Source organism: Nonomuraea sp. B19D2 (assembly GCF_040137845.1).
GTDB lineage: Bacteria > Actinomycetota > Actinomycetes > Streptosporangiales > Streptosporangiaceae > Nonomuraea.
Genome location: NZ_JBEFAK010000010.1, coordinates 1 through 55,874, shown reverse-complemented (window position 1 = coordinate 55,874; position 55,874 = coordinate 1). Strand labels below are relative to the sequence as shown.

Genomic DNA, 55,874 nt, shown 5'->3' with positions numbered 1-55,874 from the left:
GAAGTCGCACCAGTGGGGGGTACTACCTCTAACGGCCGTGACGCGGAAAAGGAGCCCACATGAAGGTGACCATCGTCGGGTGCTCGGGCAGCTTCCCCGGGCCCGACAGCCCCGCGTCCTGCTACCTCCTCGAGGCGGAGGGGTTCAGGATGTTGCTCGACTTCGGCAGCGGGTCGCTCGGTGCGCTCCAGCGCCACATCGGCCTGTACGACGTGGACGCGGTCTGCCTGTCCCATCTGCATGCCGACCACTGTCTCGACCTGTGCGGCTACCACGTGGTCCGCACGTACGGGCCCGAGGCGCCGTACCCCCTGGTGCCCGTCTACGCGCCCGCCGACGCGCCGGGCCGGCTCTCGGCCGCGTACGGGATGCCGGACGAGCCGGGCATGGAGACCGCCTTCGAGTTCGTGCCGCTGGCGCCGGGCTCCTTCGAGATCGGCCCGTTCACGCTGACCGCGGGGCTGGTCAACCACCCGGTCGAGGCGTACGGCTTCCGCGTGTCCCACGGCGGCAGGTGCGTGGCGTACTCCGGTGACACCGGCGAGTCCGGCGAGCTGGTGAAGCTGGCCGCGGGCGCCGACCTGATGCTGTGCGAGGCGTCGTTCGTCGAGGGCCCAGACCTGCCTCCCGACCTGCACCTGACCGGTCGCCAGGCCGCTGAGCACGCCGCCAAGGCCGGCGTCGGCCGGCTCGTGCTCACTCATCTCGTCCCGTGGAACGACCAGGGCACGGTGCTGGAGCAGGCGGCGGGAGGAGGCTTCACGGGCCCGATCGAGCTGGCCCGCAGCGGCGCGGTTTACGACCTGGCCTGAAGCTCGTTGAAGTCCCGCAGTCGGGGGAGCGGGGAGAACAGCAGCGGAAGGAACGCCAGCAGCCTGCCCGTCATGATCACCCACAGGGCCTCCCGCACGCCGATCTGCTGGGCGAGGAGCCCGCCGAGCAGCGCGCCCAGCGGCATGATTCCCCAGACCATGAACCGCACCGACGCGTTGACCCGGCCCAGAAGGTGCTCGGGGGTCACGGTCTGCCGGTAGGTGACCTGGCCCACGTTCGTCAGTGTCGCGCTCCAAGAGAGCGCCATCGAGGTGATCGCGAAGCACACCACTCGCCAGTCGGCCTGCGTCATGGGTAACAGGAGGCCGAAGGGCGAGGCCACGCTGACGGCCAGCCAGGTCATCCTGGCCGTGCCGTACCGCCTGGACAGCCAGCCGCCGGTTAAGCCGCCGATCAGGCCGCCGATGCCGCCGGTCATGAGCAGCACGCCGACGACGCCGGGGGGCAGCCCGACCTCGTCGGCCAGGAATAAGACCGACAGGCCGAGCACGGCGCTGACGCACAGGTTGACGGCCGCCGTGGAGGCCACGAACATGCGCATCAGCCCGTCCTGCCACACGTACGCGAGGCCTTCTCTGATGCCGCGCACCAGCGAGGTGCGCTCGGTGACCGCGGGAGGCTTGTCGGGCACCTTGATCAAGCCCAGGAAGAGCACCGAGGAGAGCGAGCCGAGCGCGGTGGCCGCCAGCGTGGACGGCGCCCCGAGCAGCTGCACCAGCACGCCCCCGATGCTCGGCCCCGCCAGGAACGCGCCCGAGCGGACGACCTCCAGCTTCGAGTTGCCGTCGCTGAGCTGCCCGGTGCCGACCAGCTCCGGCAGGTACGTCTGGTCGGCCACGTCGTTGAAGACCTGGCTCGCGCCCGCCAGCAGCGCGACCACGAACATCATGCCGATCGACAGCAGCCCCAGCTGGGCCGCCAGCGGGATGCTGCCGAGCAGCAGAAATCTGGCGAAGTCGGTGGCCATCATCACGCGGCGCTTGCGCATCCTGTCGACCCACACCCCCGCGGGCAGGCCGATCAGCAGGAACGCCGTCGTCTGCAGCGCTGAGAGCGCGCCGACCTCCGCCGGGCCGGCGTGCAGCGCGAGCACGGCCACCAGCGGGAGCGCCACTCGTGAGATATTCGCCCCGAGTTCGTCCGCTACATGCGAACTGAGGAACCGGAGGAAGTCAGGGTTTCGCAACACCCCCGTTGTCATTGCGTAAGGATCCATGTGGCGGACACATTTGGTCAAGAGTGTCGTGGCGCGGAGATAGGGTGATCTGCATGTCCAGACAGGATGGCCGCAACCCTGACCAGCTCCGCCCGATTACGGTCACCAGGCATTGGCTGGCTCATGCCGAAGGGTCGGTGCTGGTCGAATTCGGCAACACGCGGGTGTTGTGCGCGGCCTCGGTCCAGGACAGCGTGCCCCGGTGGCGCAGAGGCAGCGGCCAGGGCTGGGTTACGGCCGAATACGCCATGTTGCCCAGGGCGACCAATACTCGCAACGATCGCGAATCGGTCCGCGGCAAAATCGGTGGCAGGACTCACGAGATTTCCCGGTTGATCGGGCGTTCGCTGCGGGCCTGCGTCGATTACAAGGCGCTGGGGGAAAACTCCATCCTGCTCGACTGCGACGTGCTGCAGGCCGACGGCGGCACCAGGACCGCCGCGATCACCGGCGCCTACGTCGCGCTCGCCGACGCCGTCGCCTGGATGCGCGAGCGCCGGATGTGCCCGGGCGACCCGCTGATCGGCTCGGTCGCGGCCGTCTCCGTCGGCGTGGTCGGCTCCGTGCCGATGCTCGACCTCTGCTACACCGAAGACGTGGCCGCGGAGACCGACATGAACGTCGTGATGACCGGAGAGGGCAGCTTCGTCGAGGTGCAGGGGACCGCCGAGGGCGCCCCGTTCGACCGCTCGGCCCTCGACCAGCTCCTCGACCTGGCCGTGACCGGCTGCGAGGAGCTCACGTTGATCCAGCAGGAGGCCCTGGGCTCATGAAGATCGTGCTGGCCACCCGCAACGCGGGCAAGATCGCGGAGCTGCGCCGCATCCTGGCCGGGTTCGACATCGTGGGGCTCGACGAGTTCCCCTCGATCGGTGAGGTCGCCGAGACCGGGCTCACCTTCGAGGAGAACGCGCTGCTCAAGGCGCACGCCGTCGCCCAGGGCTCGGGGCTGCCCGCGGTCGCGGACGACTCGGGGCTCTGCGTCGACGTGCTGGCCGGCATGCCGGGCGTCTTCTCCGCCCGCTGGTCGGGGCGGCACGGCGACGACCAGGCCAACCTCGACCTGCTGCTCGCGCAGGTGTCCGACGTGCCCGCCGGCAAGCTGAGCGCCCACTTCGCCTGCGCCGCCGCGCTGGCGCTGCCGTCGGGGGAGAGCCGGGTGGTGGAGGGCACGCTGCCGGGCCACCTCGTCACCTCGCCGCGGGGGTCCAACGGGTTCGGGTATGACCCGATCTTCGTGCCCGACGGCGAGGAGCGCACGACGGCCGAGATGTCGCCGGATGAGAAGGACGCGATCAGCCACCGGGGGCGGGCCTTCCGCGCGCTGGCGCCCCTCGTGCGGGAGCTGCTCAGCTCGTAACCACCGCGTAAGAACCGCGCGGGGCCGGGCGGCGTAGCGTCGAATCGTGCAGAGTAACTCGGTGGCGCCCGCCTGGGCGCGGGCCCTGATGGGGTTGGTGGCCGGGGGCGTGGCCCTCGGCATCGCACAGCTCGCGGCCGCGTTCGTCGGGCCCGAGACGTCTCCCGCGCTGGCCGTGGGCGATGCGACGGTCGATCTCGCGCCGGCTCCGGTCAAAGAGTTCGCGATCAGGACGTTCGGCGAGAGCGACAAGACGGTCCTCATCGTGGGCGTGGTGCTGGTGGTGCTCGGCGGGGTCGCGCCCCTCATCGGGGTGCTGGCCGTGCGCAGGCTCGCCTACGGCTTCGCGGGGTTGGCCGCGTTCGGGGCGATCGGCCTGCTGGCGGTGCTGACCCGGCCGGACGCCGAGGTGCCGGACGCGCTGCCGACCATCCTCGGGACGGCGGCCGGTGCCTGGACGCTCTGGTGGCTGAGACGGCGAGTGGCGGGCGCTTCGCCCTCGTCAGCCCACGCCACCGGCGATGACCGCAGCGCGGCCGGCGCGGAGCGGCCTGCGGTGATGCTGGCCGGGGCGGACCTGCGAGGGTTCGACCGGCGCCGGTTGCTGACCGGAGCCGCCGGAGGGGCGGCGGTCGCGTTCGGGGGCGCCGTGCTCGGGCAGGTGCTCGGGGATCGGCGGGTGGTGGATGCCGCGCGGGTGAGACTGGCCGTGCCCGAGCCGGCGACTCCGGCCAAGCCCATTCCGGCCGGTGCCGACCTCCGCATCAACGGCTTGTCATCGTTCATCACGAAAAATCAGGACTTCTACAGGGTGGACACCGCGCTCATCGTCCCCCAGGTGGATCCCAACGACTGGAAGCTGCGCATCCACGGCATGGTCGACCGGCCGGTGGAGCTTACGTACGCGGACCTGCTGGGGATGCCGCTCACCGAGGCGGACGTCACGCTCACCTGCGTCTCCAACGAGGTCGGCGGCGAGTACGTCGGCAATGCCCGCTGGCTCGGCGTCCGCATGGCCGAGGTGCTGCGCAAGGCCGGGCTCCAGTCCGGCGCCGACATGCTCCTGTCCACCTCGGCCGACGGCTTCACCTGCGGCACCCCGGTCGACGTGGTCATGGACGGCCGCGAGGCGCTGTTCGCGATCGCGATGAACGGCGAGGCGCTCCCCGTGGACCACGGCTTCCCCGTGCGCCAGGTGGTGCCTGGCCTGTACGGGTACGTGTCGGCCACCAAGTGGGTCGTGGACCTCAAGGTGACCAGGTTCGACCAGGACGAGGCGTACTGGACGCCGCGCGGCTGGGCGGCCAAGGGCCCCATCAAGACCCAGTCCCGGATCGACGTGCCCAAGCCGGGCGATTCCCTGAAGGCGGGGCGCACCACGATCGCCGGGGTGGCGTGGGCCCAGCACACCGGCGTGGACGCCGTGGAGGTACGGGTCGACGGCGGACAGTGGCGGCAGGCGAGACTCGCCCAGGTGCCCGGGCCCGACACCTGGCGGCAGTGGTCGATCGACTGGGACGCCGCTCCCGGGCGGCACACGATCCAGGTGCGGGCGACCGACGCCGCCGGGCGTACCCAGACCGAGCAGGAGGCCCCGCCCGCGCCGGACGGCGCGACCGGCTGGCACACCATTACGGTGCAGGTGGCCTGACCCCACTTGTCCCTGCTTCTGCAGGTACGGCGGGTGGTTCCTGCGGAGAATCTTGCCGACTTCCCCTCCCTGTCACGGTGACGCCTCTACGATCGGTCGTCGAGCATGACAGGAGGCAGGCCGTGTTCCGCGAGCGCAAGCCGAGCGTCCGAGACGGGCACTACAACCCCCTGGTGGCGGAGGGGGTGCGGTGGCTCGACTACGAGCGCGCCGCCGAGACCGGTGCCGTCACCGCGCGGGACGGCACCTCTCCGGAGGTCCCGTCCACCTTGGAGGCCAATCCTGTGTATGACGCTCTCCTGCGTGACGGCGAGTTCCGAGCCGGCCGTCGCGACGCCGATGAGGCGGACTGGTTCGACCGGCCGCACCGGCCGCCCAGGCTCGCCGGCTCCAGGCCGTACGGGGTGCCGGGCGGGCTCGCGCAGCCCGACCCGCAGGTCGAGCGGGACCTCGCCGAGGCGCTGCGGCCAGGCGACCGCTTTCCCGACCCGCGCGGCACCTGGGTGCGGCTGGTCAACGGCGGCGGGCCGGCCGACGACCCGTTCAGGGCCTCCAACGCCGCCGACTGCGCGCTGGCCGTCCTGTCCACCTGGCACGGCGAGCCCGCGACGGCCGCCCCCAGATTTCCCGAGTACGACGGGATCGGCCGGCCCTTGCTGACCGGCGAGCAGGGCAGCCTGGCCAGGATCGAGCAGTGGGTGGGGCAGCGCTTCCAGTACGCGGGGCAGGGGCGGCACGGCTACCCGATGATCGTGCGGCGGCTGCTCGACGCGGGTCACGGGGGGAGCGCCGTCCTCGTGGTGCGCTGGCCCGGCGGCGGCTCCCACGCCTGGAACGCGGTCAACGCCGACGGCGAGGTGATCTGGATCGACGCTCAGCGGGGGCACATGTCCGTCGAGCCGCCGTACACGACGGTGACCGGGGTGTTCTGCGTGATACTCGACCGGCAGGGGCGGCCGCGATGAACCTGGACCAGGCCCGGGCGATAGCCGAGGAGTATTTCAACGGGGTGCGGGCGCACGACGAGGCGGTGCCGGTGGGGGTGTACGGGTTCCACGATGGCTATGTCGCCTGGGTGCGCGATCTCGATCTCGACGATCCGGCGACACTGCCGGAGACGATCGGGGGCGGGTGCATCGTGATCGACCGCGCCACGGGCGAGGTGGTGGCCCGGCCGCTCCTCGACCCGGAGACGATCGCCGATCTCTGGCCCGGCCGCACGCCCCGCTGACGTCCCGCGTGGAGAAGGCCGGGCGTCGCCCCCATGAGACGCCCGACCAACCGTGCTCCCTCTTTCCGCAGATTTCGGTTTTATTCGGTTGCAGGGCTATTCGTGCGGATCAGCCGGTGGCGAGGGAGCCGACGATCGAAGCACGTGCCGCGCGGCGAGCCGGAAGCGCGGCGGCCAGCACCCCGGCCACCCCCGACAGCACCACGAAGAGCCCGATCTGACCGACAGGTACGGAGAAGACGGCGCCGTCCAGCATCGCCCTGATCGCGGCCCAGCCGAAGGCGCCTCCGAGCACGACGCCCACCAGCGCCCCGATCAGCCCGAGCACCAGCGCCTCGATCGACAACATCCGCCGCAGTTGCGGCCTGGTCAGGCCCAGGGCCCGCAGCAGCGCCGACTCCCTGGTCCGCTCGTGGACCGACAGGGAGAGCGTGTTCGCGATGCCCAGCAGCGAGATCAGGATCGCCAGCCCCAGCAGCCCAGTGATGATCATGAGCAGCATGTCCAGCGTCTCGTCGAACTGGCCGCGTACCTCCGTCGAGCTCGTCACCCGCACGGCCGGATAGGCCGCGACGGCGGCGTCCACCACCTTGCGGGCCTGCTCGGGCGGCACGCCGTCGTTGATGTTGACCATGAGGTAGGAGTCGGGCAACGACCCGAAGTACGTGTCGAACGCGGTCTCCGCCACCGTGACGGGCGGCAGCGACGACTGACCCCCGTCGAGCACCGCGACCACCTTCAGCGAGACCGTCCCGGCCTTCGGCGTCTTGAGCGATATCGACTCGCCGAGCCGCATGCCGAGATTGTCGGCCACCGCCGCCTGCCCGGCCCCGAAGCCCTTCATGGAGCCGGTGGTGACGTCCGGGGTGATCGGGCCGCTGAACGTGCCGACCTCGAGCCGCCTGCCTGCGACGGTGGCCTTTGCCTGGCGGATCTGGGCCACGGCCGCCAGCTCGGGCCTGCCGCGCAACTGCGTCGCGACGGACCTGGGGACGACCGGGTCGCGGGACTGGCCGGCCACCATGTAGTCGACCGGGAACTTGTCGTCGAGCTTGGCCGTCATCGTCAGCCTGGTGGAGGCGGTGACCACGGAGATCAGCGTCATGAGCGTCACGCCGATGGTCAGCGCGATGGTGGTGGTCGCGGCCCGTCTCGGGTTGCGCCCCGAGTTGTCCACCGCCAGCCGCCCGGGCACCCCGAACAGCCTGGCCGGGATCCAGCCGATCAGCGCGCTCAGCGGTTTGACCAGCACCGGGCCCAGGATCAACACCCCCAGGAACGTCAGCGCGCCCCCGGCCATCACGACGAAGAGCGAGATCTGCTCGCCGGGCTGGAGCACGAACACGCCCACGCACGTCGTGGCCAGGCCCGCCATCAGGAAGAACGCGGCGAAGAGACCGCGCAGGAGGCCGCCACGGAACCTCTCCTCCTCGACCTGGCTGCGCAGTGCCGCGATCGGCGCGACCCTGGTGGCCGACCTGGCGGGCAGCAGGGCCGCGCACACCGTGACCACCATGCCGACGGCCAGGCCGGCCGCGATCGTGGCGGGGGTCAGCGTGACGGCCGCGTCCGTGGGCAGCGGGGCGTCGAGCGCGCCCAGGACGGCCAGCGTGAGCGAGGCCAGGCCGTACCCGATCACCAGGCCGAGCGCGGAGGCGAGCGCGCCCACCACGGCGGACTCCAGCAGGATCGAGCCGAACACCTGCCCGCGCGTGGCGCCGATGCACCGCAGCAGCGCCATCTCCCTGGTGCGCTGGGCGACGAGGATGTTGAAGGTGTTGTAGATGACCAGCGCGGCCACCATCATCGCCACGACGCCGAACATCAGCAGGCCCAGCGTGAACATGCGGGTGTCCACCCTGGCCGCCTTGGCCAGGTCGTCGGCCAGCTCGCCGCCGGTCTTGACCACGTACGCGCCGCCGATCGCCGCCGCGACGGCCTGCTTCAGCCCGGGAGCCGTGCCCGCGACGTCGATCTCGCGGTAACCCTTCGCGCCGGTCATCCGCTGCGCGGTGGCCGCGGTGAAGCCGACCGCGCCGGTGTAGGAGAGCTCCTGGTCCACGCCCGGGTCGAGCAGGCCGACGAGCTTGAACTGGTGCCGGCGCTGCTTGCCGTCGAGCACGGTGATCGTGTCGCCGAGCCGGAAACCCTGGGCCTTGGCGGTGTTCTCGTCGAGCACGGCGGCCTGGTCGTCGCTGCCCGGACCGGTGCCCGAGACGATGTCGGTGCGGTCGAGCGGGCCACGGATGATGGACAGGGCGGTGGTGGGGGCGTTCCCGGCGGTCTTGCCGTCCTTGCCGAGCACGGGCGCGGCGGCGCGGATCAGGCCCTGCGCCTCGGTCACGCCGTCCAGCGCGCGTATGCGCTCCAGGACCCGCTCGGGCAGCACGGCGTCCGGGCCCTTGGGCAGCACGGCCACGTCCACCTTGCCCGCGTCGGCCGTGACGCGCTGTGCGAACCCGGCCTGCACGGTGTCGTTCAGCACGAACGTGCCCGCGATGAACCCCACGCCGAGCGTGATCGCCAGTGCGGTGAGCAGCAGCCGGAGCTTGTGCGCGCGCAACCCGGCCAGTGCCGTCTTCAGCACCTCACGCCTCCAGCTTCACGAGGGTGTCCAGCACGGTCTGCGGCGTGGGCGCGGTGATCTCGGTGACCAGCTCGCCGTCGCGCAGGAACACCACCCGGTCGGCGTACGAGGCGGCCACCGGGTCGTGCGTGACCATGACGATGGTCTGGGCCAGCTCGCGTACGGAGGTGCGCAGGAAGGACAGGACCTCCGCGCCGCTGCGGGAGTCGAGGTTGCCCGTCGGCTCGTCGGCGAAGATCACCTGCGGCTTGCTGATCAGCGCCCTGGCCACGGCCACGCGCTGCTGCTGGCCGCCGGACAGCTCGCTCGGCTTGTGCGCGAGCCGGTCCTTCAGTCCCACGGTCTCGATGACCCGGTCGAACAGCGGCTGGTCCGCCTGGCGGGCGGCGATGTCCAGCGGCAGCCGGATGTTCTGCTCGGCGGTGAGCGTGGGCAGCAGGTTGAACGCCTGGAAGACGAAGCCGATCCGCTCGCGCCGCAGCAGTGTGAGCTGCCGGTCGCTCAGCCCGGTGAGCTCCACGTCGCCGATGTGCACGGTGCCCGAAGTGGCGATGTCCAGCCCGGCCAGGCAGTGCATCAGCGTGGACTTGCCCGAGCCCGACGGGCCCATGATGGCGGTGAACGCCCCCGTGGCGAAGGACACGTTCACGGCGCGGAGTGCGTGCACCTGGGCGTCGCCCTGGCCGTACACCTTGGTGAGATCTCTGGCCACCACCGCGGGCGGGGCTTGGGTGAGCGTCACATTCATGCGCTTCACGCTAGGAGTGGAAATTTCAGGATTTATGGGTCCTGCGGATGGACTTTGTGTAGGCCGCTGGATGACGCCGATCAGACTTTAGGCCGATGCGACGGCACGATCAGCCCGGCCTCGTACGCGTACACCACCACCTGCGCCCGGTCCCGCAGCCCCAGCTTGGCCAGCACCCGCCCCAGATGTGTCTTCACCGTCGCCTCCGCCACCTCGAGGCCGCCCGCGATCTCGGCGTTGGACAGGCCGCGGGCCACCATGAGCAGCACCTCCCGCTCGCGCGGCGTCAGGTCGGCCCCCGGCACCGGCTCGCCCGTCGGGAGCTGCGCGGCGAACCTGTCCAGCATCCGCCGCAAGGTGCTCGGCGACACCACGGCGTCGCCCGCGTGCACGACCTTGATCGCGTTGATCAGGTCGGCCGTGGGCACGTCCTTCAGCAGGAAGCCGGCCGCACCCGCCTTGACCGCCGCGAACGCGTACTCGTCGAGGTCGAACGTGGTCAGGATCAGCACCTTCGGTCCGTCGACGCGCTTGGTGGCCTCGACGCCGTCCATGTGCGGCATGCGCACGTCCATGAGCACGACGTCCACCTCGGTGGTCTTGAGCTTCTCCAGCGCCGAGAGCCCGTCTCCGGCCTCCGCCACCACCTCGATGTCCGGCTGGGCCGCGAGCACCATCCTGAACCCGGCCCGCAGCAACTCCTGGTCGTCGACGAGCATCACGCGAATCATCCCGGCCGCCTCCTCTACGCCGCGTTGACCATGGGCAGCCTGGCCAGCACCTCGAAGCCGCCGCCCTGGCGGGGACCCGCCGAGACGGCGCCGCCGTACATGCCGACCCGCTCGCGCATGCCGATCAGGCCGTGGCCGTCGGGGCTCCTGGGCGCCGCCGCGCCCCTGCCGTCGTCGGTCACGCGTACGACCAGCTCTGGGCCGTTGTAGTCGATCTCCACGACCGCCCGCACGCCGGGGCCGCCGTGTTTGAGGGCGTTCGTCAGGGCCTCCTGGACGATGCGGTAGACCGCGAGCTGCTGGCCCTCGGGCAGCTCGCGCGGGACCCCGCCGACCTCCAGCCGGGCGGGCACGGCCGAGCCGCGCACCAGCTCTTCGAGCTGGCCGAGGCCGGGCTGCGGGGTGTAGTCGATGATCGCCGCCTCGTCCTCGCGCAGGACGCCGACGAGCCTGCGCATCTCGGCCAGGGCCGCGCGGCCCGTCTTGGAGATGGCCCGGACGGCCAGGCGCGCCTGCTCGGGATCGCTGTCGAGGGCGTAGCCCGCGCCGTCGGCCTGCACCACCATCACGCTGACGTTGTGTGCCACGACGTCGTGCAACTCCCTGGCGATCCTCGCGCGCTCGGCCGCCGCCGCCATCCTCGCCTGCTGGTCGCGCTCGCGTTCGGCCCGCTCGGCGCGCTCCTCCAGCCCTTCGAGGTATCGCCTGCGCGTGTTGGCGTACAGGCCGGTCAGCCAGACCGTCACCACGAAGATCGAGCCGCTGAAGAACATACCGAACGTTGGCGTCTCCCAGTTGACCAGCGCCAGGAACACCCCCAGCTCCGCCACCAGGCACGCGGCCAGCGCCCAGCGGAACGAGCACTGGTAGGCCACCGCCCAGAGCGCGATCAGCACCGCGAGGTTGGCGGGCAGCGGAGCGACGTCCGCCAACCACTGCCCGAAGCTGACCAGCGCGACGACGGCGAACGAGGCGATCGGCCGCTCACGCCACAGCAGCGGCAGCAGCAGCGCCGCCGACAGGCCCAGGTATCCGGCCACGCCGAGGTGCGTGCTGGTCAGTGGAGGGTCGATGGTCGCGTACGGGATCGCCAGGAAGCCGCACAGCGCGGCGAGCGGCCCCGCCCGGAGGGCGGCCGCCAGCTTCTCATGGCGTCTTGACCACGCCCGTACGCTGCCGAACACACCATCACGATATGTACCTCCACGTGACCCTTGTTCCGCCTGGAGGTGGAAGTGCGCCTACGACCCAGGTCTTACATGGCACGGGGCCAGCCTGGGTCTTACGCCGGTCTTACGGGGATTTGGGCATCCTGGTTCCTGGGAGCGCCCCTCTAGCGGGCGAGTAAAGGGAGATCGTGATGGCGGATCATGATCGCGAAGCCGGGTCGCGCGGTGAAGAGGAAGCACCGCGCGACCCTGCCCCCGCGGAGGAGACCGAAGAGCTGCACCAGCCCCGTGCGGAGGGGCGGAGCAGACTGAGGTACGGCGAGCCCCCGCCGGGTCCCGGAATCCCGCCCACCATGCTCTCGGCGTCGCCCTCGCCTCCAGGGTCCTACCGTGACTTCTTCCGGCAGAAGCAGGCCCAGATCCTCGGCGCCGGCCTGATCGGCCTCGTGCTCGGCGGCCTGCTCGGCGGCGGTGCCGTGGCCGCGATCAGCAACTTCACGCACCGGGACGAGGTGCGCGGGGGCGCGTACTGGAACCCGGGCCGGATGCACCACCGTCACCTGGTGCCCGCGCCCGACCCCCTGCCGACCAGCACCGGCTAGGCCGAGCTAGCGGCGGACATGCAGGCGGACGACGGTGCCGGCGTCGTCGTTGCGGATCTCCCGGCGGATCCTGCCGACGATCTCCTGGTCCAGCTTGCTCACCACCGCCCCCACATCCGCGGCCGCCGGGCAGGTCAGGCCGATGCGCAGGCCGTCCTCGCCGACCCGTACGTGCGCCCTGCCCAGCCCCTCCACGTTCTTCAGCCCAACGAACAGCATGGCGGTGCCCGTGCCGTTCGGCACGGGGCGGCGGCCCCAGCCGAGGCTGAGCAGCAGCCAGCGGAGCGAGATCAGGGACAGCAGCACCAGGCCCAGGGCCAGCGACCACAGGGTCCAGGGCTCGTCGAGTGTCCTGCGGACCTGGGCGGGCAGGACCTTGGCGGTGGCCGGCAGGTCGAAGAAGCGGTCGTGGCCGCGGAGCCAGGCGTAGGCGCCCAGGCCGAGCAGCGTCCCGCCCACGACGGCCAGGCCTATGCGGTTGCCCGCGTACTGCCGCATCTACCGCCCCTTCCTGCGTAGCCGGACCACGACCTCGCCCGTGCCGAGCGTGCCCACGCCCGCCAGCCGGTCACCCACCGCCGTGCCGATCTGCCTGAGCATGGAGCCCGAGCTCTCCGCCTGCGTCACGATCGTCACCTCGATGGTGCGGCGGCGCAGCCGTACCTGGGCCTTGTTCACCCCCGCCACCTGCTGGGCGGCCGCGCGCAGGGTGCGACGCAGGCCCGAGCGGGTGATGCCGATGACGATCAGCGGGTCGGACGTCTCCACCGGTACCAGCCCGGAACGGCCCGGCACGATCGCCAGCAGCAGCATCAGCGTGCCCGCCCCTACCATGACCAGAGCGGCGGTGGACAGCTGCGGCCAGTTGGTCTTGCCCGCGAGGTCGACGAGCTCGTTCACGGGGACCCAGCCGAGCGGGTGGCCGATCAGCCCCGACACCACCTCGGTCGCCGCCGCCCCCAACCCGGCGGCCAGCGCGAGCGCGACGAAGGCTCCAGGGAGGGTACGCGCCGGCCTGAGCGCCATTCTCGCCCTGCGCAGCCCGGTCTGCCGCGTCGTGACGGCGGCGCCGGGCACTGTCTGCTGAAGCGTGGTCATCACAACGACAGACGTACATGGGTGCCGCGTGGCCGGAACCGCGCCCTCGCCGCCCGTTTGCCCGAACATTACGGGGACAGGCCCTAATGTGAACGGCGCTCATATTCATTTGCCGGATATGCCGTTACCCTGCTCATATGGACGATCGCCAGCGCTACGACCGTGCCACAGCGGTCCTCGAACCGCCGCTCGCGATCCTCGACCTGGCGGCCATGCGCGCCAACGCGGCGGATCTGGTACGGCGGGCGGCGGGCAAGCCGATCCGGGTGGCGAGCAAGTCGGTACGCAGCCGCCCCGTGCTCGAGCGCATCCTGGCCATGGACGGCTTCCAGGGCGTCATGGCCTTCACCCTCCCCGAGGCCCTGTGGCTGGCCTCGCACGGCTTCACCGACATCCTGGTGGCGTACCCGACGGCCGACCGGCACGCGCTCGCCGAGCTGGCCGGGAACGCCGACGCGGCCGGGCACGTCACCGTGACCATCGACTCGCTCGCCCATCTGGACTTCATCGAGGCGGCCGTGGCGGGGGTGCGCCAGCGGGCCGAGATCCGGATATGTATCGACATCGACGCGGGATATGTCGCCTTCGGCGGGAAATTTCGGGCTGGGGCTCTCCGCTCGCCCATCCGCGAGCCGGAGGAGGCCGCCGACCTGGCCGCCGCCATCGCCAAGCGCCCCGGGTTCAGGCTGGCCGGGCTGATGGCGTACGAGGCACAGATCGCCGGAGTCGGCGACGACCCGCCCGCGAACGCCGCCTACACCCGCGCCATCCGCATCATGCAGGCCCGCTCCGCCCGGGACCTCATCTTCAGGCGCGGCCGCATCGTGAACGCCGTCCGCCAGATCGCCGACCTCGAGTTCGTCAACGGCGGCGGAACCGGATCGGTCGAGCGCACCGTGCGTGAGAAGGCCATCACGGAGGTGGCGGCCGGATCGGGCTTCTTCCATCCGAGGCTGTTCGACTTCTACCGTCACTTCACCGGCCACCCGGCCGCGCTGTTCGCCCTGCCGGTGGTCCGCCGCCCGGCCCCGAACACGGTGACCGTGCTGGGCGGCGGCTACCTGGCCTCGGGCGCTCCAGGGCCGAGCCGCCTGCCCCAGCCGTACCTGCCCGCCGGGCTCCGCTACGCCCCCGACGAGGGGGCGGGCGAGGTGCAGACCCCGCTGCTCGGCCAGGCCGCCGAGGACCTGCGGATCGGGGACAGGGTGTGGTTCAGGCACGCCAAGGCGGGCGAGATGTGCGAGCGCTTCGACACGCTCCACCTCATCGACGGCGACACCCTGGTGGAGTCGGTGCCCACGTACCGGGGCGAGGGCCGGACCTTCCTCTGAACGCCCCGGCCCCCGGGCTCAGCGGCGCTTGCGGCGGCGCCAGAGCACGATGGCCGCCCCCACGACCAGCACGGCCCCGACCCCGATCAGCACCGGCGCCAGGTCGGGCCGCTCCTCCTCCCACACCTGGTCGGTGTCGTCGCCGTACACGGCCGGCCGCGACGTCACGCCCAGGGCGTCGCCCACGGACACCACGAAGTTCGTGGCCCGGCTCTTGACGTCGGACACCGTGCGCTCGGCCACCCGCTTGGGGCTCACCCGGTCGGCAATGGCGTCAACCGTCTGCGCCAACTCCGCGCGCGTCCGCGCGATCCGCCGCTCCAGCTCGTCGGGATCGGTGTCAGCCATGTCTCTCCTCTCGACCGTACGCGGGGCCGCGCCCGCTCCGCGTGCCGTGCGAGCTCCGTCCGTTCTGGTCGTGATCAGTCTGTCAGGTCGCCACGCCGTACGGCACGGTGGCCGGGCCGGTAGGTTGGCGGAAAGGAACTCAGGAGGGCACATTGACCGACACCAAGCTCGCGCCCGGCGACGCCGCGCCCGAGTTCACGCTACCCGCCGCCGACGGCACCACCGTCTCCCTTGACGCCTACCGTGGCAAGCGGGTGATCCTCTATTTCTACCCCGCCGCGATGACGCCCGGCTGCACCAAGCAGGCCTGCGACTTCCGCGACAGCCTCGACCAGCTGGCCGCCGAGGGTTTCGTCGTCCTCGGCGTGTCGAAGGACAAGCTGGCCAAGCTGGTCAAGTTCGCCGAGCGTGACGCCGTGACCTTCCCGCTGCTGTCCGACCCCGAGCTGGCCGTCCACCAGGCGTACGGGGCGTACGGCACGAAGAAGCTCTATGGCAAGGAGGTCGTGGGGGTCATCCGCTCGACGTTCGTCATCGACGCGGACGGGAAGGTGGAGCAGGCGCTCTACAACGTGAAGGCCACCGGGCATGTGGCGGCGTTGAAGAAGAAGCTCGGCCTGAGCTGACCGCCACCCGCGGGCCCTCCGCCGAGGGCCCGGGCTGCCTTCGGAGGGGCAGCTGACACACGCTCCCTCACGCCCATTCGGAGCGCTAAACTATGTGCGGCCCGCTTTGGCGGGGGCTGCGCGGGCGTGGCGAAATGGCATACGCGGCAGGTTTAGGTCCTGTTGGTGGAGACACCGTGGGGGTTCGAGTCCCCCCGCCCGCACACCACGTGCTCGCCCTGCTCCGTCCGGCAAATGTGTCGCTGTTTGCGACCGGCGGTTTCGCTCGGGATTTCGGGCGCGGCGAACGGTAAAAATAGCTGGTGTTGATGCCGAGTTCGGTTATTTCCAGCCCCAGTCCGGCCCGGCAGTTTTTTCGGGTCTCCGGCTTTCGCTGTGGACCATGTGCCAGCTATTCGTAGTGATATCGGGCCTGCAGGATGACGATCTCGTCGTTCGCGGCGAGATATACCAGGCGATGCTCGTCGGTGATGCGCCGCGACCACGCACCCGCCAGTGCGTATTTAAGCGGCTCCGGCTTGCCGATGCCCTCGTAGGGATCGCGCAGGGTGTCTTCGATAAGCCTATTGATCCGTTTGAGGATCTGCCGGTCGGCCGTCTGCCAGTGGACGTAGTCCTCCCAGCCCTGGCTGGTGAATGAGACCTTCACCCCGCAGCCTCGTCGTCCAGCAGTTCATGCCGTTCGTGACGCCCTCCGACCGCTTCCTGGTAGGACTCGATCAACCGACGTGCGTTGACGGGAGAGCGGAGAAGATAGGCCGTTTCCTGGAGCGCTTCGTATTCCTCTGCGGCCACAAGGTAGGCGTTACCGCTCTTGGACACGATTTCCACGGCGGTGCGGTCGTTGTTGACCTCTTCGATGAGAGGGAACAGTCGACGGCGGGCTTCGCTGGCAGTAATGGACACGGCCCCTCCTAGGAGTGGTACAACATTATGGTACCACTCGATGGGTTGTTCAGCACTCGATCACGTTGACGGCGAGGCCGCCGCGTGACGTCTCCTTGTACTTGTCCAGCATGTCCCGGCCCGTGTCGCGCATCGTCTTGATGGCCTTGTCCAGGGCCACGAAGTGGCGGCCGTCGCCGCGCAGCGCGATCCTGGCCGCGGTGATGGCCTTGTTGGAGGCCACCGCGTTCCGCTCGATGCATGGGATCTGGACCAGGCCGCCGATCGGGTCGCAGGTCAGGCCCAGGTTGTGCTCGATGCCGATCTCGGCCGCGTTCTCCACCTGCTCGGGCGTGCCCCCCAGGACCTCCGTGAGAGCGGCCGAGGCCATCGAGCAGGCCGAGCCGACCTCTCCCTGGCAGCCCACCTCGGCGCCCGAGATCGAGGCGTTCTCCTTGAACAGCACGCCGATCGCGCCCGCCGTCAGCAGGAAGCGCACCACGCCCTCCTCGTCGGCGTGCGGCACGAAGCGGGTGTAGTAGGTCAGGACGGCCGGGATGATGCCGGCGGCGCCGTTGGTGGGGGCGGTGACGATGCGGCCTCCGGCGGCGTTCTCCTCGTTGACCGCCAGCGCGAAGAGCGTCACCCAGTCCATGGCCTGCAGCGGGTCCTTCTCGGCCGGCTCCGACTGCAGGCGGCGGTGGAGCTGGTTGGCGCGGCGCTTGACCTTGAGGCCGCCGGGCAGGACGCCCTCCTTGGCGATGCCGCGGCGCACGCACTCCGACATGACCTGCCACAGCCGCAGCAGGCCCGAGCGGATCTCCTCCTCGGTGCGGCCGAACGCCTTCTCGTTCTCGAGCATGAGGGCCGAGATGGACAGGCCGGTGTTGGAGCAGTGCTTGAGCAGCTCCTCCCCGGTGGTGAAGGGGTAGGGCAGGACGGTGTCGTCCGGCTTGATGCGGTCGGCGCCGGTGGCCTTCTCGTCCACGACGAAGCCGCCGCCGACCGAGAAGTAGACCTTCTCCCGCAGTTGCTCGCCGTCGGCCGTGTACGCGGTGAAGCGCATGCCGTTCGGGTGCTCAGGGAGGGAGAGCTTGCGTTCGAAGATCAGGTCCTGGCCGACCACGAAGGGGATCTCGTGCGTCCCGTACAGCTGGACCGTGCCGGACTCGCGCATCCGGGCCAGCCGGGCGTCGATGGAGTCGACGTCCACCAGCTCGGGCTTCTCGCCGGAGAGGCCGAGCAGGACCGCCTTGTCGCTGCCGTGGCCCTTGCCGGTCAGGCCGAGCGAGCCGTACAGGATGGCCTCGACCCGCGCGACCTGCGAGAGCAGGCCGTCGTCGTGCAGGCCGCGGGCGAACTTGTGCGCGGCCGCCATCGGGCCTCCCGTGTGGGAGCTCGACGGGCCGATGCCGATCTTGAAGAGGTCGAAGACGCTGATCGCCATTGATGGGCGCCTCTCATGCAGGGCCGGGGCCCCAGCGAGGGGCCCCGGGAAAACGGATCAGGATTCGCCCGAGGTGAGCGCCGTGTACTCCTCGGCGGAGAGCACTTCTTCTGGCTCGCCTTCGACGCGCACCCGGAACATCCAGCCCTCGCCGTACGGGTCGCTGTTGACCAGGCTCGGGTCGTCCACGACGACCTGGTTCACCTCGACGATCTCACCGCCGACGGGGGTGTAGATCTCGTTCACCGACTTGGTGGACTCCACCTCGCCCACGGAGTCGCCCGCCTCGACGTTCGAGCCGACCTCGGGGAGCTGCACGTAGACGACGTCACCAAGGGATTCGGCGGCGAAGGCCGTGATGCCGACGGTCACAGTGATGCCGTCGTCGAGGCCCGCCACCCACTCGTGCTCCTTGGTGTAGCTCAGGTCGTCAGGGATGTTGCTCACTTGTTCCTCCTGTAGAAGGGCAGCTCTACCAGGTCCATAGGTTCTTGGCTGCCCCGGATGTCCACGGCCAGGCCTGATTCGACGCCGGTGTCCACGTAGGCCATCGCGATGGGCCTGCCCAGGGTCTGGGAGGGCGCACCGCTGGTGACCTCGCCGACGACGGCGCCGTCCCTGGTGACCGGGTAGCCGTGGCGCGGCACCCGGCGTCCCCGCGCGACCAGGCCGACGAGACGGCGTCGCGGCGTGTCGTCCTTGACCGCCTCGAGCGCCGACCTGCCGACGAAGTCGCCCGGCTTGTCGAATTTCACCACTCTGCCCAGCCCCGCGTCGAACGGGGTCAGTTCGGCGCTGAGTTCGTTGCCGTACAACGGCATGCCGGCCTCGAGCCGGAGCGTGTCGCGGCTGGACAGGCCGGCGGGCTTGAGCCCGTACGGCTCGCCCGCCGCCATGAGCGCGTGCCAGAGCGGCACCGCGTCCTGGTTGGCGACGAACAGCTCGAACCCGTCCTCGCCGGTGTAGCCGGTGCGGGCGATGAGCGCCTGCCGCCCGTCCACCAGCCCGGGCAGGCCCGCGTAGTACTTGAGCCCGTCGAGGTCGGCGTCGGTGAGCGTGGCGAGGATCTCCTGGGACCGAGGCCCCTGTACGGCGATCAGCGCGTACTGGTCCGAGCGATCCTCGACCACCACGTCGTACGCCTTCGTACGCTCTATCAGCTCATTACCGACTTTTTCGTAGTTCGAGGCGTTTGCTACGACCATGAACTCTCCGTCCCCCAGCCGGTAGACGATGAGGTCGTCGAGCACTCCGCCGCGCTCGTTGACGATCATGGTGTACCTGGCCCGCCCGGGCGTCAGTGCCGACAGGTGGCCGACCAGCGCGTAGTCGAGGGCCTCGCCCGCCTGCGGCCCGGTCAGGAAGATCTCGCCCATGTGCGAGAGGTCGAACAGCCCGGCCGCCTGCCGAACGGCGTTGTGCTCCGCGGACTCGCTCCCGTACCGGAGCGGCATGAGCCACCCCGCGAAGTCGGTGAGCGTGGCGCCGAGGCTCTGGTGAACGTCTCGTAGCGGTGTTGGTCGGGACATTTGTCGCACCTCTGGACAGGATTGGATGCCAGCATCCTCCCCCTCTGTCATCGATGCCTGAGAGCTTCGCCCGAGTTTTGCCGGACTTTCACCTTCGGCGAGGCCCCCAAAGGCCTGCTTTCCAGAGGTCACCTCAGCCGCGCGGTCCTTTGCCTTGAGAGGTTTGCGGGGAGGGCTTGCTCCTTCAGGGACCCTGACCGGCTGTCAGGGTGCTCTCCCGCGCGGTTTTGCCGGTGATGTCCGTCAGCCTAGTGCTGTGATGGGGGTGTTGTCGCGTTCAGGCCGCTGATGGACTCCTCAAGTGAATGGCGGCTTTCCGCCCGGTCGCCATGGGTCCTGCGGTCAGCAGGCGGCGATGAGGGCCTCGAAGAGCGCGCAGTCCTCGGCGGCCTCCGGGTGCCACTGCACGGCCACGGCGAAGGGCGCCGAGTCCAGCTCGACCGCCTCGATCGTGCCGTCGCCGGCGGTGGCGCCGACCGTGAGCCCGGGCGCGAGGCGGTCGATGGCCTGGTGGTGGTAGTGGGGGACCGTCACGGGGTCGGCGCCCAGCGCCTTGGCCACGCGGGTGCCGGGCATGGCGGTGACGGGCATGGGACCGAAGCGGCCGGGGGCGGGGGAGTGGCCCGCGTGCCCGACCACGTCGGGGAGGTGCTGGTGGAGGCTGCCCCCGAGGGCGACGTTGAGCACCTGGAGCCCGCGGCAGATGCCCAGGTACGGCAGGCCCGCGTCGAGGGCCGCACTGATCACGGCAAACTCCGACTCATCACGAAATTTCCGGATATAGCCGGTGTGCTCCCCGGGCGACTCACCGTACCTCGCCGGGTCGATGTCCCCGCCACCGGCCAGGATGAGTCCGTCCAGGCGCTCCAGGACCCGCGCGGGCTCGCCGGCGGGCGGCAGCACGACCGGCTGCCCGCCGGCGCGTACGACCTGCTCCACGTACATGTACGGCAGGAGCGCCACGGTCATGTCCGCCCAGACCGTGAAGTTCGCCGGCTCGACGTACGACGTGATGCCGATGACGGGACGCTGCACGATGATCCCCCAGAGCTAGAGCGGCGTGACGTAGGCGCCGGAGATGCCGCCGTCCACCAGGAACTCACTACCCGTGATGAACGACGCGTCGTCACTGGCCAGGAACGCCACCGCCGCCGCGATCTCCGACGCCTCGGCGAAGCGCCCCAGGGGAACGTGCACCAGCCGCCGCTGTGCCCGCTCCGGGTCCTTGGCGAACAGCTCCTGCAGCAGCGGCGTGTTCACCGGTCCTGGGCACAGCGCGTTCACCCTGATGCCCTCCCTGGCGAACTGCACGCCCAGCTCGCGCGTCATCGCGAGCACCCCGCCCTTGGACGCCGTGTACGAGATCTGCGAGGTCGCCGAGCCCATGACGGCCACGAAGGACGCGGTGTTGATGATCGAACCCTTGCCCTGGCGCCGCATGTACGGGATGACGTGCTTGCAGCAGAGGTAGACGCTGGTCAGGTTGACCTCCTGGACCCGGCGCCAGGCGTCGATGCCGGTCTCCAGGATGGAGTCGTCATCGGGGGGCGAGATGCCCGCGTTGTTGAAGGCGATGTCCACGCTGCCGTAGGTGTCGTGGGCCGTACTGAACATCCGGACGACGTCGTCCTCGCTGGTCACGTCGGCCTTGACGAAGAGGCCGCCGACCTCGTTCGCCGCCTTGACGCCCGCCTCCTCGTCGACGTCCACGCAGACGACCCTGGCGCCCTCCGCGGCGAACCTGCGCGCGGTGGCCAGCCCGATGCCGCTGCCCGCGCCCGTGATGACGGCGACCCGATCCTGCAAACGCTGCACTTGATTCACTCCCAGGAAATGAAGACGTTCTTGGTCTCGGTGAACGCCGCCAGGGCGTCGGGGCCGAGTTCCCTGCCGAGTCCGGACTGCTTGAAGCCGCCGAACGGGGTCCAGTAGCGGACCGACGAATGCGAGTTGACCGACAGGTTGCCCGCCTCCACCGCCCGGGCCACGCGCAGCGCCCGCCCGACGTCGCGGGTCCAGATGGAGCCGCTCAGGCCGTAGGGGGTGTCGTTCGCGATCCGTACGGCCTCGGCCTCGTCCTGGAAGCGCACCACGGACACGACCGGCCCGAAGATCTCCTCGGTGAACGCCCGGTCCGTCACGTCGGGCGTCAGCACGGTCGGCGGGAACCAGTAGCCCTTGCCGTCGGGGCAGGATCCCTGCAGGTAGGGGGTGCCCTGGACGAAGCCGCGCACGCGGTCGAGGTGCTCGGCGCTGATCAGCGGGCCCATCTCGGTGCTCTCGTCGAGCGGGTCGCCGACCTTGACGCCCTGTACGGCCGTCGCGAGGCGCTCCATGAACTCGTCGTACACCTCGGCCTGGACGAGCAGCCGGGACCGGGCACAGCAGTCCTGGCCGGAGTTGTCGAAAACGGCATAGGGCGCGGTTTTCGCCGCCTTCTCGAGATCGGCGTCTGCGAAGACGATATTTGCGGATTTGCCGCCCAGCTCCAGCGTGACCCGCTTGACGTGCCGCGCCGCCTTGGCGGCTATCTCCTTGCCCACCTCGGTGGAGCCGGTGAACACGATCTTCGCCACGCCGGGATGCTCCACCAGGCGGGCCCCCGCGACCTCCCCTGCCCCAGGCAGAACCTGGAGCACCCCCTCGGGGAGGCCCGCGGCGAGGGCCAGCTCTGCCAGCCTCAGCGCGGTCAGCGGGGTCCACTCGGCCGGCTTGACGATCATCGTGTTGCCGGCCGCGAGCGCTGGGGCCATGCCCCACGCCATGATCATCATAGGGAAGTTCCACGGCACGATGACCCCGACGACGCCCAGCGGCTCCTGGAACGTGATGTCCACGCCGCCGGCCACGGGGATCTGCCTGCCGTGGTCGCGCTCCGGGGCGCCGGCGTAGAAGTGCAGCACGTCACGCACGTTGCCGGCCGCCCAGCGGGCGTTGCCGATCGGGTGCCCGGCGTTGGCCAGCTCCAGCCGCGCCAGCTCCTCGCCGTGCTCGTCGACCAGGTCCGCGAACCTGCGCAGCAGCCGCGCCCGGTCGCCGGGCGACACCTCGCGCCAGCTCCCGTACGCCTTCCTGGCACGCTCCACAGCCCGGTCGACCTCGGCGGCGTCGGCCAGCTCGACGTCGGCGACGACATCCTCCGTCGCCGGATTAACGATCTTCATGCGCCCCATTCACATCCGCTCGAAACCACGGAACAGCTCCCAATCCGTCACCGCCGCGTCGAACGCGGCCAGCTCCACCCGCGCGTTGTTCGCGTAGTGCTCGACCACGTCCTCGCCGAACGTCTCGCGCGCCAGCTTCGACCCCTCGAACAGCGCCAGCGCGTCACGCAGCGTGTGGGGGACGGTCTCGGCGCCGGCGTCGTAGGCGTTGCCCTCGTACGCGCTCTCCAGCGGCAGCTCGTTGTCGATGCCGTGCAGCCCGGCCGCGATCAGCGCGGACACCGCGAGGTACGGGTTGACATCGCCCCCCGGCACCCGGTTCTCCACGCGCAGCGACAGTCCGTGGCCGACGAGCCGGAGCGAGCAGGTGCGGTTGTCCACGCCCCACTTGACGGCCGTGGGCGCGAAGCTGCCGGGAACGTAGCGCTTGTAGGAGTTGATGTTGGGGGCGTACAGGAGGGTGAGCTCGCGCAGGCAGGCGAGCTGCCCGGCGATGAAGCGGGCGCCGAGCGGGGAGAGCCCGTGCGGCCCATCGCCCGCCATCACCGGATCCCCTTCGCTGCTGCGCAGCGAGATGTGGATGTGGCAGGAATTGCCCTCGCGCTGGTTGGGCTTGGCCATGAAGGTGATCGACTTGCCCTCCTGGGCGGCGATCTCCTTGGCGCCGTTCTTGTAGATGACGTGGTGGTCGCAGGTCCTGAGCGCCTCGTCGTAGCGGAAGGCGATCTCGTGCTGGCCCAGGTTGCATTCGCCCTTGGCGGACTCGACGTACAGGCCGGCGCCTTCCATGCTCCGCCTGATCCGCCTGAGCAGCGGCTCGATGCGGGCGGTGCCGAGCAGAGAGTAGTCCACGTTGTAGAGATTGGCCGGCGACATGTCCCGGTAGCCGCGTTTCCACGCGTCCTCGTAGCTGTCCTCGTAAACGCAGAACTCCAGCTCGGTGCCCACGTACGCGGCCAGCCCGCGCTCGGCGAGGCGGGCGAGCTGCCTGCGCAGGATCTGCCGGGGCGAGGCGGTCACGTCGCCGCCGCTCTCCCAGGCCAGATCCGCCATCAGCATCGCGGTCCCCTCGTGCCACGGCACCCTGCGCAACGTCGCGAGGTCCGGCTTCATCACGAAGTCGCCGTAGCCCCGCTCCCAGGACGACATCGAGTATCCGGAGACGGTGTTCATGTCCACGTCCACGGCCAGCAGGTAGTTGCACCCCTCCGAGCCGTGGTGCAGCACCTCTTCGAGAAAATAGCGGGCGGACAGTCTCTTGCCCTGCAGCCTGCCCTGCATGTCGGCGATCGCGAGGAGGACGGTGTCGATGCGCCCGGCCGCCACCTCGTCGCGCAGCTCGCTGACGGAAAGGAACCCGGTGCTCGACCCCTCGTTCACGCTGTCCCGCTCCGATCTGGGCTGAGGCGCTCTCCCGCTGATTGGGCTAGTGTTAGACCATTGAGGTGTATAGCGGGATCTCTTGTCAAGACCTGAGGACACGTTGGACGAGTCGGCGCGTTTGATGACGGTGTTACGGCCGGTGCGGGCCGGCAACGCCTTCGAGGAGACCGTGGAACGGCTGCTCCAGGCGATCAAGCTGGGCGTGGTCCCGCCCGGCGACAAGCTGCCGCCGGAGCGCGAGCTGGCCGTCCAGCTCGGCATCAGCAGGGTCACCTTGCGCGAGGCCATCCGCGCGCTGTCGGACGCCGGCTATCTCGACGTGCGCCGGGGGCGCTACGGCGGGGCGTTCGTCACGTACAAGCCGGACCCGGGCGATCTGCAGCAGGTCGTGGCCGAGATGGGCACGGACGACGTGTCGGACGCGCTCACGTTCCGCCTGGCGGTGGAGTGCGGGGCGGCGCAGGTGCTGGCCGCGTCCGGCCTCACGCCGGAGAAGGAGGACGTGCTCCGCCGCCGGTTGTCGGATCTGAACGAGGCCCCGATCGAGGACTACCGCCGCCTCGACACGGCCTTCCACCTGTCCATCGCCGAGCTGACCGGCTCGACCCTGCTCGCCACGGCGTGCGCCGACGCCCGCTCGCGGGTCAGCGACCTGCTGAACGCCATCCCGATGCTCCAGGTCAACCTGGACCACGCCGCCGTGCAGCACCAGGCCATCGTGGACGCCATCCTCTCCGGCGACCCCGACGCGGCCCGCCGGGCGGTGAGCGAGCACCTGGAGGGCACGGCAGCTCTTTTGCGGGCATTCCTGTCCTGAGGCATGGAAGGGGCGGACGGCTCGTACCATCTCTTTTAGAGTCATGGGCAACTGGTTTCAGCAGAGCATTGTCACCACAGGACGGCTGCCGCTGTTCTGTTACTTCGTCACGCTCATCGTGGCGTTCATCGCCACCCGCATCAACGTCCGCCTGATCAGGAAGAAGGTCGGCTGGTTCCGCAACGTGAACGTGGGCGAGATGCACATCCACCACGTCGTGTTCGGCGTCGTACTGATGCTGGTGGGCGGCGTCTCCGGGCTCATCGTCTCCTCCGCCTCGCAGGCCGGCTACGCCGCCGCGGCCTGCATCTTCGGCATCGGGTCCGCGCTCGTGCTGGACGAGTTCGCGCTGATCCTGCACCTGCACGACGTGTACTGGGAGGAGGAGGGGCGCACCTCGGTGGACGCGGTCTTCATCGCCGTCGCCGTCACCGGCCTGCTCCTCATCGGCCTGCGCCCGCTGACCTGGGACTACGGCACGCCGGTCAACCCTGCCGCGCTGATCGTGGCCAACCTCGTGCTGGCCGTCATCACCCTGCTCAAGGGCAAGATCTGGACGGGGATGGCGGGCCTGTTCGTCCCGCCCATGCTGCTGGTGGGCGCGGTACGGCTGGCGCGCCCCGGCTCGCCGTGGGCCCACTGGTTCTTCGCCAAGCGGTCACCGCGCAAGATGGCCAAGGCCATACGCCGCGAGGAGCGCTGGCGGCGGCCGGTGATCAAGGTCAAGATCGCCTTCCAGGAGTTCCTCTCCGGGCGTCACGATCTGCCTTCCACTCGGCGCGGCCGTCGGCATACTTGAGTCATGGCGCTTCCTTCGATCTATGAGGGGCTCGAGGAGAAGGTCCCCGACTCGCTGGCCGACCTGCACGGGCCGGCCGGCGGTGTGGTCGCTCTGCCGCCGCACCTGGCGTGGTCGGGGCTGACGGAGTTCGACCTGTCCAAGCCCGGGATCCGGATGGAGATGTACCGCACCGTGATCACCACCGGTCGGCGGGTCGATTACGAGACGTATCTGAACGCAGACCTCCTCGTCGATGACTGGCCAGTGCTGAGGAGAGGGCTTGGACCCGGCTACCGTCACGTCTGGGAGAAGAAGCTCTCGCTGCCGCGGGAGAGTGGCGCCTGATGCACTTTCCGCCCTTCCAGGAGCGGTTGCTTCATGCCGTGTCGCCCGTCTGCGAGCGCTACGGTCTGGTGCTCGCGGGCGGTTATGCGATCAAGGCTCACGGCTTCACCGACCGGCCGAGCAAGGACCTTGACTTCGCAACCGCCATGGAGCTGCCGCTGCCCGACGTGGCCAACGTGCTCGGGCTGGATGACGCGGTCGGGTTGAAGATGCGCGCCGTGCACGAGCGAAGCCTCGCCCGCGACATCATCGACGTCGCCGCCGTGGCCCATCTGTACTCCTATCGGGCGCTCGAGCAACTCGCCGCCATGCACCATGAATTCTTCTCGGTGTATGACCTGCTCGCGCGGCTGGAGTTCGTCGACCTCATGGACGACGAGGCATTCGAGGCCTATGGCGTGGGCGAGGAGCGGATCAAGGAAATCCGTCGGTTCGCGCAGGGATGGGTGGACGACATCAAGTGGCGCCGGGCGGACGACGGCGATGTCGACTACGACGCCGACGACCTGCCCGACATCGACTGATCGCCGTCGATCAGCGGCGTGAGCAGCGGGCGTTTGGCGGTGCGGCCGTCGCCGGAGGAACGGCCGCGGAGGCGGCGGCCGATCCAGGGGCCGGCGAAGGCGGCGAGCCAGCGCACCTCCCCCGACGCGGCACGCAAGGCGCCCGGGGCGGGCAGGGGCGGCAGGGGCGTCGTCCACGCGTCGTCGCTGCCGGGCAGGCCGAGAGCGTGCGCGACGCCGGCGGCGAAGCGGGCGTGGCCGGTCGGGCTCGCGTGCAGCCGGTCGACGCTCCACATGCGGGCGTCCACGGTGAAGTCGAGCGGGAACGTGTCCACCAGCGTGACCCCGGGACGGGTGGCGGCCTCGCGGATGCGGGCGTTGAAGTCGAGCAGCCTGGGCCGGAGCGGGCGGGCCAGCGGAGCGAGCCGGAAGATGTCGGGGAAGGTCATGGTGACCACGTGCGCGCCCGCGGCGGTCAGCTGGGCGATCATGTCCGCCACGATGTCGGCGACCTTGGCGGCGTCGAAGCCGGGCCGGATGATGTCGTTCATGCCTGCCATGACCGTGACCAAGTCGGGACGCAGGGCCAGGGCGGCGGGCAGTTGCTCGGCCCGGATCTGGGCCGCCTGGCGGCCGCGGACCGCGAGGTTGGCGTAGCACAGGTCGGGGTTGGCGTGGGCCAGGTGCTCGGCGAGCCGGTCGGCCCAGCCGCGGTGGCCGATGATGTCGTCGCCGTCCCCGAGGCCCTCGGTCTGGCTGTCGCCGATCGCGACGAAACGGGCATACGTCATGAGTTCGTCCTCTGTGTGTGGGCTGCTCGCTCGGTCAGGGTTCGGGCGGTCTCCAGGCACCAGTCGCGCATCTCGCGCTCCAGGCGGCAGCCCGCCAGGCAGGAGAGGTACGGGCCCACGTGCTCGCCCTGGCGCAGGAACGTCTCCTCGTCCTGGTCGCCGCGCATGCGTAGGAGGGTCTGCTCGAAGAAGGCGAGCTTGACGGCGGCCTCCTCGGCCCGCTCCCGGAGTTGCTCGATCACGGGCCCCGGGTCGACGTGGTCCACGGCATGCACTTTGACGGCGAGGTCGTCGCGGATGAGCAGGGGCTTGGGCGGGGTCGCGGCGAACAGCGCCAGCTCGGCGGCCCCGGCCTCGGTGACCGTGAACACCCGCTTGTTGGGACGGCCCTTCTGGACGACCTCCCGGCCCGCGATCAACCCGTGGGCCTCCAGCTTGGTCAGCTCTGCGTAGAGCTGCTGAGGGGCGGCGTACCAGAAGTTGGAGACGCCGACGTCGAAGATCTTGGTGAGCTGGTAGCCGCTGTACTCGCCGCCGAGCAGGGCCGCCAGCATGGCATGCCTCAGAGCCATGGATAGTCATGTCCATGAGTAGTCATGGACATGACTATAACCGGAGCGGGCTTACCGGGGCTAGAGGGTGGCCACCGAGCGGAGGGCCAGGCCCGCGCCGAGCAGTACCACCATCGCGGCCGTGCCCACCGGGGCGAGGCCCGAGAGCCTGGCGGCCAGGCGGCGGCCCGCCGCGGCGCGTCGCTCCAGGCGGTCCACGAGCTTGACCAGGAGCAGGCCGGTGACGGTGAGGGTGGCGGCCATGCCGACGCCGTAGGCGGTCACCAGCGCCACCCCGAACCAGGTGCGGCCGAGCGCGATGGCCCCGAGGAGGACGACGAGGGCCGAGGGGCTGGGGACGAGGCCGCCCGCGACGCCGAGGCCCACCAGGGGTGCCCGCTTTGTCGCGCGCTCTCCCTCCTCGTTCTCGCTCCCGCTCCCGTGCCCGTGCCCGTGCCCGTGCCCGTGCCCGTGCCCGTGCCCGTGGCCGTGGCCGTGCCCGTGCCCGTGCCCGTGCCCGTGCCCGTGCCCGTGCCCGTGCCCGTGCCCGTGCCCGTGCCCGTGCCCGTGGCCGTGCCCGTGCCCGTGGCTGGGGCGGCGGGCGTTCAGGAGGAGGCGGAGGCCGATGGCGGCGATCAGGGTGCCGCTGGCCACGCCCAGCCAGGCCAGCACCGACTCGCCCGCCAGCGCAGTGAACACGCTCAGCAGCAGCCCCACCACCAGCACCCCGACCGTGTGCGTGGCCGTCACCGTCGCGCCCACCACGAGCGCGTCGCGCGGGCGACCGCGCCGCCCGGCCAGGTACGCGGCCATGACGGTCTTGCCGTGCCCGGGGATCAGCGCGTGCCCGGCCCCCAGGACCACGGCCAGCCCGACCGCCAGCAGCCCGAGCGGGACCGTCAGCGAGTCGGAGCCGATCAGGCCCGTGAACATCCGGTCCAAGGCGGCCAGGGCGTCACCTATCGGGCCGCCGATCCCGCCCGGCACCGTGCCGCCGCCGGGAGCGCCGGAGGCGGGCAGGCTCGGGCCGGTGGCGACGGTCAGCGTGGCGGTGCGCTGGTCGAGCGGGTTCGCCAGCAGGTCGTTGGGGTACGCGTACAGCTCCCTGCTGACGCTCACGGAAGGCACCGAGGAGCGGACCAGCCGCACCCCGTCGCCCACGGCGGTGATCTCGCGCCAGCCGATCCTGTCCTGCTCGAACCCGTCCGTGAACTCCATGGCCCCCGCGGCGCGGACTTCGGCCACGAGCCGGCAGGACAGGCGGCTGGTCTGGAGGCCCCCTTGGCCGGGGGCGTACGCGAAGGAGGAGCCGGCCACCCGCCACGGCACCGCCCCGCCCGCCACCTCGAGCCGCTGGGCGGAGGCCAGAGCGGCACAGCGGCGAGCCGCATACGAGCCGTCCACCTGGGGTCTGGCCTGCAGCGTCGGCAACTCGGCCAGGTCCACGACGGCGAGGTTGCGCACCTCGGAGGGAGAGATGCGCAGGCCGTTGTAGTGGTTGACGGTGAAGTTGCCCAGCGGGTGGAGCGTCACGGGAGCGGCGGCCTGGGCGGCCCCGGTGCCGAACAGGGTGCCGAGCAGGAGGCTCGCGCAGAGGGACAGCAGGCCGAGCCGGAGCAGTCTCATGAGAACCTCGCCAATGCGGGAAGCGTCGGGTCGAAGCCGGCGTCCACCGTGACGGACCGGCCGAGCGCCTGCTCGATCTTGGCGCGGTGATATGTCAGCAGCGGGTTCCGCCAGCCGGTGGCGGTGGCCTTCTTCGCGTACGGCAGCGCCTCGGCCGGTTTGCCCGCCTTGAACAGGGCCCAGGCAAGGGCGTCGGCGGCGACGAGGTTCGGGTTGCGCGCGTACTCGGCCCTGGCGTGCTTGACGGCCAGCGCCGGGTCCCCGTGGTCGGCCTCGAACTCGGCCCAGGTCAGGTCGTCGCGCACGCCCGCCGCCTGGAACAGCTTGCGCTGCGCCTTGAGCAGCGTCCAGTCAGGGGTCTGGCCCGCCTTGAGCCGGGTCTCGCCCTGCTCGATCAGGTACTGGGGGAGAGGCAGGCGTTCGACGACCGTGTCGTACAGGGCCAGCGCCTCCGCCAGGCGGCCGGCCAGCGCGGCGGTCCTGGCCTGGCCCGCGAGGGCCGACGGGTAGGCGGGGTAGACCTGCAGGGCCTTGGCGTACCGGTCGGCCGCCGTGGTGAGATCGCCGGAGTGGAGCGCCAGCTCGCCCTGGTAGTAGCGGGCGTAGGCGACGTCGGCGGGCGACCAGGCGTCGCTCTCCGCCAGCTCCAGGTATTTGCGGGCCCCCGCCAGGTCGCCGCGGAGCTCGGCCGCGTACGAGGCGCGGGCGAACGCCGCCACTCCGGGACGCAGGCCCATCATCTCCTCCACCGCTCGTTGCGCCCCGCGCAGGTCCCCGAGCTGCGTCTTCGCGTCGGCCAGCACGCCGTAGGCCGCGGCGCCGTACGGGTTGGCGCGGATGGCGCACTCGGCCAGCCGCACCGCGTCGGCGAACTCGTGGCGGCCCGCGGCGAGCGCCGCCTGGCCGGTGAGCACCGCGTCGTCGCCCGCCCTCAGCTTGGCGGCCGTGGCGATCGCGCCTTCGGCCTTGGTGTAGTACGACGGGTCGCCGGTGATCCTGGCCTGGTCGACGTACTGGGAGGCGAGCTCGGCCCAGCCGCGGTAGTCGCCCGGCAGGCGCTTGAGCCGCTCCTGCAGCGTCTCGGTGAACGGCTCGGCCTGCGCCACCGGCTGCTCCGATGGCGCCGCCGAGAACGAGAAGATCGTGAAGGCCATGGCCCCGAGGAGGGCCAGTCCGGCGAATACGGCGAGGGAACGCATGTCCAAGGCTCCAGTGCTGAGGGACCTCGAGGGGTGACAGCCGGCCGGCCGTGACGGGGACCCGGCCGGCCGGCCTCATATCGGCGGCAGACGGTGGGAGAGGGGTCTGCCGCCGGAGGGCGGACCGGCCTGCTTGGAGAGGGAGCAGGCCGGTCAGGGAGTTAGCGCTGGTTCACCGCGACGTTGCTGGGCAGCGGGATGTACGGGAACGACTGGAGGAAGGGCTTGTCGTTCTTGTCCACCTTGTCCGTCAGCCCGGGCACGAGCTTGCCGGTCAGCGCGGCGCCGGCCACGGCCTGCAGCTCGATGTCCACGACGTCGTCGGCGAGTCGGCGGCCGTTCGGGAACCCCTGCAGGTCACCGGCCAGCACGCCGAGGCGGTTCGGGTCCTTCGCCGGCGGGATCGCCATGTTCAGCCGCAGCATCTCGGCGGGGCGCAGCTTGCCCGCGTCCTTGTTGAGCACCTGCGAGTTCAGGTCGGCCTTGATGGGGCCGTTCTGCTTGGCGATGCCGGTCAGGAAGATCTCGACCAGGTCGGCACGCGGGGTCGCGGGGGCCTTGATGCCGTAGATGGCCTCGAGCAGCCTGGCCACCTCGGGGTCGGTGACCCGCTTGACCAGCGGCGCCACGTCGGCGTCCTGCTCCGGGGACAGGGCGTTGAAGGCGTCCTTGAGCCCGGCGGGCGAGACGACCTCGTTCACCAGCGGGTTGCACAGGCGCGAGACCTGGACGTACCTGCTGCCGTTGAACTTGTCCGTCGTCGAGCAGATGCCGATCACCGGGTTGCGCTTGACGTCGCCCTTGAGTGCCAGCTCCTTGGCGGGCACCTGGATGGCCACGGTGTTGACGTTGTAGCCCTTGGCGGTGTCCTGGCCGACCTCGGCCAGGTTGCCCCCGTAGAGCAGGTCGAACACGCGCAGGTCCAGGAAGAACGCCTCGTCCGACTGGCCGGCGAACACCTTGCCGCCGCCGGGCAGACTCTTGATGGACTGGGCGCGCAGGGTGCCGTAGTCGGGCATGGAGGCCGGGCCGACGTTGCTCGGCGCGGCGATGGCGTCGCTGACCAGGGTCCTGCTGCCGGCGGGAGTGATCTTCTTGAGCGTGTAGCGCTGGCGGAAGAGCAGGTTCGGGTCGTCGAGCGAGGTGACGGGGCCGTTGTTGTACAGGAACGTGGTGGTGCCGCGCTTGTCCTCGTTGCGGAACGTCCACTCGTAGGTGATGTCGGGCCTGGCGTCGCCGTCGTTGTCGATCTTTATGTTGTAACGGGACTTCGTGGCGAACGGGTAGAAGTTCGGGCCGCCGTTGGGCTCCTCGAACGGGATCCAGTTCGCCAGCAAGGTCACCGTGTCGGCCTTGTCGGGGCTCACGAACGCGTACACGTCCGTGTTGTCGTGCTGCGGGTCGCCCGCGATCATCGGGGCCTCGCGGTGCGAGGAAGCGGTGCCGGAGTCGGTACGGAGCACGGCCAACGACGACGCTGCGACCGCTGCGGCGAGGCCAAGTCCGACTAGAGCGCGCCGGTTGATCCGGAGCTCCATTTTCGGTCCTTTCGAAGGGCTGATCGGTCGTACGAGGTTCCGGCCGGGTTCCTCGACGCCCTATTCGTCTGGGTGTCGCCTCCGGATGTCGTCTCCTCCTCAGGAATGAGGGGTCAACCAAAGTTGACATACTTAGGTCGTCAATTTAGGTTGACCCTGTCTGCGGGGTGCGGATCGTGCCGCCTCGTTCGTTGGAGAAAGTCGGGATATGTCGCGAGAGGAGATGCAGTGGTCAAGGAGTTGCTCGCCTACATCCGCCCGCACCGGAAGGTCCTGTTCCTGGGCGGGCTGCTGGGCCTGATCGGCTCGGCCGCGGGGCTCTCGATGCCGTTGCTGGCCAAGTACGTCGTGGACGCGTTCGGCGAGGCGGGATCGATGGCCGGGCCGCTGTTAGGGCTGACCGCGGCGGTGTTGATCGGCGCGGTCGTGTCGGCCGGGGGAAGCTACCTGATGGAGCGCACCGGCGAGGGCATCGTGCTCGGCGCCAGACGCCGGCTCGTCGACCGGATGCTGCGGCTCAAGGTCGCGGACGTGGACCGGCTCAAGCCGGGCGACCTGCTGGCGCGGGTGACCGGTGACACGACGTTGCTGCGGGCCGTGCTGACCAACGGGATCGTCGAGTCCGTCAGCGCCGCGTTCATGCTGGTCGGGGCCATCGTCATGATGGCGACCATGGACGGCGTGCTGCTGCTGGTCACGCTGCTCGTGGTGGTGGTGATCGGCGGGCTGGTCGCGCTGATCATGCCGAAGATCGAGCGGGCGCAGACCCAGGCCCAGGAGGCCGTGGGCGAGATGGGCGCCGTGCTGGACCGGGCGCTGCAGGCGTACCGGACCGTCAAGGCCAGCGGGGCGGAGGAGCGGGAGATCGCGGTGGTGGGCGACGCGGCGGAGCGCGCCCGCGACAGAGGGCTGCAGGTCGCCGGCTGGACGTCGCTCGCGGGAGTGGCGACGTGGATGGCGGTGCAGATCGCGTTCCTGGCGGTGCTCGCCGTCGGCGGGGCCAGGGTCGCCTCCGGCGCGCTCGAGGTGTCGTCGCTGATCGCGTTCCTGTTGTACCTCTTCTACCTCGTGCCGCCGATCGGGCAGCTCGTCCAGGGCGGCGTGCAGCTCCAGCAGGGACTGGCTGCGATGAAGCGGATCAAGGAGATCGAGAACCTGCCCGCCGAGCCGGTCAGCGCCGCCGTCGCGGGCACGGCCGAGCCGGTCGGGGTGACGTTCGACAACGTGGTCTTCAGGTACGGCGAGGACCGGCCGACCGTGCACGACGGGGTGAGCTTCGAGGTGCCGCCCGGCGGGCTGACCGCGCTGGTGGGGCCGTCGGGAGCGGGCAAGTCGACGGTGTTCGCGCTGCTCGAACGCTTCTACGACCACCAGAGCGGGACCATCGGGATCGGCGGGCGCGACATTCGCGACTGGCCGCTGGGCGAGCTGCGGGCCGCCCTGGGGTACGTCGAGCAGGACGCTCCCGTGCTGGCCGGAACACTCCGCGAGAACCTGCTCTTCGCCGCCCAGGACGCCACCGAGGAGGAGCTGCGCCGTGCCGTCACCCGTACCAGGCTCGACGACCTGGTGGCCAGGCTGCCCGAGGGGCTGGAGACGCCGGTCGGGCACCGCGGCGTGCTGCTGTCGGGCGGCGAGCGGCAGCGCGTGGCCATCGCCAGGGCGCTGCTGCGCAAGCCCAGGCTGCTGCTGCTCGACGAGGCCACCTCGCAGCTCGACGCGGTCAACGAGCTGCGGCTGCGCGAGGTCATCGCCGAGGTGGCCGCGGAGACCACCGTGCTGGTGATCGCTCACCGGCTGTCCACCGTGACGAACGCGGACCGGATCGTGGTCATGGAGGGCGGCGGCGTACGGGCGGTCGGGACGCACGACTCGCTGGTCGGCGAGGACGAGCTCTACCGGGAGCTGGCCGCCACCCAGTTCCTTGTCGGCTAGGGCCCCGCACCCTCCCTCAATGTACTCTGCGGGTGACAAAGATGAATGCCTTCATTCAGGAGGGTCACGATGAGCCGCAGCGTGCGCGCGCCACGAGGCACGACGATCACCGCGAAGGGGTGGCCGCAGGAGGCGGCGCTCCGCATGCTCCAGAACAACCTGGATCCGGAGGTCGCCGAGCACCCCGAGCAGCTGGTCGTCTACGGCGGCTCGGGCAAGGCGGCGCGTGACTGGGCGTCGTTCGACGCGCTGGTCAGGACGCTGACGACGCTCGAGGGCGACGAGACCCTCCTGGTGCAGTCGGGGCGCCCGGTGGGTGTGTTCCGCACCCACGAGTGGGCGCCCCGGGTGCTCATCGCCAACTCCAACCTGGTGCCCGACTGGGCCAACTGGGAGGAGTTCCGGCGGCTGGAGGCGGCCGGGCTCACCATGTACGGGCAGATGACGGCCGGTTCGTGGATCTACATCGGCACGCAGGGCATCCTGCAGGGGACGTACGAGACGTTCGCCGCCGTGGCGGCTAAGCGCTTCGGCGGGTCGCTGGCGGGCACGATCACGCTGACCGCCGGGCTCGGCGGGATGGGCGGAGCCCAGCCCCTGGCCGTCACCATGAACGGCGGCGTGGTCATCTGCATCGACTGCGACCCGCGCTCGGTCGCCCGGCGGATCGAGCACCGCTACCTCGACGTGGAGGCGGCGTCGCTGGATGAGGCGCTGCGGCTGGCGTACGCGGCGCGCGACGCCCGCGAGGCCCTGTCCATCGGGGTCGTGGCGAACGCGGCGGAGGCCGTGCCCGCTCTGCTCGCGCGCGGGGCCGAGATCGACATCGTCACCGACCAGACCTCGGCGCACGATCCCCTGATGTACCTGCCGCTGGGGATCGCCTTCGAGGACATGGCCGCGGAGCGGGACAAGGATCCCGCCGGGTTCACGGAGCGGGCGCGGGTCTCGATGGCGCGGCACGTGGAGGCCATGGTGGGGTTCAAGGACGCGGGGGCGGAGGTCTTCGACTACGGCAACTCCATCAGGGGCGAGGCGCGGCTGGCCGGCTACGGGCGGGCCTTCGACTTCCCCGGGTTCGTGCCCGCGTACATCAGGCCGCTGTTCTGCGAGGGCAAGGGGCCGTTCCGGTGGGCGGCGCTGAGCGGCGATCCCGCCGACATCGCCGCCACCGACCGGGCCATCCTGGAGCTCTTCCCCGAGAACGAGGCCCTCTCGCGGTGGATCAGGAAGGCCGGGGAGAAGGTGCACTTCCAGGGGCTGCCCGCGCGGATCTGCTGGCTCGGGTACGGGGAGCGCAACCTCGCCGGGGAGCGCTTCAACGACATGGTGGCGTCGGGCGAGCTGCGGGCGCCCATCGTGATCGGGCGCGACCACCTCGACAGCGGGTCCGTCGCCTCGCCGTACCGCGAGACCGAGGCCATGGCCGACGGCTCGGACGCGATCGCCGACTGGCCGCTGCTCAACGCCATGCTGAACACGGCCTCCGGGGCTGCCTGGGTGTCCATCCACCATGGCGGTGGGGTCGGCATCGGGCGGTCCATCCACGCCGGCCAGGTGACGGTGGCCGACGGGACCGCCCTGGCGGGGGAGAAGCTCAACCGGGTGCTGACCAACGACCCTGGGACCGGGGTCATGCGGCACGTGGACGCCGGATACGAGGAGGCCGCCGAGGTGGCGGCCACGCGTGGCGTCCGCATCCCGATGCGCGAGTCCTGACCCCTGGCCGCTGTCCGCGTCACGCCGGGCCCACCGCACATCGTCCCGCCGACGCGGCGCCCGAAGAGGGGGCGCGGTGAGCCGGTGGGCGGAGAGCGGTGGGGCGGTTGTGACGTCAGGGGATGAGAATGCGGGGTGGTGAGCGTTGGAGATGGGCGTGGCGGACGGATATCACGGTGGGCTGGGTGTGCTGCTGGATGGCCGGAGGCTGTCGCCCGTGCAACGGCGGATCGCGCACTACCTCAGCGAGCATCTCGACGAGGCGATCTTCCTGTCCAGCGTGGAGCTGGCCGAGCGGGCAGGGGTGAGCCAGCCGTCCGTGACCCGGTTCGCCATGGTTCTGGGGTTCGCCGGATATCCCGAGCTGCGCCAGGCGTTGCGCCCGCTGGTCCTGGGCGGGGGCGGAGTTGAGGTCCCGCAGGAGAGCCTGCTGCGCGGGGCCATCGACTGCGAGATCCGTAATCTCGCACTTGTCAGGGAGCGGCTGGCGACGTTCCCGCTCAAGGAGCTGGGCGAGCAGCTGGCCGCCACCGAGCCGCTGCCCGTCGTGGGGCTGCGGGTCTCGTGCGGGCTGGCCACCACCTTCGCCTACTACGCCCGCCGCATCCACCCCGACGTGCGGCTGCTCACGCACGGCGGGTCGGAGCTGGTGGACGGGCTGCACGCCGCGCGCAGGGCGGGCGCGGAGTGGGTGGTGGCCGTGGTCCTGCCGAGGTACCCGGCGGAGGCCGTGCAGGCCCTCGAGTATGCGGAGAAGCTGGGGCTGCGGGTGGCGGCTATAACTGATAAATCCGATTTCCCGGCTGAGGTCGTGCTGGACGCGCCCGTCGGCGACCGGCTCGTGTTCGATTCGCACGCGGCGCCGCTGGCCCTGGCCATGGCCCTGGTCGAGGCCATGGCCGACGCCGCGCCGCTGCGCACCCAGGCTCGGCTCGAGGAATACGAGCGGATGACCGACGAGACCGGTACGTTCCTATCCGGCGGTCCAATTCCTCCCCAGCCTGACGGCGGGGCTTCCTCGGGGGTGTCTGATGAATGAACGACCGACGGCGCTGGTCACCGGCGCTTCGCGGGGGATCGGCGCGGCCGTGGCCAAGGCCCTGGGCCCCACGCATCACGTGATACTCAACGGCCGGGACGAGGAGTCGCTGGCCGCCGTGGCGGCCGAGCTGCCCGACGCGCGGCCCTGGCCGGTGGAGCTGACGAGGGTCGCGGAGCCGGACGTCGCCGGGATCGACCGGCTCGACGTGCTGGTGCACTCCGCCGGGATCAACCGCATGGGCAGGATCGCCGACCTGGCCGCCGACGCCTGGCGCGAGACGCTGGAGGTGAACGTCGTCGCGGTCGCCGAGCTGACCAGGCTGCTCCTGCCCGCGCTCAGGCGGGCCGGCGGGCACGTCGTCTGCGTCAACTCGGGCTCGGGGCAGCGGGCCAACCCCGAATGGGGTGCGTACGCCGCCAGCAAGTTCGCGCTGAAGGCGTTCGCCGACGCGCTCCGGCTGGAGGAGCCCGAGCTCAGGGTCACCACCGTCTACCCCGGCCGGACCGCCACCGACATGCAGCGCGAGCTGCGCCGGTACGAGGGCGGCGAGTTCGAGCCCGAGAAGTACCTCAAGCCGGAGTCCGTGGCGCGGGCCGTGCTCGCCGTCGTCACCGCGGGCCCCGACGCCCACCTCACCGAGCTGACCCTGCGGCCCAGAGGCGGCCCGGTCAACTAGCTGAATGGATCCATTCACTACAGTGATGCCATGCTGCTTGAACCACTCGCGCACATAGGACGGGATCCGGCGACCGGGGGCTACGTCAGGGACGCCTGGTCGGACGCTGACATGGAGCTGCGCGAGTGGTTCGCGGGCGAGGCCCGGCGCAGGGGGCTCGACCTGCGCGAAGACCGCAACGGCAACCTCTGGGCCTGGTGGGGTGCTCCCTCACGCGAGCGTCCAGGGGTCGTCACCGGGAGCCATCTCGACTCCGTACGGCAGGGCGGCGCGTACGACGGGCCGCTCGGAGTCGTGTCGGCCTTCGCGGCGCTGGACCTCCTCCGGCAACGGGGAACGAAACCGGCCGTGCCGGTCGGGGTCGTGTGCTTCACCGACGAGGAGGGCGCCAGGTTCGGGGTGCCGTGCATGGGGTCGCGGCTGCTCACGGGCGTGCTGGAGCCGGGCAGGGCGCTCGCGCTCACGGACGACTCCGGCGACACGCTGGCGGACGTCCTGACGAAGGCGGGGCGGGCGCCGTACGAGATCGGGCGGGACGACGAGACGCTCGCCATGGTCGGCACGTTCGTGGAGCTCCACGTCGAGCAGGGCCGCGGCCTCGTCGACGAGGGGCGGCCGGTCGGGGTGGCCCAGGCGATCTGGCCGCACGGGCGGTGGCGGTTCGACTTCCACGGCCGGGCCGACCACGCGGGCACCACGCGGCTGGCCGACCGGGACGACCCGATGCTGCCGTTCGCCCGCATGGTGCTGGCCGCCCGCGCGGCCGCGGCGGAGCGCGGGGTGGTGGCGACGGTGGGCAAGGTACGCGTCTCGCCCGGCAACGCCAACGCGATCCCCGGCCTCGTCTCGGCCTGGCTCGACGCCCGCGGCGCGGACGAGAGCGCCGTACGCGACCTCGTCGCCGAGCTGGCGCGCGCGGCAGCCGAAGCGGCCGGCCCAGAAGTCCCGCCCCCGGCGGGCCACGGCGCGGGCGGGCGGGTCGAGGTCCGGGAGGAGTCGTGGACGCCGGTGGTCGACTTCGGCGTGGCGCTCAGGGAACGGCTGGCCCGGGTCGCGGGGGGCGACACGCCCGCGCCCATCCTGCCCACGGGAGCGGGCCACGACGCGGGAATCCTGGCCACGGCGGGCGTTCCGAGCGCGATGTTGTTCGTCAGGAACCCCACCGGTGTGTCCCACTCTCCCCACGAGCACGCCGAGCAGGCAGACTGCGAGGCGGGGGTCATCGCACTCGCGGACGTGCTGGAGGATCTGTGTCGCTGACCTACTGGTGTGAGCAGGCCTGGCTGCCCGACGGCGTCGCGGAAGGCGTGCTCATCGAGGTCGAGGGCGCCAGGATCGCGAGCATCGGCCAGGGCCCGCCGGGCCCGGCCGAGCGACTGCCGGGGCTGACCGTCCCCGGACTGGCCAACGCCCACTCCCACGCCTTCCACCGGGCCCTTCGCGGCATCGTCCAGGAGGGCAAGGGCGACTTCTGGACCTGGCGCGAGCAGATGTACGAGGTGGCGGCGGCACTCGATCCCGACTCCTACCTCCGCCTGGCCACGGCCGTCTACGCCGAGATGGCGCTGGCCGGGGTGACCTGCGTGGGCGAGTTCCACTATCTGCACCACGCGCCGGACGGCCGCCCGTACGACGACTCCAACGCGATGGGCCACGCCCTGATCCGCGCGGCCCGCGACGCGGGCCTGCGCATCACGCTGCTCGACACCTGCTACCTGTCCGGCGGCATCGGCGCCCCGCTCTCCGGCGCGCAGCTGCGCTTCAGCGACGGGTCCGCCGAGGGCTGGGCCTCCAGGGCCGAGGAGCTGGCGGGGGCGTACGAGGGGCAGCTCGACGTGGAGATCGGCGCGGCCATCCACTCGGTACGCGCGGTGCCGCCCGAGCAGATGCCGGCCGTGGTCGACTTCTCCCATCGGTACGCGGCGCCGCTGCACATGCACGTGTCCGAGCAGCCGGCGGAGAACACCGCGTGCGTCGAGATGTACGCGGCCACGCCGGTCCAGGTGCTGCACGAGCGGGGCGCGCTCGGCCCGCGCTCGACCGCGGTGCACGCCACCCACCTGACCGACGTGGACATCGAGCTGATCTCGCAGTCCGGCACGTACATCTGCATGTGCCCCACCACCGAACGCGACCTCGCCGACGGCATCGGCCCGGCCAGGGCGTCGGCCGACCGGGGCGCGCAGATCACGCTCGGCTCCGACAGCCACGCCATGATCGACCTGTTCGAGGAGGCCAGGGCCGTGGAGCTGGACGAGCGGCTGGGCAGCGGCAAGCGCGGCAACTGGAGCGCCGCCGAGCTGCTCGCCGCCGCCACGGGCAGGGGCCACACCTCACTCGGCTTCCCCGACGCGGGCCTGCTCGTGCCCGGCGCCTGGGCCGACCTGGTGTCGGTACGGCTCGACTCCGTGCGTACGGCGGGCGCGCGCGGACTGGAGGCCGTGGTGTACGCGGCCACGGCGGCGGACGTGCACTCGGTGGTCTCCGGCGGCCGCCGGATCGTCACGGACGGGCGGCACGAGCTCGGCGACGTCGGATCCCTGCTGGCTGAGGCGATTGGGAGCGTGCGATGACCACGACGCTGATCGACGGGATCGGGCTGCTCTACACGGGCGACCCCGAACGCGAGGAGATCGAGGACGCGGCGCTCGTCCTGGACGACGAGCTGGTCGCCTGGGTCGGGCCCGCTGATCGGGCTCCCGACGCCGACGAGCGGGTGGACGTCGAGGGCCGGGCCGTCATCCCCGGCTTCGTGGACAGCCACGCCCATCTGGTCTTCGCCGGTGACCGGACGGCCGAGTTCCAGGCCCGCATGTCCGGCGAGCCGTACACGGGGGGCGGCATCAGGACCACGGTCGCCGCCACCCGGCGGGCCGGCGACGCCGAGCTGGCCGCCCGTACGCTGGGCCTGGTCAACGAGATGCTCGCCCAGGGCACGACCACCGTGGAGATCAAGAGCGGGTACGGCCTGACCGTCGCGGACGAGCGGCGCGCGCTGAGGATCGCCGCCAGGCTGACCGACGAGACGACGTTCCTGGGTGCGCACGTCGTGCCCGCGGACATGGACGCCGACTCCTACGTACGGCTCGTCGCGGGGGAGATGCTCGACGCGTGCGCACCGTACGCGAAATGGGTGGACGTCTTCTGCGAGCGCGGGGCGTTCGACGGCGACCAGACGCGCGAGATCCTGGGCGCCGGGCTCAAGGCGGGGCTGGGGGCCAGGGTGCACGCCAACCAGCTCGGGGAGGGGCCCGGCGTGCGGATCGCCTGCGAGCTGGGCGCGGCCTCCGCCGACCACTGCACCCACCTGACGCCGGCCGACGTGGACGCCCTGGCGTCCTCGGACACCGTGGCGACGCTGCTGCCCGGGGCCGAGTTCTCGACGCGCTCGCCGTACCCTGACGCGCGGCGGCTGATCGACGCGGGGGCGACCGTGGCGCTGGCGACCGACTGCAACCCGGGGTCGTCGTTCACGTCGTCGATGGCCTTCTGCGTGGCGCTGGCGGTGCGCGAGATGCGGATGACGCCGCTGGAGGCGGTCAGGGCGGCGACGTACGGCGGAGCACGCGCGCTACGGCGCACGGACGTAGGCTGGCTGCGGCCCGGGGCCCGCGCGGACGTGGTCGTGCTCGACGCCCCCTCCTATGTACACCTGGCCTACCGGCCCGGCGTCCCCCTCGTTCACCAGGTGTTTCACGACGGTCTCCTCCTTGAGTAGGACATCCAGAACCATCCCTCGGACGTAGTGCTTTAGGGAATCTTTGCTTCTGGCCGGACGTTGGCCGGGTATAGAACGCAGCTGCGGAACGAGGTGCCTGGGGATGGCAAGGCCTACGGGGAGTCGCACGCAGGAGCAGCACGTCGCGGAGCGCGATCTGCTGGGGACATACCTGGCTGAGATCGGCCGGGTCCCGCTGCTCACGGCGGAGGAAGAGGTGGAGCTCGCCAAGCGGATAGAGGCGGGTCTCTTCGCTGAGCAGCTGCTCGACAGCGGGGGCTCGGAGCCGCGGATCGGGGACGCGGCCGACGAGGAGCTGGAGCGCCTGGCCATCTCGGGCCAGCGGGCCAAGGACGAGTTCATCCAGGCCAACCTGCGCCTGGTGGTGGCGGTGGCCAGGAAATACTCGGGGCGGGGGATGCCCCTGATCGATCTGGTGCAGGAGGGCAACCTGGGGCTGGTGCGGGCGGTCGAGAAGTTCGACTACCGGCGGGGGTACAAGTTCTCGACGTACGCGACCTGGTGGATCCGGCAGTCGGTGGGCCGCGCCATCCACGAGCAGGCCCGCCCGGTCCGCCTGCCCACGCACGCGGGGGAGCAGATGACCCGGCTGATGCGGGTCCGGCGCGACATGCTGGCCGAGTTCGACGCCGAGCCGACCGATGACGACCTCGCCGAGATCCTCGACCTGCCGATCGAGCGCGTGCGCGAGCTGCGGCGCTGGGCGTCCGACCCGGTCTCGCTCCAGCTCGGGGTGGGGGACGAGGACGAGACGGAGCTCGGCGACATGATCGCCGACGAGACGTGGGCCGATCCCGAGCAGCAGGCCATCGACATCCTCGAGCGGGAGCGCCTGGACCAGTGGCTGACCGGCCTCGAGGGGCCGACCAGCGAGATGCTGCGGTGGCGCTACGGGCTGGTGGACGGGCGCGAGCACACGCTGACCGAGGTGGGCGAGCGCTACGGCATCGGCCGTGACCGCGCCCGCCGCATCGAGCGCGACGCGCTGGCCCGCCTACGCAAGATGGCCACCGCCGCCGCCTGACCCACACCACGGCACGCACGCGCCCGCGACTGCCCGCCGCGCCCATGACACGTGGGGTGGCGCGTTCAGCGCGGGTGCGCGCGCGCCCCGTGGCGGCATCGCCGTGGTCCGTTGCGCCACGCCGGTGGTTCGTTGCGCCGCGCCGGTGTGTCGGTGCGTCAGCCGTGCGGGCCTGGGCGTTTCTCCGTCGCGAGCGTGACCTGACAGATGTCATACGGGGCCCATGACTCAGGCGACTACAAGCCTGCCCCGGCCGGCGCGAGACTTGTGGCAAGTCGAGCGTTGACAGAGGCTGGAGGCCTAATGCCGGGCACGAGCGTAGAGCTGTCGCCCCATGGCGCAAGCGCCCCCGCGTTCACCCAAGTGAAAGCTAATTTTGAGCTTGTTGCCAAATATGGCGACAACGTGCCGCTCTACCTGTTCTCTGACCTGTTCCTCCGCGCGCCCGCGCTGCGCGAGCTGTTCCCCGTCCACATGCGCCGCCAGCGCGAGCGGCTGATGACGGCGCTGTCGTACGTCGTGGAGCATGCGCAGAACCTGTCGGAGATCACGCCTTACCTGCACCAGCTCGCGCGTAGCCACCGGAAGTTCGGCATCCAGGGCGTGCACTACGAGCAGTGGAGCGCCAGTCTGGTGCACACCATGCAGCGCTTTTCGGGAAATCTGTGGAATGAGGCGATCGAGGAGGAGTGGCGGGACTTCCTGTCCCTGCTGACCCGGACGCTGGCGGAAGGGGCGCGGCAGGACGCCAGCCTCCGACCTCCGTACTGGACGGCCGAGGTGATCAGCCACGAGCGGAGAAGCGTGGATGTGGCGGTGCTGCGGCTGCTGGTGGACCGGCCCTTCAAGTACGTCCCAGGACAGTCTGCGCCCGTGGCGGTCAAGCAGTGGCCCAACATGTGGCGCTACTACTCGATGGCCAACGTGCCGCGCCGTGACAACACCATCGAGCTGCACGTCAAGGCGGGCGGCGCGGTGAGCCGCGCGCTGGTCTGCGACGTACGCGAGGGCGAGGTCGTGAAGCTGGGCGCACCCGTCGGCACCTTCACGCTCAACCCGAACACGGGGCGCAACATCCTGCTCATCGCGGGCGGCACCGGGTTCGCCCCGATCAAAGCCATTCTCGAGCACGTCACCAAGCTGCCGGTGCCGCCGTGGGTGTCGGTGTTCGCCGGTGCGCGAGAGCCCGACGGGCTGTACGACCTCGACGTGCTGCGTAGCTGGGAGGAGAAGTTCCCCTGGCTCACTGTCCGCGCGGCGCTGTCGGAGCTGGAGGACCAGAACGTGGCCACCACGGGCACCGTGGGCGAGGCCGTCAGCCGCTATGGCCGTTGGGAGGGCTACGACGCCTACGTGTGCGGCCCGCCGGGCATGGTCGACAACACGGTGGCCATGCTGCGGGCGAACGGCTTCAGCGACAGCCGCATCCGACTGGAGAGATTCGCTACCGCCGTCACGCCTTCCCGGAGGTTTGCCACATGAACGACTCGATGGAACCGTTTCCCCCGCCGGGCCGGCCGCTGAACGGCAACGGGCACGGCGCGGCCCAGGACCTGATGCCGTGGGCCGAGGAAACGGCCGGCGACAACAGCAACGCCGGCGGCGACAACAACGGATGGCAGGAGGACGCCTGGGAGGAGCCGCAGTGGGACGAGCCCCAGGCGCGGGGCGACGACCTCCCCGCTGAGCGGCTGAGCCCGTCGGTGCTGCGTTCGGTGGTGTTCCGCCGTGCCCCACTGGGCAAGCGCGGCCTGGACGAGCACCAGGTCAACCACCTCCTCGATCGGGTCGAGGCCGAGCTGGTACGGCTGACGCAGGAGAAGAAGGCGCTGGAGGCCGAGGTCAAGCTGCTGCGCGACGCCGCGACGCGGCAGGCGGAGAGCCGGCCGGAGCCCGCCGCACCTCCCAAGGAGCAGCCGCAGGCCAAGGCCAGGGAGACCGGGCTGGCCCGCGTCGACCCGAACGAGCAGGCCGCGTCGCGTGCGGTGGCCAACCGTGTCCAGGAGGCGCATGTATACGCCGCGAGCCTGCTCTCGCAGGCCCAGCAGACCGCCGACCAGTACATCCAGGACGCCCAGCGCTACAGCCGGGAGCTGATCGAGGACGCGCTGCTCAGGCGTGGCACGATGCTGGCCAAGGCGGCCGACGAGCAGGGCATCGACAGTGACGAGTCGCTGGGACGGGAGGTCGCCCGGTTGCGCGCGGCCAACCAGACGTATCGCGGCAAGCTGCGCGACCACTTCGAGCTGATGCTGATGAACCTCGACGAGTGGGAGACGGCGGAAGGGATCGGCGGCGGCCCGGCGTGACCGCGTACCGACGCCTCGTCGTGGTCCTCGGGGCCACGGGGCTGATCGGCTCGCAGGTCGCCGCCCTGCTCGCGGACCGGGACATCAGGCTGCGCCTGGTCGCCTCGCGTGAGCCGCCGCGGCTCACCGGCAGGGCGGAGACGGAGACCGCCGCGGCGGACCTCACCGCGCAGGATCAGGTCGCCTCGGCGGTGGCGGGCGCCGACGCCGTCTTCCACCTCGTGGCCCGCCACGACGGCGCGCGGGCCTGGCGCGTGGCCGAGGGCGACGACACGGGCGAGCGGGTCAACGTCGGCATCCTGATCGACGTGCTCGCCGCGATCCGGCGCGCGAGACCTGTCGTGGTGTTCGCCGGCTCGACGTCGCAGTCAGGCGCGGCGGGCCGCATCGACGGCACCGAGCCGGACCGCCCGGCAAGCCTCTACGACCGGCAGAAACTGGCCGCCGAGACCGCGCTCATGCGCGCGACGTCGGACGGGCTCGTGCGTGGCGTCTCCGTACGGCTGCCCACCGTGTACGGCTGCCGCCCCGACGGCGCCGAACGCGGCGTGGTGTCCGCCATGGTGCGCCGTGCCCTGACCGGCGAGCCGCTGCAGATGTGGGGAGACGGGCGGATGAAACGCGACCTGCTGCACGCGCGCGACGCGGCAGGCGCCCTGGTGGCCGCGCTCGACCACGCCGGCACGCTGGCGGGACGGCACTGGGTGGTGGGCACGGGACGTCCGGTGCCGGTCGCCACCCTGTTCGGGCTGGTCGCGAGGACGGTCGGCGAGCACACGGGCCGCCGGCCCGTGCCGCTGCGATCCGTGCCGCCGCCCGCGCATGCCACCTCCGGCGACTTTCTGGACGTCGAGATCGACGCGTCGCGCTTCACCGCCGTGACCGGCTGGAGCCCGCGCGTCGAGCTGGACGAAGGACTCGCGGAAACCGTGGCTAACGCGCTGCGGCCATCTCTCGCACCATGCTGTACAAGCACGCGATGAGCGTCCTGGCCTGCACGTTGAGGTAGTGACTGTGCCGCAGCAGCTCGGTCAGCTGCGGCAGGGAAACCCAGCGGAAGTCCGGGTGCGTGTGGTCGGCGTCGGTCTCGACGATGAGGTAGCGGTTGCGCGCGTGATAGAAGCGCCCGCCCTCCTCCGACAGCATGGTGTCGAAGAGCACTCGGCCGGGCGGCGTGCCGAGCACCTCCGCCAGGAACGGCGGAGGTGTGTCGTGGTTGGCGGGAGCGCACTGCACGGTCGGCCCCAGCTCGGCGACATCGGCATAGCCAGGCTCGACCCGGGCCCTGACCAGCACGTGCGGCACGCCGTCGAACCAGTTGAGCAGGAACGCCACGACCCCGGGTGCGGTCGGCTCGATCATCGGCTGCGTCCAGGCGCCCACCTCACGGTCGCTGGCGGTCACGCTCGCCCCCATCACGGCGAAGTACCTGCCCGTCTCGTGGGAGATCGCGCCGCGTTCCCTCCGCCAGCCGCCGACTCGGTCGAGCGGTATCCGCTCGACGTGGATCTCGATCGTCGAGCGCCGCTGGGTGATCCAGCTCAGGATCTCGCCCATGTCGTGCCGGGAACGGCCGGGCATGGCGTGATCGTCCCCCCATACGGACGGCGGCAGGCAGGACAGCACGGTCCTGGTGTCCATGTTCACCACGTCGGGCACCGACAGCAGGTCGAGCACGTCGTCCAGGGCCAGCCAGCGGAAGCCGGGCGACGGCGCGAGGTCGTCGGTGATCTCGATGACCATGTTCCTGTTGCGTTTGCGGTAGAACCAGCTGCCCTGCTCCGACTGCCGCACGTCGCTCAGCACCCGGCCGTCCGGCGAGCGGAACCTGTCCAGGTACGGCACGGGACGCCCGCCGTGCACGCGCGTGTAGTTGCTCCTGGTGGCCTGCACGGTCGGGGACAGCTGGGCCCCGTTGACGTTGCCGGGCTCGTGCTTGGCCTGGAGCAGCAGGTGGGGCACGCCGTCGAGCCGTCTCATGAGGATGCCGAGCACGCCCACTTCGGGCTGGTTGATGATGGGCTGCGCCCACCGTGACACGGGCCCCTCGGGGTAGTGGACGTCCACCCCTTCGACGCTGAAGAATTTCCCGCTCGTATGCACCAGGTTGCCGGTGCCGCGGTCCCGGCGCCAGCCGGTGAGTTCGTCCAGTGGAATTCTTTCGGCTTTCATCGCGCCGTGTGCGGAAAGCCAGCGGAGGACATTCATATTCGGCCCACCCTATACGCGTAAACAAGCGCCACATATAGTGGCGTCATGGAAATTGATGTGTGTTGTCGGATCTGTTCTGGGCGGCTGGAACAGGTTGCCGACTTCGGGCGGCAGCCTTTGTCCGACGCGTTTAGAGTGCCAGCGGAACAACGGGCGGAGTTCTTTTTCCGGCTCGCCGTCGGCGTATGCGGTTCGTGCTCCATGGTGCAACTCATGGAGGAGGTGCCGCGTGACCGCATGTTCCATGACGGCTATCCCTATCTGTCCTCGGGCTCGTCGGTGATGCGTGCGCACTTCGCCGGCTTCGCCGAGCGGGTCATGAGCGAATGGAGTGATCCGTTCGTGGTCGAGCTGGGCTGCAACGACGGCGTCATGCTCGGCAACCTCGCCCGCGCGGGCGTCAGGCACCTGGGCGTGGAGCCGTCGGGAGGCGTCGCCGACCGTGCCGCGGCCCAGGGGGTAAGGGTCTGCAAGGAGTTCTTCGAGTCGGGCGTCGCCGAGCGGATCCGCGCCACCGACGGGCCCGCCGATGTGATCTACGCGGCCAACACGCTGTGCCACATCCCCTACGTCGGCTCGATCCTGCGCGGCGTGGCCACGCTGCTCGGCCCCGAGGGCGTGTTCGTGTTCGAGGACCCCTATCTGGGCGACGTCGTCCGCCTGACCTCCTTCGATCAGATCTACGATGAGCATTTCTTCCTCTTTTCCGCCGGTTCGGTGCAGCGGATGGCCGCGCCGTACGGGCTGGAGCTCGTCGATGTCGAGCGGCTGGCCGTCCACGGGGGAGAGGTGAGATACACGCTGGCCAGAAAGGGGGCCAGGGACCAGAGCGCCGCGGTGCGTGAGCTGCTCGCCGACGAGGCCGCGCAGGGCATCGCGGACGCGGCCGCGTTGCGTGCCTTCGCGGGCCGTGCCGCGGACACCCGTGACCGCCTGGTCGCGCTGCTCACCGAGCTGCGCGAGCGCGGCGCGAGCGTCGCCGGGTACGGCGCCACCGCCAAGAGTGCCACCGTGCTCAACTACTGCGGGATCGGGCCTGACCTGATCCCGTTCATCGTCGACACCACCCAGGCCAAGCAGGGCAGGCTCACTCCTGGCTCGCACATCCCGATCAGGGGGCCCGAGGCCTTCCGCGATCCCTACCCCGACTACGCGGTGCTCTTCGCCTGGAACCACGCCGCGGAGATCATGACCAAGGAGCAGGAGTTCCGCGAGGCGGGCGGGCAGTGGATCCGCTACGTGCCGGAGGTCCACGTTGCTTAGCCGGGAACTCGAGGTGCGCGGCGCCTTCGCCTTCCAGCCGGTGGCCTACGCCGACGAGCGCGGCGAGTTCGTCACCGCCTACCAGCGCGCGGACTTCGTGGCCGCGCTCGGGCATCCGCTCTTCCCCGTCGCGCAGGCCAGCCAGAGCACCTCCAGACGCGGCGTGGTGCGCGGCCTGCACTACACGCTGGCGCCGCCGGGAACCGCCAAATACGTGCGGTGCGTCCGCGGCAGGGCGCTCGACCTGGTGGTGGACCTGCGGCTCGGGTCGCCGACCTTTCGCCAGGTCGACCAGGTGGAGCTCAGCGGGAGCGGTCACTGCGCCCTCTACCTGCCGCCCGGCGTCGGGCACGCCTTCGTGGCGCTGGAGGACGACACGGTCATCTCCTACCTGCTGTCAGAGGAGTACGAGCCGCGCAACGAGCTGGCACTCTCGGTGCTGGACCCGGAGCTCGGCCTGCCGCTGCCGCGGGACCTGGAGCTCGTGCTGTCCGAGCGCGACCGTGCCGCGCCCACGTTCGCGCAGGCCGCGGAGCGTGGTCTGCTGCCCGATCACGCCGCGTGCGAGGCGGTGCGGGATGCCTGGTCATAGCACCTTCCGCAACACCGAGATCACCCGTTCCTGCTTCTCCTGCGACAGCGAGGGATACATCGGCAGCGAGAAGATCTCCCCGGCCAGGCGCTCGGTCACCGGCAGGCTGCCCGGCCGGTAGCCCAGATGGGCGAAGCCCGTCATCGTGTGCACCGGCCACGGGTAGCTGATGTTGAGGTGGATGCCCTCGCCCTCGAGGGCCTGGATGATCTGGTCGCGGCGCGGGTGCCGTACGACGTAGACGTAGTACACGTGGTCGTTGCCCGGCGCGGTGGCGGGCAGCACCAGGTCGGTGTCGCCGAGCGCGTCGGCGTAGCGCGCGGCCACGGCCCCGCGCCCGGCGATGTAGCCGTCGAGCCTGCGTAGCTTGCGGCGGAGTATCTCCGCCTGGAGCTCGTCCAGCCGGGCGTTGTGGCCGGGCGTGTCCACGACGTAGTAGCGCTCCGCCATCCCGTAGTAACGCAGCCGGCGCAGGGCGCGGTCCACCGCGTCGTCGTCGGTGACGACCGCGCCACCGTCGCCGTAGGCGCCCAGGACCTTGGTCGGATAGAAGGAGAAGGCGGCGGCATCGCCCATGGATCCGGCGATCACGCCGTCCCGGCGTGCCCCGTGCGCCTGCGCGCAGTCCTCCAGGATCACCAGGCCGTGCCGGTCGGCCAGGCGCCGCAGCGGCGCCATGTCCACGCACTGCCCGTACAGGTGCACGGGCAGCAGGCAGCGGGTCCTGGGCGTGATGGCGGCGGCCACCTGATCCACGTCCATGAGGTACGTGCCGGGGTGCACGTCGACGAAGACCGGGACGGCGCCGACCGCGTCGATGGCCACGACGGTCGGCGCCGCGGTGTTGGACACCGTGATGACCTCGTCACTCTTGCCCACGCCGAGCGCCTGCAGGGCGAGTTTGATCGCGTTGGTGCCGTTGTCGACCCCCGCGCAGTGGCGCAGGCCGTGGTAGGCGGCGAACTCGGACTCGAAGCCCAGCACGCTCTGGCCGAGGATGAGCCTGCCGGATTCGAGGACCTGCTCGACCGCGTCGAGGATGTCCTCTCGCTCGGCGTGGTACTCGGCCAGGTAATCCCAGACGTGCATGAGCTTCTCCTCCGGTAGAGTCGCGTCCGCGGGTTGCGAGAACCAAGCCTCCCGCGCGTGCTGAGCTTCGGCTGGGGGAGGGTTCAAGTACCGAGATCGCGTCGCTCGTACACGAAGATCGCTAGACCGGTGGCGATCGCGACGTACAGGGTGAACATCCCCAGTCCGGGCAGCGGGCCGAGCGGCAGGTTCGCGACGGCCGCCCCGACTGTCTTGAACGGCAGGAACGCCACGACCTCCGGCGGGACGATGTAGGCGAAGATCGCCTCGATGCCAAGCCCCCACACCAGCAGCAGCGAGATCGCCGCGGCGGTGTTGCGGAGCAAGAGCCCGAAAGCCGTGCCGAGGATGGTGGCCAGCGGCACTGCGACCAGGGTCGTCAGCACGACCAGAGTGCCGTCACCGCTCAGCGGCGAATATCCACTGCCGCCCGTCAGCAGCCCGCCCACGTAGGCCAGGAGCGTCGACACCACGCCGACCCCGAACGCGATCACCGCGGCCGCGGTGAACTTGGCCACCAGCACCTGACGCGGCCAGGGAGCCATGACCGCGGTGATGCGGAAGGTGCCGCTGCGCAGATCGCCCGTGGCGATGAGCACGCCGAGGACCACCATCGCGTAGATGACCACTTCCATGGGGAAGGCGACGGCCTGGATCGACGTGCCGAGCGTGGGTATGTTGCCCTGCGCGTCGATTCCGGTGCCGATCCCGGCGGCGATGACCCCGGCGAGCACGATGGCCGTGATCACCGTGATCAGGTAGCTCCTCAGCGTGCGGAACTTGATGATCTCCGCTGACCAGAGACTGGCGAATGTCATGGCCTAGCCCACCTCTCCTCTGATGGCGCTCTTGTCGCCGGTCGCTTGGGTGAAAGCCTTCTGCAGGTTGCGCTCTTCGCGCAGCCCGAAGATGGCGATGCGGTTGTCCCTGGCGATCTCTCCGACCATGACGGCGGTGACGCCGGTGACCTGCAGCCGCTGCGTGCCGACGACGCCGAGCACCCGGCCGCCGGCCTTCGAGATGGCGGCGCTCAGCGCCTCCGGGTTGTCACACTCGACGGTGACCGCGCTGGTCTGGAAGCGCTGGATGAACGCCTGGGCGGAGCCCGCTCCGACGATCTTGCTCTGCGCGATCACCACCAGGTCGTCGACCAGGTCCTCCATCTCCGCCAGCAGGTGGCTGGAGAGGAAGATCGTTCTGCCCTGGTCCCTGAACTGCCCCAGCAGCGCCTTCAGCCAGGCGATGCCGTCGGGATCGAGCCCGTTCATCGGCTCGTCCAGCACGACGATCTCAGGATTGCCCACGAGGGCGATGGCCAGGGCCAGTCGCTGGCGCATGCCGAGCGAGAACCGGCCGACGCGCTGCCCTGCCACCTCGGTCAGCCCCACCCGGTCGAGCAGGGTCTCGGCCTGTCCCTGATCCGCCGCGGCCAGCTTGGCCGCCCACCGCACGCTGTCGATGGCGGTGCGGCTGGGGTGCGCGCACTGCGTGTCGAGCACCGCGCCGATCTTCCGTGCCGGGATGGGCCACTCGTCGATACGCTTGCCGTCGATGAGCGCCTGCCCGCTGGTGGGCTTGTCGAGCCCGAGGAACAGCCGCATCGTGGTGGACTTCCCGGCGCCGTTGGGGCCGAGGAAGCCGGTGATGGCGCCGGGCCGGGCAGTGAACGAGACGTTGCTCACCGCGAGTACAGGACCGTACCGCTTGGTCAGCCCGTCCGCTCTTAACATCGCTTTCATAGTTCGTCCTCTCTTTACCGGTTCTGTGGCCGCAGGAAGGGGAGGCTCGCGCGGTCGTCGTTCAGCGCGCAGTGGAGTGCGAAGAGCACGCCGGCGGCACCGCTGGCCAGGTCGGCCGACAGTCGCAGCGCCTGCTCCCCGATGAACGCGATATGGCCGTCCCACGCCACCGCGTGCCAGGCCAGGTCGTTCAGATGGCGGGCGCGTACGGTTCCGGTCAGGTTCGCCATCGTCAGCACCCCTCCCGCCCGGCCGGTGAACAGCCCGGCGCCCGTCACGACGTGGTTGTCCACCGCTCGGCGCAGATCATCGCGGAACTCGATCAGCTCCGGCTCCGGGAGGTGTGCGGTTAGCAGGTCCGCCACGAGGGCGAGGCCCGCGCCACCCGTGCTGAGCACCGGGTCCCGCCATGGCACGCCTGGCGGTGGCGTGGGACCGCCCACGTCCACCACCTTCATGTCGCGGCGCAGCGCCGTCTCCGCCTGCAGGAGCAGCCGGGGGTCGGGGGCGGCCTCGTACAGGCGGAGGAGGAACAGCGCGATGCCGGCTCCGCCGTGCATCAGGCCAGGCAGCACCGGCCCCCGCGGGGGCAGCGGGTGCTCGATCAGCCAGTCGGCCAGGGACCGCGCCTCCTCGAGCAACTGCCGGTCGCCGGTCTTGGCGGCGAAGTGCAGCAGCGTCAAGCCCATTCCCGGCAGCCCTGAGTACAGCCCTCCGACGGGTGCCTGCTTCGGCTCCAGGCCCCGAACCCGGTCGAGGGTCTGGAGCGCCTGCTCGGGCAGGCCCAGCTCGTCCAGCGCGTACGCGATGCCGCACCAGCCGTCGTAGAAGCCGGGCGGCGCCTCGTCGAGAGCGGACGCTCGGTCGGAGAACCACCGAAGGTGCTCGTCGGGTATGTCGACTCCGGCCTGCCTCAGCGCCCACAGGACACCCGCCGCGCCGTGGGCGAAGTTGACCCCTCCTGAAGGGGCGACGAACTGCGCGACGTCACCCGGATAGAGGCGGTCGGTGCGCTCGGGGGTGGCCGCGGCCAGGATGCCGCCGCCGATGCCCGCGCTGAGCCTGGCCCATGTGCCGGGACCGGGCTGCGGCCACTCCAGGGGCTGCGGCGGGGCGTTCAGGCCCACCAGGGGCGCCCAGTGGGCGTCCGCTCCCAGGTCGGTGCGTACCCGATCGGCGAAGTCGCCGGGCAGCGGGAAATGGTCGGTGATGGTCGTGAGCAGGTGGTCGGCCTTGTCGGCCCCCCAGGGCAGTAGCACGGTCATGGGGAGGAAGATCGAGATCTTCAGGCAGGCCAGGCAGTAGCGGTCGACCGCCGTGCCGCGGTAGGTGGGCGGTGCCACGAAGCCGGGTGCGGCCATCGGCTGCGGGACATTCTCGCTCGCCTCCGTCGTGGCTTCCAGGTCGATGAAGGCGATCGTGTCGTCGGACCGGATGAGAATGTTGGCCGGATGCAGGTCGCTGAAGACCACGCCACGCTCGTGCATGGCCTCTACGGCCTCCTCGACCGTTGCGATGATCTTCATGGCCCATGCGGCGTACTCGGCGAAGTCGGCCGCGCCGCGCTGCGCCCGCATCAGCGGATTGCGGCGTATTACCTCCTTGGCGAGCTGCTGGCCGTCCACATGCTCGCGAACCAGGAAGTAGTGCTCGTGTCCCATGCGATAGTCGATGATCTTGGGGATCCACGGCAGCCCTTCCAGCTTCCGCATCGCCCAGTGCTCCTGCTCCAGGCGGGCGACCGCGTCGCGACCCATCTGGTCGACCCCCGCCAGCGGCCTGGCCTCTTTCAGCACGACGGCCTCGCCCGTCCTCGTGTCGGTGGCGTAGTAGACCCCGCCGCCGTTGGAGAAGTGGAACGCCTTGGTCGCGCGGAAGGGGAAGTCACGCAGCCTCCCCTGGTTTCTGGCCGCCACCGCTTCCTCAAGGCAGGCGGGCAGGGCCGCCCACTCCGGCGGGCGGAACGACGGCCCCCTGACGTCGGGTACGAGCCGCCCGTCCGGGTCCTCCAGGCAGTGGACGATCTCGCCGTTCTCGCCCCTGATGGTGCGCTCGACGAAGGCGCCGTAGCGCACGTAGAGCGGCCCGGAGCGCCAGCGCAGGTCACTCAGGATGTACGGCCCGCGCTCGCCCTCCAGCAGGTCGCCCAGCTCTTTCAGAATCTGTTCCAGCTGCCGCTCGTCGGCGGGATAGATGGTGATGAACTTGCCGGTCGTGCCGCGGTCGCCGTATTTGCCGTTGCGGGCGGCGAGCACCTTCGCGGATTTCAGGAATTTGAAACTGAACCGGCGCGGCACGCAATAGTTCCACACCGTCTCGAGGATTTTCTCCGCATTCTCCGGCGTGGCCGACGAGTGAATCTTCCAGCCCTGCGCCGGCATGCTCTCGACGGGCGCCCGATAAATGGCCCACTCCGCGTTCTCCACGCGCTGCCAGCCCTCCGGCGCGGGCTGCCGAGTGAGCGCGAACCGGTGGTCGGCGCCCCGGTCGACGACGTCGTAGAAAGGCACGCCCGGAGGGGAGTGCTCCATGTACCGCATTAACTCCATGATGGTTACTCCAGTTCGTCACCAGGCGGCAGAGACATAGGTGAGGTAGAGCCAGGTGCCCAGTGGCCGGTGACCCGCCTCGATCCGAGCCAGGCCCTGGCTCTCCCGCGGCGCCTGCGTCACCTCCAGCGGGTAGCCGGCGACGGTGCCGGGCAGTTCGCCGTCGGTGCGGACCGGCAGCATGACCGACAGTGGCACGGAGACCTCGCGTGCCCGGGTCCCGGCGATCGTGGCCGTGCCGGTCCGCTCCTTGAACACCACGCCGTTGCGTAGCAGTTGGACGGTCGCACCCGTCCTGAGCACATCGGGGCCGGAGTCGGTGGTGAGCACCAGCTCAGCCCGGCCGGCTTGGTACCGGTAGCCGCCGCTCACCGAGTAGGGAACCTGCACCAGCGTGAGCAGCGCGGCGACCCCGCCGGCCACGGCCAGCATGGCGAGGGCCGCTCGCCACGCCGGCGCGCCCGCCTGCCTCGCCTCATGCATGCGCAGCAGAAAGCCGTAGACCAGGCGGCCGATGAGCAGACCGACGATGATGAGCAGCGCGACCGTTCCGACAACCCCGAAGCTCCGCAGCAGGTCGCCCCAGATCGAGAGCGCCAGCCCGCCGACGAGGTAGATCGGGAAGAGCTGGCAGGCCAGCCCGTACGGCACCGCCCACCGCACCTGTGGCAGCTCCCGCTCGTACCGCCCGCCGAACAGCAGCCTGGCGGTGTAGCGCCGGGCGTCGATCATGGCTCGCCCGCGCAGATCGGAGATGTCCAGATGGCTCATCAGCGCCAGGTAGCCGTCAAGCTTGATGAAGGGCAGTAGGTTGAGCAGCCCGCTCGCGTAGTTGAACGCGGCGAACAACAGCAGGCCGGCCCCCAGGTCGGAGCCCTGCATGAACAGGGCGACCAGCGACGCCGTCCCGGCAGCCACGAACTGCGTGACGGCGCCTGCCAGCGCCACCCGCACCCGTTGGCGCCGCTCGGGCAGGCGCCAGCCGTCCGAGACGTCGCAGAAGAACGCGGGCAGCAGGTACAGAAGCATGAAGCCCATACGGTTCGGCCGCCCGCCGTAATAGGTGAGCACCGCGCCGTGGGCCAGCTCGTGCAGCATGATGACGACGTAGGTCGCGAGCGCCACGCCTGCGTACACCGGCAGCGGGAGCGGGCCGCCCAGCGTGTCGACCACTGTCCCGCCCATGAACGCCAGCCCTGCCAGCCCGCCGAGCGCCAGCACCGCCGCGACCGCCCCCCAGCCACGCTTGGCCAGTGCGGCGAACAACGGCGCGCAGGCGGCGAGCAGCCGCGCGGGCCGCAGGAGGGTCACCTGGACCGTCAAGGGGGGCACGTACCTCAGCCACTTGAGGCCGCCCGTCCTGCGCAGGCCGTCGTCGAGGAGGTCGGCCCGCTGCAGCTGACCGAGCGCGTAGGTCAGCGTCTCGCCGGTCCACTGCGGGCCCAGGTAGGCGCGGAGCTCTTCGTGGTCGCGGACGCCGTCGAGCGCGCCGGCCAGCTTGGCCAGGTCGGCTCCCACCCTCAGGTAGGAGCCGGGCCGCTCGACGATCCACGGGGCGCCGTCCGCAGACGGCGGATGCACCTGTACGTCCTCGGCGAGTCTGGGCCTGGCGGGGATGGGGGCCAGGTCAGGCTCTTTCCGCCGCATGGTGGCCGTGTCCTGCTCAACCATTGTGCTGGCGGAGGGCCGTGGCGACCAGAAGACCGAAGAACACCAGGAACACGGCGACATCGACGATCAAGAGAGTGACACGCAGCGGCTCCGGCATGCCGACGTTGACGATCACGAGGAGCGCCAGGGCAGACACCAGGACCGCGGCGATCTGCCACGCCATAGCGGAGTTCATCATGCCTCACCTTCGTGAGAGATCTGGGTGGTGGGGGGGGGGGGGGGGCG

56 protein-coding genes, 1 tRNA gene and 2 riboswitches (1 of these 59 running past the window's edge) are annotated in these 55,874 nt (G+C 70.6%); of the genes, 28 read left to right on the top strand and 29 right to left on the bottom strand.

Annotated features, from left to right (window positions below; all coding sequences use genetic code 11):
- Window positions 1–63: the 3' portion of a glutamate racemase gene (murI, locus tag ABN273_RS20035; protein WP_349450447.1), read on the top strand. The gene continues 777 nt to the left of window position 1, outside the view; 63 of the gene's 840 nt are visible here — the last part of the coding sequence; its start codon lies beyond the left edge, outside the window; its stop codon occupies window positions 61–63.
- Window positions 60–812: an MBL fold metallo-hydrolase gene (locus ABN273_RS20030; RefSeq protein ID WP_349450446.1), complete on the top strand. Its 753-nt coding sequence runs from the start codon at window positions 60–62 to the stop codon at window positions 810–812. The genes murI and ABN273_RS20030 overlap by 4 nt, the downstream gene beginning before the upstream one ends.
- On the opposite strand, the gene ABN273_RS20025 is transcribed toward ABN273_RS20030, so the two are convergent.
- On the bottom strand, window positions 797–2,035 hold the full coding sequence (locus ABN273_RS20025) for an MFS transporter (protein ID WP_349450445.1): 1,239 nt from the start codon (window positions 2,033–2,035) through the stop codon (window positions 797–799). The two genes, ABN273_RS20030 and ABN273_RS20025, sit on opposite strands and share 16 nt — an antisense overlap.
- A gap of 68 nt (window positions 2,036–2,103) precedes the next feature.
- Here ABN273_RS20025 and rph point away from each other — a divergent pair, with 68 nt between their 5' ends.
- The 5 genes from rph (at window position 2,104) to ABN273_RS20000 (ending at window position 6,292) form a co-directional block, all read left to right on the top strand.
- The gene (rph, locus tag ABN273_RS20020; protein ID WP_349450444.1) at window positions 2,104–2,823 is read left to right on the top strand and encodes a ribonuclease PH; all 720 of its coding nucleotides are present in this window, start codon (window positions 2,104–2,106) and stop codon (window positions 2,821–2,823) included.
- Window positions 2,820–3,410, top strand: a complete 591-nt coding sequence (rdgB, locus tag ABN273_RS20015; protein ID WP_349450443.1) for an RdgB/HAM1 family non-canonical purine NTP pyrophosphatase — start codon at window positions 2,820–2,822, stop codon at window positions 3,408–3,410. Before rph ends, rdgB begins: the two co-directional genes overlap by 4 nt.
- Before the next feature lie 46 nt (window positions 3,411–3,456).
- Window positions 3,457–5,061 (top strand): molybdopterin-dependent oxidoreductase, encoded by a 1,605-nt coding sequence (locus ABN273_RS20010; RefSeq protein WP_349450442.1) that lies wholly within the window; start codon window positions 3,457–3,459, stop codon window positions 5,059–5,061.
- 77 nt (window positions 5,062–5,138) lie between these two features.
- Window positions 5,139–6,026 carry a toxin glutamine deamidase domain-containing protein gene (locus ABN273_RS20005; protein WP_349450441.1) on the top strand — a complete coding sequence of 296 codons (888 nt, stop codon included), beginning with the start codon at window positions 5,139–5,141 and terminating at the stop codon, window positions 6,024–6,026.
- The gene (locus ABN273_RS20000) at window positions 6,023–6,292 is read left to right on the top strand and encodes an SUKH-4 family immunity protein (RefSeq protein WP_349450440.1); all 270 of its coding nucleotides are present in this window, start codon (window positions 6,023–6,025) and stop codon (window positions 6,290–6,292) included. Before ABN273_RS20005 ends, ABN273_RS20000 begins: the two co-directional genes overlap by 4 nt.
- A gap of 109 nt (window positions 6,293–6,401) precedes the next feature.
- On the opposite strand, the gene ABN273_RS19995 is transcribed toward ABN273_RS20000, so the two are convergent.
- From ABN273_RS19995 to ABN273_RS19980, 4 genes are all read right to left on the bottom strand, one after another.
- Window positions 6,402–8,879, bottom strand: coding sequence for an ABC transporter permease (locus ABN273_RS19995; protein ID WP_349450439.1), 2,478 nt, complete (start codon window positions 8,877–8,879; stop codon window positions 6,402–6,404).
- 1 nt (window position 8,880) lies between these two features.
- Window positions 8,881–9,627, bottom strand: coding sequence for an ABC transporter ATP-binding protein (locus ABN273_RS19990; protein ID WP_349450438.1), 747 nt, complete (start codon window positions 9,625–9,627; stop codon window positions 8,881–8,883).
- Between the two features lie 80 nt (window positions 9,628–9,707).
- Window positions 9,708–10,358, bottom strand: a complete 651-nt coding sequence (locus ABN273_RS19985; protein ID WP_349450437.1) for a response regulator — start codon at window positions 10,356–10,358, stop codon at window positions 9,708–9,710.
- Between the two features lie 14 nt (window positions 10,359–10,372).
- Window positions 10,373–11,542: a sensor histidine kinase gene (locus ABN273_RS19980; protein WP_349450436.1), complete on the bottom strand. Its 1,170-nt coding sequence runs from the start codon at window positions 11,540–11,542 to the stop codon at window positions 10,373–10,375.
- Between the two features lie 176 nt (window positions 11,543–11,718).
- Here ABN273_RS19980 and ABN273_RS19975 point away from each other — a divergent pair, with 176 nt between their 5' ends.
- A complete protein-coding gene (locus ABN273_RS19975; protein ID WP_349450435.1) occupies window positions 11,719–12,129 on the top strand; it encodes a hypothetical protein in 411 nt (136 codons plus the stop codon).
- A 6-nt stretch (window positions 12,130–12,135) separates the two neighbouring features.
- Here ABN273_RS19975 and ABN273_RS19970 read toward each other — a convergent pair whose 3' ends face one another.
- Window positions 12,136–12,627, bottom strand: coding sequence for a hypothetical protein (locus ABN273_RS19970; protein WP_349450434.1), 492 nt, complete (start codon window positions 12,625–12,627; stop codon window positions 12,136–12,138).
- Entirely contained in the window at window positions 12,628–13,227 is a 600-nt protein-coding gene (locus ABN273_RS19965) for a DUF6286 domain-containing protein (protein WP_349450433.1), read from the bottom strand.
- Between the two features lie 137 nt (window positions 13,228–13,364).
- On the opposite strand from ABN273_RS19965, the gene ABN273_RS19960 reads away from it, so the two are divergent.
- Window positions 13,365–14,558, top strand: a complete 1,194-nt coding sequence (locus ABN273_RS19960) for an amino acid deaminase/aldolase (protein WP_349450432.1) — start codon at window positions 13,365–13,367, stop codon at window positions 14,556–14,558.
- Window positions 14,559–14,576: 18 nt separating this feature from the next.
- Here ABN273_RS19960 and ABN273_RS19955 read toward each other — a convergent pair whose 3' ends face one another.
- On the bottom strand, window positions 14,577–14,906 hold the full coding sequence (locus ABN273_RS19955) for a DUF3618 domain-containing protein (protein WP_349450431.1): 330 nt from the start codon (window positions 14,904–14,906) through the stop codon (window positions 14,577–14,579).
- 152 nt (window positions 14,907–15,058) lie between these two features.
- On the opposite strand from ABN273_RS19955, the gene bcp reads away from it, so the two are divergent.
- Window positions 15,059–15,532, top strand: a complete 474-nt coding sequence (bcp, locus tag ABN273_RS19950; RefSeq protein ID WP_349450430.1) for a thioredoxin-dependent thiol peroxidase — start codon at window positions 15,059–15,061, stop codon at window positions 15,530–15,532.
- A 120-nt stretch (window positions 15,533–15,652) separates the two neighbouring features.
- A tRNA-Leu gene (locus tag ABN273_RS19945) sits at window positions 15,653–15,735 on the top strand.
- Window positions 15,736–15,923: 188 nt separating this feature from the next.
- Here ABN273_RS19945 and ABN273_RS19940 read toward each other — a convergent pair.
- The 9 genes from ABN273_RS19940 to ABN273_RS19900 form a co-directional block, all read right to left on the bottom strand.
- Window positions 15,924–16,181 carry a Txe/YoeB family addiction module toxin gene (locus tag ABN273_RS19940; protein ID WP_349450429.1) on the bottom strand — a complete coding sequence of 86 codons (258 nt, stop codon included), beginning with the start codon at window positions 16,179–16,181 and terminating at the stop codon, window positions 15,924–15,926.
- Window positions 16,178–16,438, bottom strand: coding sequence for a type II toxin-antitoxin system Phd/YefM family antitoxin (locus ABN273_RS19935; protein ID WP_349450428.1), 261 nt, complete (start codon window positions 16,436–16,438; stop codon window positions 16,178–16,180). The genes ABN273_RS19940 and ABN273_RS19935 overlap by 4 nt, the downstream gene beginning before the upstream one ends.
- A 49-nt stretch (window positions 16,439–16,487) precedes the next feature.
- The gene (locus ABN273_RS19930; RefSeq protein WP_349450427.1) at window positions 16,488–17,864 is read right to left on the bottom strand and encodes an L-serine ammonia-lyase; all 1,377 of its coding nucleotides are present in this window, start codon (window positions 17,862–17,864) and stop codon (window positions 16,488–16,490) included.
- A gap of 57 nt (window positions 17,865–17,921) precedes the next feature.
- On the bottom strand, window positions 17,922–18,311 hold the full coding sequence (gcvH, locus tag ABN273_RS19925) for a glycine cleavage system protein GcvH (protein WP_349450426.1): 390 nt from the start codon (window positions 18,309–18,311) through the stop codon (window positions 17,922–17,924).
- A complete protein-coding gene (gene gcvT, locus ABN273_RS19920; protein ID WP_349450425.1) occupies window positions 18,308–19,393 on the bottom strand; it encodes a glycine cleavage system aminomethyltransferase GcvT in 1,086 nt (361 codons plus the stop codon). Before gcvT ends, gcvH begins: the two co-directional genes overlap by 4 nt.
- 34 nt (window positions 19,394–19,427) lie before the next feature.
- A riboswitch (glycine riboswitch) is annotated at window positions 19,428–19,525 on the bottom strand.
- Window positions 19,526–19,623, bottom strand: a riboswitch (glycine riboswitch).
- A gap of 112 nt (window positions 19,624–19,735) precedes the next feature.
- A complete protein-coding gene (locus ABN273_RS19915; protein ID WP_349450424.1) occupies window positions 19,736–20,428 on the bottom strand; it encodes a gamma-glutamyl-gamma-aminobutyrate hydrolase family protein in 693 nt (230 codons plus the stop codon).
- A gap of 15 nt (window positions 20,429–20,443) precedes the next feature.
- Window positions 20,444–21,208: a 3-oxoacyl-ACP reductase gene (locus ABN273_RS19910; protein ID WP_349450423.1), complete on the bottom strand. Its 765-nt coding sequence runs from the start codon at window positions 21,206–21,208 to the stop codon at window positions 20,444–20,446.
- 5 nt (window positions 21,209–21,213) lie between these two features.
- A complete protein-coding gene (locus ABN273_RS19905) occupies window positions 21,214–22,557 on the bottom strand; it encodes an aldehyde dehydrogenase family protein (RefSeq protein WP_349450422.1) in 1,344 nt (447 codons plus the stop codon).
- A 9-nt stretch (window positions 22,558–22,566) separates the two neighbouring features.
- On the bottom strand, window positions 22,567–23,937 hold the full coding sequence (locus ABN273_RS19900; protein ID WP_349450421.1) for a glutamine synthetase family protein: 1,371 nt from the start codon (window positions 23,935–23,937) through the stop codon (window positions 22,567–22,569).
- 124 nt (window positions 23,938–24,061) lie between these two features.
- On the opposite strand from ABN273_RS19900, the gene ABN273_RS19895 reads away from it, so the two are divergent.
- Genes ABN273_RS19895 through ABN273_RS19880 form a run of 4 tightly spaced genes read left to right on the top strand, consistent with a single transcriptional unit; the run spans window position 24,062 to window position 26,407 of the window.
- Window positions 24,062–24,757: a FadR/GntR family transcriptional regulator gene (locus tag ABN273_RS19895; RefSeq protein ID WP_349450420.1), complete on the top strand. Its 696-nt coding sequence runs from the start codon at window positions 24,062–24,064 to the stop codon at window positions 24,755–24,757.
- A 43-nt stretch (window positions 24,758–24,800) separates the two neighbouring features.
- The gene (locus ABN273_RS19890) at window positions 24,801–25,556 is read left to right on the top strand and encodes a hypothetical protein (RefSeq protein WP_349450419.1); all 756 of its coding nucleotides are present in this window, start codon (window positions 24,801–24,803) and stop codon (window positions 25,554–25,556) included.
- Between the two features lie 3 nt (window positions 25,557–25,559).
- On the top strand, window positions 25,560–25,883 hold the full coding sequence (locus tag ABN273_RS19885; RefSeq protein WP_349450418.1) for a hypothetical protein: 324 nt from the start codon (window positions 25,560–25,562) through the stop codon (window positions 25,881–25,883).
- Window positions 25,883–26,407, top strand: a complete 525-nt coding sequence (locus ABN273_RS19880; protein ID WP_349450417.1) for a hypothetical protein — start codon at window positions 25,883–25,885, stop codon at window positions 26,405–26,407. Before ABN273_RS19885 ends, ABN273_RS19880 begins: the two co-directional genes overlap by 1 nt.
- On the opposite strand, the gene ABN273_RS19875 is transcribed toward ABN273_RS19880, so the two are convergent.
- From ABN273_RS19875 to ABN273_RS19855, 5 genes are all read right to left on the bottom strand, one after another.
- Window positions 26,374–27,177 (bottom strand): SGNH/GDSL hydrolase family protein, encoded by an 804-nt coding sequence (locus tag ABN273_RS19875; protein ID WP_349450416.1) that lies wholly within the window; start codon window positions 27,175–27,177, stop codon window positions 26,374–26,376. The genes ABN273_RS19880 and ABN273_RS19875 overlap by 34 nt on opposite strands.
- Window positions 27,174–27,749, bottom strand: a complete 576-nt coding sequence (locus ABN273_RS19870) for a PadR family transcriptional regulator (RefSeq protein WP_349450415.1) — start codon at window positions 27,747–27,749, stop codon at window positions 27,174–27,176. The genes ABN273_RS19875 and ABN273_RS19870 overlap by 4 nt, the downstream gene beginning before the upstream one ends.
- Before the next feature lie 60 nt (window positions 27,750–27,809).
- The gene (locus ABN273_RS19865) at window positions 27,810–29,354 is read right to left on the bottom strand and encodes a nickel/cobalt transporter (protein WP_349450414.1); all 1,545 of its coding nucleotides are present in this window, start codon (window positions 29,352–29,354) and stop codon (window positions 27,810–27,812) included.
- Window positions 29,351–30,553 (bottom strand): tetratricopeptide repeat protein, encoded by a 1,203-nt coding sequence (locus ABN273_RS19860; RefSeq protein ID WP_349450413.1) that lies wholly within the window; start codon window positions 30,551–30,553, stop codon window positions 29,351–29,353. Before ABN273_RS19860 ends, ABN273_RS19865 begins: the two co-directional genes overlap by 4 nt.
- Window positions 30,554–30,714: 161 nt before the next feature.
- Window positions 30,715–32,091 carry a DUF4331 domain-containing protein gene (locus ABN273_RS19855; protein ID WP_349450412.1) on the bottom strand — a complete coding sequence of 459 codons (1,377 nt, stop codon included), beginning with the start codon at window positions 32,089–32,091 and terminating at the stop codon, window positions 30,715–30,717.
- 228 nt (window positions 32,092–32,319) lie between these two features.
- Between ABN273_RS19855 and ABN273_RS19850 the strand changes: the two genes are divergently transcribed.
- The 11 genes from ABN273_RS19850 to ABN273_RS19800 all read left to right on the top strand — a co-directional run bounded on the left by ABN273_RS19850 (window position 32,320) and on the right by ABN273_RS19800 (window position 45,518).
- On the top strand, window positions 32,320–34,026 hold the full coding sequence (locus tag ABN273_RS19850) for an ABC transporter ATP-binding protein (protein ID WP_349450411.1): 1,707 nt from the start codon (window positions 32,320–32,322) through the stop codon (window positions 34,024–34,026).
- A gap of 69 nt (window positions 34,027–34,095) precedes the next feature.
- A complete protein-coding gene (hutU, locus tag ABN273_RS19845) occupies window positions 34,096–35,745 on the top strand; it encodes a urocanate hydratase (protein WP_349450410.1) in 1,650 nt (549 codons plus the stop codon).
- Between the two features lie 157 nt (window positions 35,746–35,902).
- Window positions 35,903–36,784, top strand: a complete 882-nt coding sequence (locus ABN273_RS19840) for a MurR/RpiR family transcriptional regulator (RefSeq protein WP_349450409.1) — start codon at window positions 35,903–35,905, stop codon at window positions 36,782–36,784.
- Window positions 36,777–37,463, top strand: a complete 687-nt coding sequence (locus ABN273_RS19835; RefSeq protein WP_349450408.1) for an SDR family oxidoreductase — start codon at window positions 36,777–36,779, stop codon at window positions 37,461–37,463. Before ABN273_RS19840 ends, ABN273_RS19835 begins: the two co-directional genes overlap by 8 nt.
- A gap of 30 nt (window positions 37,464–37,493) precedes the next feature.
- Window positions 37,494–38,723 (top strand): allantoate amidohydrolase, encoded by a 1,230-nt coding sequence (locus tag ABN273_RS19830; protein ID WP_349450407.1) that lies wholly within the window; start codon window positions 37,494–37,496, stop codon window positions 38,721–38,723.
- Entirely contained in the window at window positions 38,714–40,036 is a 1,323-nt protein-coding gene (locus ABN273_RS19825) for a formimidoylglutamate deiminase (protein WP_349450406.1), read from the top strand. The genes ABN273_RS19830 and ABN273_RS19825 overlap by 10 nt, the downstream gene beginning before the upstream one ends.
- The gene (gene hutI, locus ABN273_RS19820) at window positions 40,033–41,181 is read left to right on the top strand and encodes an imidazolonepropionase (RefSeq protein WP_349450405.1); all 1,149 of its coding nucleotides are present in this window, start codon (window positions 40,033–40,035) and stop codon (window positions 41,179–41,181) included. The genes ABN273_RS19825 and hutI overlap by 4 nt, the downstream gene beginning before the upstream one ends.
- A gap of 103 nt (window positions 41,182–41,284) precedes the next feature.
- A complete protein-coding gene (locus tag ABN273_RS19815; RefSeq protein ID WP_349450404.1) occupies window positions 41,285–42,226 on the top strand; it encodes a sigma-70 family RNA polymerase sigma factor in 942 nt (313 codons plus the stop codon).
- Window positions 42,227–42,631: 405 nt separating this feature from the next.
- Window positions 42,632–43,708: a globin domain-containing protein gene (locus ABN273_RS19810; RefSeq protein ID WP_349450403.1), complete on the top strand. Its 1,077-nt coding sequence runs from the start codon at window positions 42,632–42,634 to the stop codon at window positions 43,706–43,708.
- Window positions 43,705–44,535, top strand: a complete 831-nt coding sequence (locus tag ABN273_RS19805) for a DivIVA domain-containing protein (protein WP_349450402.1) — start codon at window positions 43,705–43,707, stop codon at window positions 44,533–44,535. Before ABN273_RS19810 ends, ABN273_RS19805 begins: the two co-directional genes overlap by 4 nt.
- On the top strand, window positions 44,532–45,518 hold the full coding sequence (locus ABN273_RS19800; RefSeq protein ID WP_349450401.1) for an NAD-dependent epimerase/dehydratase family protein: 987 nt from the start codon (window positions 44,532–44,534) through the stop codon (window positions 45,516–45,518). Before ABN273_RS19805 ends, ABN273_RS19800 begins: the two co-directional genes overlap by 4 nt.
- Here the strand turns inward: ABN273_RS19800 and ABN273_RS19795 are convergent.
- Window positions 45,469–46,743 (bottom strand): NDP-hexose 2,3-dehydratase family protein, encoded by a 1,275-nt coding sequence (locus ABN273_RS19795; protein ID WP_349450400.1) that lies wholly within the window; start codon window positions 46,741–46,743, stop codon window positions 45,469–45,471. The two genes, ABN273_RS19800 and ABN273_RS19795, sit on opposite strands and share 50 nt — an antisense overlap.
- A 48-nt stretch (window positions 46,744–46,791) precedes the next feature.
- On the opposite strand from ABN273_RS19795, the gene ABN273_RS19790 reads away from it, so the two are divergent.
- Window positions 46,792–48,009: a methyltransferase domain-containing protein gene (locus tag ABN273_RS19790; protein WP_349450399.1), complete on the top strand. Its 1,218-nt coding sequence runs from the start codon at window positions 46,792–46,794 to the stop codon at window positions 48,007–48,009.
- On the top strand, window positions 48,002–48,601 hold the full coding sequence (locus ABN273_RS19785; protein WP_349450398.1) for a dTDP-4-dehydrorhamnose 3,5-epimerase family protein: 600 nt from the start codon (window positions 48,002–48,004) through the stop codon (window positions 48,599–48,601). The genes ABN273_RS19790 and ABN273_RS19785 overlap by 8 nt, the downstream gene beginning before the upstream one ends.
- On the opposite strand, the gene ABN273_RS19780 is transcribed toward ABN273_RS19785, so the two are convergent.
- The 6 genes from ABN273_RS19780 to ABN273_RS19755 all read right to left on the bottom strand — a co-directional run bounded on the left by ABN273_RS19780 (window position 48,596) and on the right by ABN273_RS19755 (window position 55,827).
- The gene (locus ABN273_RS19780) at window positions 48,596–49,690 is read right to left on the bottom strand and encodes a DegT/DnrJ/EryC1/StrS family aminotransferase (protein ID WP_349450397.1); all 1,095 of its coding nucleotides are present in this window, start codon (window positions 49,688–49,690) and stop codon (window positions 48,596–48,598) included. The two genes, ABN273_RS19785 and ABN273_RS19780, sit on opposite strands and share 6 nt — an antisense overlap.
- Before the next feature lie 83 nt (window positions 49,691–49,773).
- Window positions 49,774–50,508 (bottom strand): hypothetical protein, encoded by a 735-nt coding sequence (locus tag ABN273_RS19775; protein WP_349450396.1) that lies wholly within the window; start codon window positions 50,506–50,508, stop codon window positions 49,774–49,776.
- A gap of 3 nt (window positions 50,509–50,511) precedes the next feature.
- Window positions 50,512–51,429, bottom strand: a complete 918-nt coding sequence (locus ABN273_RS19770) for an ABC transporter ATP-binding protein (RefSeq protein WP_349450395.1) — start codon at window positions 51,427–51,429, stop codon at window positions 50,512–50,514.
- A 14-nt stretch (window positions 51,430–51,443) separates the two neighbouring features.
- The gene (lanKC, locus tag ABN273_RS19765; protein ID WP_349450394.1) at window positions 51,444–53,969 is read right to left on the bottom strand and encodes a class III lanthionine synthetase LanKC; all 2,526 of its coding nucleotides are present in this window, start codon (window positions 53,967–53,969) and stop codon (window positions 51,444–51,446) included.
- A gap of 27 nt (window positions 53,970–53,996) precedes the next feature.
- A complete protein-coding gene (gene mpaP / locus ABN273_RS19760) occupies window positions 53,997–55,625 on the bottom strand; it encodes a daptide biosynthesis intramembrane metalloprotease (RefSeq protein WP_349450393.1) in 1,629 nt (542 codons plus the stop codon).
- Between the two features lie 16 nt (window positions 55,626–55,641).
- A complete protein-coding gene (locus tag ABN273_RS19755; protein ID WP_349450392.1) occupies window positions 55,642–55,827 on the bottom strand; it encodes a hypothetical protein in 186 nt (61 codons plus the stop codon).
- Window positions 55,828–55,874 lie beyond the last annotated feature (47 nt).

Coding starts and splice junctions, on each gene's coding strand:
- ABN273_RS20030 (WP_349450446.1), top strand. CDS start 60: ATGAAGGTGACCATCGTCGGGTGCTCGGGCAGCTTCCCCGGGCCCGAC.
- ABN273_RS20025 (WP_349450445.1), bottom strand. CDS start 2,035: ATGACAACGGGGGTGTTGCGAAACCCTGACTTCCTCCGGTTCCTCAGT.
- rph (WP_349450444.1), top strand. CDS start 2,104: ATGTCCAGACAGGATGGCCGCAACCCTGACCAGCTCCGCCCGATTACG.
- rdgB (WP_349450443.1), top strand. CDS start 2,820: ATGAAGATCGTGCTGGCCACCCGCAACGCGGGCAAGATCGCGGAGCTG.
- ABN273_RS20000 (WP_349450440.1), top strand. CDS start 6,023: ATGAACCTGGACCAGGCCCGGGCGATAGCCGAGGAGTATTTCAACGGG.
- ABN273_RS19990 (WP_349450438.1), bottom strand. CDS start 9,627: ATGAATGTGACGCTCACCCAAGCCCCGCCCGCGGTGGTGGCCAGAGAT.
- ABN273_RS19985 (WP_349450437.1), bottom strand. CDS start 10,358: ATGATTCGCGTGATGCTCGTCGACGACCAGGAGTTGCTGCGGGCCGGG.
- ABN273_RS19975 (WP_349450435.1), top strand. CDS start 11,719: ATGGCGGATCATGATCGCGAAGCCGGGTCGCGCGGTGAAGAGGAAGCA.
- ABN273_RS19970 (WP_349450434.1), bottom strand. CDS start 12,627: ATGCGGCAGTACGCGGGCAACCGCATAGGCCTGGCCGTCGTGGGCGGG.
- ABN273_RS19965 (WP_349450433.1), bottom strand. CDS start 13,227: ATGACCACGCTTCAGCAGACAGTGCCCGGCGCCGCCGTCACGACGCGG.
- ABN273_RS19960 (WP_349450432.1), top strand. CDS start 13,365: ATGGACGATCGCCAGCGCTACGACCGTGCCACAGCGGTCCTCGAACCG.
- ABN273_RS19955 (WP_349450431.1), bottom strand. CDS start 14,906: ATGGCTGACACCGATCCCGACGAGCTGGAGCGGCGGATCGCGCGGACG.
- ABN273_RS19930 (WP_349450427.1), bottom strand. CDS start 17,864: ATGGCGATCAGCGTCTTCGACCTCTTCAAGATCGGCATCGGCCCGTCG.
- gcvT (WP_349450425.1), bottom strand. CDS start 19,393: ATGTCCCGACCAACACCGCTACGAGACGTTCACCAGAGCCTCGGCGCC.
- ABN273_RS19905 (WP_349450422.1), bottom strand. CDS start 22,557: ATGAAGATCGTTAATCCGGCGACGGAGGATGTCGTCGCCGACGTCGAG.
- ABN273_RS19895 (WP_349450420.1), top strand. CDS start 24,062: ATGACGGTGTTACGGCCGGTGCGGGCCGGCAACGCCTTCGAGGAGACC.
- ABN273_RS19890 (WP_349450419.1), top strand. CDS start 24,801: ATGGGCAACTGGTTTCAGCAGAGCATTGTCACCACAGGACGGCTGCCG.
- ABN273_RS19885 (WP_349450418.1), top strand. CDS start 25,560: ATGGCGCTTCCTTCGATCTATGAGGGGCTCGAGGAGAAGGTCCCCGAC.
- ABN273_RS19880 (WP_349450417.1), top strand. CDS start 25,883: ATGCACTTTCCGCCCTTCCAGGAGCGGTTGCTTCATGCCGTGTCGCCC.
- ABN273_RS19875 (WP_349450416.1), bottom strand. CDS start 27,177: ATGACGTATGCCCGTTTCGTCGCGATCGGCGACAGCCAGACCGAGGGC.
- ABN273_RS19870 (WP_349450415.1), bottom strand. CDS start 27,749: ATGGCTCTGAGGCATGCCATGCTGGCGGCCCTGCTCGGCGGCGAGTAC.
- ABN273_RS19865 (WP_349450414.1), bottom strand. CDS start 29,354: ATGAGACTGCTCCGGCTCGGCCTGCTGTCCCTCTGCGCGAGCCTCCTG.
- ABN273_RS19860 (WP_349450413.1), bottom strand. CDS start 30,553: ATGCGTTCCCTCGCCGTATTCGCCGGACTGGCCCTCCTCGGGGCCATG.
- ABN273_RS19855 (WP_349450412.1), bottom strand. CDS start 32,091: ATGGAGCTCCGGATCAACCGGCGCGCTCTAGTCGGACTTGGCCTCGCC.
- hutU (WP_349450410.1), top strand. CDS start 34,096: ATGAGCCGCAGCGTGCGCGCGCCACGAGGCACGACGATCACCGCGAAG.
- ABN273_RS19835 (WP_349450408.1), top strand. CDS start 36,777: ATGAATGAACGACCGACGGCGCTGGTCACCGGCGCTTCGCGGGGGATC.
- ABN273_RS19830 (WP_349450407.1), top strand. CDS start 37,494: ATGCTGCTTGAACCACTCGCGCACATAGGACGGGATCCGGCGACCGGG.
- hutI (WP_349450405.1), top strand. CDS start 40,033: ATGACCACGACGCTGATCGACGGGATCGGGCTGCTCTACACGGGCGAC.
- ABN273_RS19815 (WP_349450404.1), top strand. CDS start 41,285: ATGGCAAGGCCTACGGGGAGTCGCACGCAGGAGCAGCACGTCGCGGAG.
- ABN273_RS19805 (WP_349450402.1), top strand. CDS start 43,705: ATGAACGACTCGATGGAACCGTTTCCCCCGCCGGGCCGGCCGCTGAAC.
- ABN273_RS19795 (WP_349450400.1), bottom strand. CDS start 46,743: ATGAATGTCCTCCGCTGGCTTTCCGCACACGGCGCGATGAAAGCCGAA.
- ABN273_RS19790 (WP_349450399.1), top strand. CDS start 46,792: ATGGAAATTGATGTGTGTTGTCGGATCTGTTCTGGGCGGCTGGAACAG.
- ABN273_RS19780 (WP_349450397.1), bottom strand. CDS start 49,690: ATGCACGTCTGGGATTACCTGGCCGAGTACCACGCCGAGCGAGAGGAC.
- ABN273_RS19775 (WP_349450396.1), bottom strand. CDS start 50,508: ATGACATTCGCCAGTCTCTGGTCAGCGGAGATCATCAAGTTCCGCACG.
- ABN273_RS19770 (WP_349450395.1), bottom strand. CDS start 51,429: ATGAAAGCGATGTTAAGAGCGGACGGGCTGACCAAGCGGTACGGTCCT.
- lanKC (WP_349450394.1), bottom strand. CDS start 53,969: ATGCGGTACATGGAGCACTCCCCTCCGGGCGTGCCTTTCTACGACGTC.
- mpaP (WP_349450393.1), bottom strand. CDS start 55,625: ATGCGGCGGAAAGAGCCTGACCTGGCCCCCATCCCCGCCAGGCCCAGA.
- ABN273_RS19755 (WP_349450392.1), bottom strand. CDS start 55,827: ATGATGAACTCCGCTATGGCGTGGCAGATCGCCGCGGTCCTGGTGTCT.